Source organism: Bradyrhizobium sp. 1(2017) (assembly GCF_011602485.2).
GTDB lineage: Bacteria > Pseudomonadota > Alphaproteobacteria > Rhizobiales > Xanthobacteraceae > Bradyrhizobium.
In genome coordinates, this window is record NZ_CP050022.2 from 6520216 (window position 1) to 6577886 (window position 57671).

Annotated in this window: 48 protein-coding genes (2 of these 48 only partly in view); 31 read left to right on the forward strand and 17 right to left on the reverse strand. The window is 64.5% G+C overall.

The window, feature by feature from the left end; all coding sequences use genetic code 11:
- On the reverse strand, nucleotides 1-1406 hold the 5' portion of the coding sequence (locus tag HAP40_RS30975; protein ID WP_166814114.1) for a cation:proton antiporter. 862 nt of this gene lie to the left of the window's left edge; 1406 of the gene's 2268 nt are visible here — the first part of the coding sequence; the start codon lies at nucleotides 1404-1406; its stop codon lies beyond the left edge, outside the window.
- Between the two features lie 509 nt (nucleotides 1407-1915).
- Entirely contained in the window at nucleotides 1916-3088 is a 1173-nt protein-coding gene (locus HAP40_RS30980) for an MFS transporter (RefSeq protein ID WP_166814112.1), read from the reverse strand.
- Between the two features lie 60 nt (nucleotides 3089-3148).
- Between HAP40_RS30980 and HAP40_RS30985 the strand changes: the two genes are divergently transcribed.
- Both HAP40_RS30985 and HAP40_RS30990 read left to right on the forward strand, forming a co-directional pair.
- Complete coding sequence (locus HAP40_RS30985) at nucleotides 3149-3955, forward strand: AraC family transcriptional regulator (RefSeq protein WP_166814110.1); 807 nt, start codon at nucleotides 3149-3151, stop codon at nucleotides 3953-3955.
- A gap of 291 nt (nucleotides 3956-4246) precedes the next feature.
- Nucleotides 4247-5599, forward strand: coding sequence for a malonyl-CoA decarboxylase (locus HAP40_RS30990; protein WP_166814108.1), 1353 nt, complete (start codon nucleotides 4247-4249; stop codon nucleotides 5597-5599).
- Nucleotides 5600-5788: 189 nt separating this feature from the next.
- On the opposite strand, the gene tarD is transcribed toward HAP40_RS30990, so the two are convergent.
- The 5 genes from tarD to HAP40_RS31015 form a co-directional block, all read right to left on the reverse strand.
- On the reverse strand, nucleotides 5789-6958 hold the full coding sequence (tarD, locus tag HAP40_RS30995) for a D(-)-tartrate dehydratase (protein WP_166814106.1): 1170 nt from the start codon (nucleotides 6956-6958) through the stop codon (nucleotides 5789-5791).
- A 166-nt stretch (nucleotides 6959-7124) separates the two neighbouring features.
- Nucleotides 7125-7367 carry a DUF3297 family protein gene (locus HAP40_RS31000; protein ID WP_008559805.1) on the reverse strand — a complete coding sequence of 81 codons (243 nt, stop codon included), beginning with the start codon at nucleotides 7365-7367 and terminating at the stop codon, nucleotides 7125-7127.
- Nucleotides 7368-7378: 11 nt separating this feature from the next.
- Nucleotides 7379-7855: a glutathione peroxidase gene (locus HAP40_RS31005; RefSeq protein WP_166814104.1), complete on the reverse strand. Its 477-nt coding sequence runs from the start codon at nucleotides 7853-7855 to the stop codon at nucleotides 7379-7381.
- A 2-nt stretch (nucleotides 7856-7857) separates the two neighbouring features.
- Nucleotides 7858-9258, reverse strand: a complete 1401-nt coding sequence (locus HAP40_RS31010; protein ID WP_166814102.1) for an amidase family protein — start codon at nucleotides 9256-9258, stop codon at nucleotides 7858-7860.
- Between the two features lie 169 nt (nucleotides 9259-9427).
- Entirely contained in the window at nucleotides 9428-9685 is a 258-nt protein-coding gene (locus tag HAP40_RS31015) for a DUF6894 family protein (RefSeq protein ID WP_166814101.1), read from the reverse strand.
- Between the two features lie 247 nt (nucleotides 9686-9932).
- Between HAP40_RS31015 and pqqA the strand changes: the two genes are divergently transcribed.
- The 10 genes from pqqA (at nucleotide 9933) to HAP40_RS31065 (ending at nucleotide 20072) form a co-directional block, all read left to right on the forward strand.
- Complete coding sequence (pqqA, locus tag HAP40_RS31020; protein WP_007595659.1) at nucleotides 9933-10013, forward strand: pyrroloquinoline quinone precursor peptide PqqA; 81 nt, start codon at nucleotides 9933-9935, stop codon at nucleotides 10011-10013.
- Nucleotides 10014-10143: 130 nt separating this feature from the next.
- Nucleotides 10144-11073 (forward strand): pyrroloquinoline quinone biosynthesis protein PqqB, encoded by a 930-nt coding sequence (gene pqqB, locus HAP40_RS31025; protein WP_166814099.1) that lies wholly within the window; start codon nucleotides 10144-10146, stop codon nucleotides 11071-11073.
- Nucleotides 11070-11849, forward strand: a complete 780-nt coding sequence (gene pqqC / locus HAP40_RS31030) for a pyrroloquinoline-quinone synthase PqqC (protein WP_166814097.1) — start codon at nucleotides 11070-11072, stop codon at nucleotides 11847-11849. Before pqqB ends, pqqC begins: the two co-directional genes overlap by 4 nt.
- Nucleotides 11850-11858: 9 nt before the next feature.
- A complete protein-coding gene (gene pqqD, locus HAP40_RS31035) occupies nucleotides 11859-12170 on the forward strand; it encodes a pyrroloquinoline quinone biosynthesis peptide chaperone PqqD (protein WP_166814095.1) in 312 nt (103 codons plus the stop codon).
- On the forward strand, nucleotides 12167-13363 hold the full coding sequence (gene pqqE, locus HAP40_RS31040) for a pyrroloquinoline quinone biosynthesis protein PqqE (RefSeq protein WP_166814093.1): 1197 nt from the start codon (nucleotides 12167-12169) through the stop codon (nucleotides 13361-13363). Before pqqD ends, pqqE begins: the two co-directional genes overlap by 4 nt.
- On the forward strand, nucleotides 13353-14339 hold the full coding sequence (gene pip / locus HAP40_RS31045; protein WP_166814091.1) for a prolyl aminopeptidase: 987 nt from the start codon (nucleotides 13353-13355) through the stop codon (nucleotides 14337-14339). Before pqqE ends, pip begins: the two co-directional genes overlap by 11 nt.
- A gap of 143 nt (nucleotides 14340-14482) precedes the next feature.
- Nucleotides 14483-15160, forward strand: a complete 678-nt coding sequence (locus HAP40_RS31050; protein ID WP_166814089.1) for a DUF4286 family protein — start codon at nucleotides 14483-14485, stop codon at nucleotides 15158-15160.
- 243 nt (nucleotides 15161-15403) lie between these two features.
- Complete coding sequence (locus HAP40_RS31055; RefSeq protein WP_166814088.1) at nucleotides 15404-17203, forward strand: FAD-dependent oxidoreductase; 1800 nt, start codon at nucleotides 15404-15406, stop codon at nucleotides 17201-17203.
- A complete protein-coding gene (locus HAP40_RS31060; RefSeq protein WP_166814086.1) occupies nucleotides 17173-19020 on the forward strand; it encodes a 2-oxoacid:acceptor oxidoreductase subunit alpha in 1848 nt (615 codons plus the stop codon). The genes HAP40_RS31055 and HAP40_RS31060 overlap by 31 nt, the downstream gene beginning before the upstream one ends.
- Nucleotides 19017-20072 (forward strand): 2-oxoacid:ferredoxin oxidoreductase subunit beta, encoded by a 1056-nt coding sequence (locus HAP40_RS31065; protein ID WP_100178356.1) that lies wholly within the window; start codon nucleotides 19017-19019, stop codon nucleotides 20070-20072. Before HAP40_RS31060 ends, HAP40_RS31065 begins: the two co-directional genes overlap by 4 nt.
- Here HAP40_RS31065 and HAP40_RS31070 read toward each other — a convergent pair whose 3' ends face one another.
- Together HAP40_RS31070 and HAP40_RS31075 are read right to left on the reverse strand one after the other, a co-directional pair.
- Nucleotides 20073-20519 (reverse strand): DUF4399 domain-containing protein, encoded by a 447-nt coding sequence (locus HAP40_RS31070; protein ID WP_166814084.1) that lies wholly within the window; start codon nucleotides 20517-20519, stop codon nucleotides 20073-20075.
- 17 nt (nucleotides 20520-20536) lie between these two features.
- Nucleotides 20537-22087 carry an SUMF1/EgtB/PvdO family nonheme iron enzyme gene (locus HAP40_RS31075; protein WP_166814082.1) on the reverse strand — a complete coding sequence of 517 codons (1551 nt, stop codon included), beginning with the start codon at nucleotides 22085-22087 and terminating at the stop codon, nucleotides 20537-20539.
- A 323-nt stretch (nucleotides 22088-22410) separates the two neighbouring features.
- On the opposite strand from HAP40_RS31075, the gene HAP40_RS31080 reads away from it, so the two are divergent.
- The 6 genes from HAP40_RS31080 (at nucleotide 22411) to HAP40_RS31105 (ending at nucleotide 25293) form a co-directional block, all read left to right on the forward strand.
- Nucleotides 22411-23031 carry a hypothetical protein gene (locus tag HAP40_RS31080; protein WP_166814074.1) on the forward strand — a complete coding sequence of 207 codons (621 nt, stop codon included), beginning with the start codon at nucleotides 22411-22413 and terminating at the stop codon, nucleotides 23029-23031.
- 103 nt (nucleotides 23032-23134) lie between these two features.
- Nucleotides 23135-23584, forward strand: a complete 450-nt coding sequence (locus tag HAP40_RS31085; protein WP_166814072.1) for a DsrE family protein — start codon at nucleotides 23135-23137, stop codon at nucleotides 23582-23584.
- A 252-nt stretch (nucleotides 23585-23836) separates the two neighbouring features.
- Nucleotides 23837-24160: an ArsR/SmtB family transcription factor gene (locus HAP40_RS31090; RefSeq protein ID WP_166814070.1), complete on the forward strand. Its 324-nt coding sequence runs from the start codon at nucleotides 23837-23839 to the stop codon at nucleotides 24158-24160.
- A complete protein-coding gene (locus HAP40_RS31095) occupies nucleotides 24157-24588 on the forward strand; it encodes an SRPBCC family protein (protein ID WP_166814069.1) in 432 nt (143 codons plus the stop codon). Before HAP40_RS31090 ends, HAP40_RS31095 begins: the two co-directional genes overlap by 4 nt.
- 44 nt (nucleotides 24589-24632) lie before the next feature.
- Nucleotides 24633-24836, forward strand: a complete 204-nt coding sequence (locus tag HAP40_RS31100) for a hypothetical protein (RefSeq protein ID WP_166814067.1) — start codon at nucleotides 24633-24635, stop codon at nucleotides 24834-24836.
- Between the two features lie 13 nt (nucleotides 24837-24849).
- Nucleotides 24850-25293, forward strand: a complete 444-nt coding sequence (locus tag HAP40_RS31105) for a DUF1801 domain-containing protein (RefSeq protein ID WP_166814065.1) — start codon at nucleotides 24850-24852, stop codon at nucleotides 25291-25293.
- A gap of 101 nt (nucleotides 25294-25394) precedes the next feature.
- Here the strand turns inward: HAP40_RS31105 and HAP40_RS31110 are convergent, their stop codons facing one another.
- From HAP40_RS31110 to HAP40_RS31125, 4 genes are all read right to left on the reverse strand, one after another.
- A complete protein-coding gene (locus HAP40_RS31110; protein ID WP_061849485.1) occupies nucleotides 25395-26930 on the reverse strand; it encodes a SpoVR family protein in 1536 nt (511 codons plus the stop codon).
- Nucleotides 26927-28204, reverse strand: coding sequence for a YeaH/YhbH family protein (locus tag HAP40_RS31115; protein WP_208024920.1), 1278 nt, complete (start codon nucleotides 28202-28204; stop codon nucleotides 26927-26929). Before HAP40_RS31115 ends, HAP40_RS31110 begins: the two co-directional genes overlap by 4 nt.
- Nucleotides 28205-28234: 30 nt before the next feature.
- Nucleotides 28235-30178: a PrkA family serine protein kinase gene (locus HAP40_RS31120; protein WP_166814061.1), complete on the reverse strand. Its 1944-nt coding sequence runs from the start codon at nucleotides 30176-30178 to the stop codon at nucleotides 28235-28237.
- A 355-nt stretch (nucleotides 30179-30533) separates the two neighbouring features.
- A complete protein-coding gene (locus HAP40_RS31125; protein WP_414645351.1) occupies nucleotides 30534-31049 on the reverse strand; it encodes a hypothetical protein in 516 nt (171 codons plus the stop codon).
- A gap of 134 nt (nucleotides 31050-31183) precedes the next feature.
- Here HAP40_RS31125 and HAP40_RS31130 point away from each other — a divergent pair, with 134 nt between their 5' ends.
- The 6 genes from HAP40_RS31130 to HAP40_RS31155 are packed head-to-tail and all read left to right on the forward strand — an operon-like array spanning nucleotide 31184 to nucleotide 38712.
- Nucleotides 31184-34033: a bifunctional transaldolase/phosoglucose isomerase gene (locus tag HAP40_RS31130; protein ID WP_166814059.1), complete on the forward strand. Its 2850-nt coding sequence runs from the start codon at nucleotides 31184-31186 to the stop codon at nucleotides 34031-34033.
- A gap of 12 nt (nucleotides 34034-34045) precedes the next feature.
- A complete protein-coding gene (gene gnd / locus HAP40_RS31135) occupies nucleotides 34046-35044 on the forward strand; it encodes a phosphogluconate dehydrogenase (NAD(+)-dependent, decarboxylating) (protein ID WP_166814057.1) in 999 nt (332 codons plus the stop codon).
- 22 nt (nucleotides 35045-35066) lie between these two features.
- Entirely contained in the window at nucleotides 35067-36578 is a 1512-nt protein-coding gene (gene zwf, locus HAP40_RS31140; RefSeq protein ID WP_166814055.1) for a glucose-6-phosphate dehydrogenase, read from the forward strand.
- Complete coding sequence (gene pgl / locus HAP40_RS31145; protein WP_166814053.1) at nucleotides 36578-37327, forward strand: 6-phosphogluconolactonase; 750 nt, start codon at nucleotides 36578-36580, stop codon at nucleotides 37325-37327. Before zwf ends, pgl begins: the two co-directional genes overlap by 1 nt.
- Nucleotides 37314-37844: a gluconokinase gene (locus HAP40_RS31150; RefSeq protein ID WP_166814051.1), complete on the forward strand. Its 531-nt coding sequence runs from the start codon at nucleotides 37314-37316 to the stop codon at nucleotides 37842-37844. Before pgl ends, HAP40_RS31150 begins: the two co-directional genes overlap by 14 nt.
- Nucleotides 37845-37899: 55 nt before the next feature.
- The gene (locus HAP40_RS31155) at nucleotides 37900-38712 is read left to right on the forward strand and encodes an HAD family hydrolase (RefSeq protein ID WP_166814049.1); all 813 of its coding nucleotides are present in this window, start codon (nucleotides 37900-37902) and stop codon (nucleotides 38710-38712) included.
- A gap of 65 nt (nucleotides 38713-38777) precedes the next feature.
- Here the strand turns inward: HAP40_RS31155 and HAP40_RS31160 are convergent, their stop codons facing one another.
- Entirely contained in the window at nucleotides 38778-40580 is a 1803-nt protein-coding gene (locus HAP40_RS31160) for a glycoside hydrolase family 15 protein (RefSeq protein ID WP_166814047.1), read from the reverse strand.
- A gap of 30 nt (nucleotides 40581-40610) precedes the next feature.
- The gene (gene malQ / locus HAP40_RS31165; protein ID WP_166814045.1) at nucleotides 40611-42572 is read right to left on the reverse strand and encodes a 4-alpha-glucanotransferase; all 1962 of its coding nucleotides are present in this window, start codon (nucleotides 42570-42572) and stop codon (nucleotides 40611-40613) included.
- Nucleotides 42573-42776: 204 nt separating this feature from the next.
- On the opposite strand from malQ, the gene HAP40_RS31170 reads away from it, so the two are divergent.
- From HAP40_RS31170 to treY, 6 genes are read left to right on the forward strand one after another with little or no spacing between them, the layout of a single operon-like run.
- Complete coding sequence (locus HAP40_RS31170; protein ID WP_166814043.1) at nucleotides 42777-44723, forward strand: maltotransferase domain-containing protein; 1947 nt, start codon at nucleotides 42777-42779, stop codon at nucleotides 44721-44723.
- An 11-nt stretch (nucleotides 44724-44734) separates the two neighbouring features.
- Nucleotides 44735-48028, forward strand: a complete 3294-nt coding sequence (gene treS / locus HAP40_RS31175) for a maltose alpha-D-glucosyltransferase (RefSeq protein WP_166814041.1) — start codon at nucleotides 44735-44737, stop codon at nucleotides 48026-48028.
- A complete protein-coding gene (gene glgB / locus HAP40_RS31180) occupies nucleotides 48021-50159 on the forward strand; it encodes a 1,4-alpha-glucan branching protein GlgB (RefSeq protein ID WP_166814039.1) in 2139 nt (712 codons plus the stop codon). The genes treS and glgB overlap by 8 nt, the downstream gene beginning before the upstream one ends.
- A gap of 3 nt (nucleotides 50160-50162) precedes the next feature.
- Nucleotides 50163-52241: a glycogen debranching protein GlgX gene (gene glgX, locus HAP40_RS31185; protein ID WP_166814037.1), complete on the forward strand. Its 2079-nt coding sequence runs from the start codon at nucleotides 50163-50165 to the stop codon at nucleotides 52239-52241.
- A complete protein-coding gene (gene treZ / locus HAP40_RS31190) occupies nucleotides 52238-53992 on the forward strand; it encodes a malto-oligosyltrehalose trehalohydrolase (RefSeq protein ID WP_166814035.1) in 1755 nt (584 codons plus the stop codon). The genes glgX and treZ overlap by 4 nt, the downstream gene beginning before the upstream one ends.
- Nucleotide 53993: 1 nt before the next feature.
- Nucleotides 53994-56780 carry a malto-oligosyltrehalose synthase gene (treY, locus tag HAP40_RS31195; RefSeq protein WP_166814033.1) on the forward strand — a complete coding sequence of 929 codons (2787 nt, stop codon included), beginning with the start codon at nucleotides 53994-53996 and terminating at the stop codon, nucleotides 56778-56780.
- 2 nt (nucleotides 56781-56782) lie between these two features.
- On the opposite strand, the gene HAP40_RS31200 is transcribed toward treY, so the two are convergent.
- Nucleotides 56783-57100 carry a polyhydroxyalkanoic acid system family protein gene (locus HAP40_RS31200; RefSeq protein ID WP_166814031.1) on the reverse strand — a complete coding sequence of 106 codons (318 nt, stop codon included), beginning with the start codon at nucleotides 57098-57100 and terminating at the stop codon, nucleotides 56783-56785.
- 180 nt (nucleotides 57101-57280) lie between these two features.
- Between HAP40_RS31200 and HAP40_RS31205 the strand changes: the two genes are divergently transcribed.
- Complete coding sequence (locus HAP40_RS31205; protein ID WP_008560028.1) at nucleotides 57281-57445, forward strand: DUF3309 family protein; 165 nt, start codon at nucleotides 57281-57283, stop codon at nucleotides 57443-57445.
- Nucleotides 57446-57560: 115 nt separating this feature from the next.
- Here HAP40_RS31205 and ligD read toward each other — a convergent pair whose 3' ends face one another.
- On the reverse strand, nucleotides 57561-57671 hold the final stretch of the coding sequence (gene ligD, locus HAP40_RS31210; protein ID WP_166819271.1) for a DNA ligase D. It continues 2565 nt past the right edge of the window; only the last 111 of its 2676 coding nucleotides appear in the window; its start codon lies beyond the right edge, outside the window; it ends in the stop codon at nucleotides 57561-57563.

A 57671-nucleotide genomic window follows, 5' to 3' on the forward strand; every position in this document is an offset into this window, starting at 1 on the left:
AGCAAGGGACGTTCGAGATTGGCGACGAAGCCGCGCTTCTCGAATTCCTCGCGCTCCAGCCGCTCCTTCTCCTCCTCGCTCATCGGCAGCTTTGCCAGCGCCGCGCGCAGCATCGGCGGCATCGCCATCGTGGTCACGATCGCCATCGTCACGATCATCGTGAACAGGTTCTGGCTGAGCACGCCGATCGACAGGCCGATGGTCGCGATGATCACCTCGGTCGAGCCGCGCGCGTTCATGCCGCTGGCAAGCGCCAGCGATTCCCTGCCACTCAGCCCGCCCACGGAGCCGCCGACGAAGGCGCCGCCGAACTTGCCGACACTGGCGATCACGACGAGGAGGCCGGTGAGCATCAGGAGGTTGGGATCGCGAAGCACCGAGAGGTCGGCGCTGAGCCCGGCGAGGCCGAAGAACACCGGCATGAAGAAGCTTGAGATCAGCCCGCGCAGGCGCTCGTCGATCTGCCGCGTCAGGATCGGCGATTCCCCGACGAGGATGCCGGCGACGAAAGCCCCGAGCACGGTATGGACGCCGATCAGATGGGTGATCATCGCCATGACACTCATCAACAGCAGGATCACCGTGATGACCGCCGCCGCGCTGACAAGATTGTCGTTGGCCCAGCGGATCAGCTGGAACACCAGGCGGCGGCCGATGGTGAAGCTGACCGCGAGGAAGGCGAGCGTCCCCAGCACCGCCTTCGCGACCGAGGCGATATCCAGCGTGCCGTGCGACGCCAGGCTGAAAATGACCGCGATGATGATCCAGCCGATGGTATCGTCGATGACCGCGGTCGCGACGATGATCTGCCCGACATTGCGGCGCATGAAATTCATCTCGCGCACGACGACCGCGACAATCTTGACCGAGGAGATCGACAGCGCCGTGCCCATGAACAGGGAGGCTACCAGGCGCTCCTGCGGATTGGGCAGCAGCGCATCGGGCAGGAACTCGCCGAGTGCGAAGCCGCAGGCGAAGGGCACGAGGATGCCCGCGATCGAGATCGCGATCGCGGCCCTGCCGACCTTCCGGACCAGCTTGAGGTCGGTCTCCATGCCGGTCAGCAACAGCAGCAGCAGGATGCCGATCTGGGCGATGCCGTCGATCATCGCCTTCTGCTCGGGCGTCCTGGGAAAGATCGCGTGCTGAGCCTCGGGCCAGATCCAGCCGAACAATGACGGTCCCAGGATGATGCCGGCGAGCAATTCGCCGATCACCGACGGCTGGCCGATGCGCATCATGATCTCGCCGAGGCCGCGGCCGACCGCGATCAGCAAGACGATCTGCGCCACCAGAAGGAACTCGGACGGGCCCGCCGCCTTGCCCGCTTCGGCACTGGCCGCAATGGTGGTGAGGACAAGCGCCGCGGGGACAAGGCCGACCGGTCGGAGCAGGCTCCATTGCATGCAGGTGTCATTTCCCCTTCATACGCCCGGGCGAGGCACCGGGACGATCGGGGATAGAACCCGCGGGAGGCGGACGGAGTTCCTGCCGCGCGCGGCGGGATCGGGGGGCAACAACAAAAAGTGCGAAAACAACCCCATGCACAGTAGAGATGGCGTTGAAAACGCTCGATAAATTTCGGTCTTCCCGAAACGACTTGCTCCGTCGGGCAAAACACTGGCAGAATGGCATGATGCCGTTGTTCACCGTCATTGCGAGCGCAGCGAAGCAATCCAGAATCCCTCTACCGAGGCAGTCTGGATTGCTTCGTCGCAAGGGCTCCTCGCAATGACGAAGGAGAAAGTTGCGCGCCTCGCTCCGCTCTCGTGCCCCGGACGCAGCGCAGCGTCTCTTCGACGGTGCGCTGCTGAGCCGGGGCCCATGTCTCGACGGAATTGGTGACCTCTGGGTCCCGGCTCTGCGCCGCAGCGCTCGCGCGTTGCAGCTTGTCCGGGACACGAGAGCAGGCCCCTCACGCCGCAGCCGGCGTCCGGATCTCGCGCGGCAGGATGATCGCGGCGGCGATGGCGAGCAGGCAGAGCGCGGCGAAGGCGTGCAGCATGGTGACGAAGCCGCCCTGCTCGTAGAGCCAGGCGACCAGGCCGACCGAGGCGCCGGCGGCGGTGAAGCCGATGAAATAGCGCACCGCATAGGCGCGCGAGCGCCATTCCTCGCTGGTGTATTTGCCGACCATGGCGTCGTTCACCGTGACCTGCCCGAACGCGCCCATGACGATGCCGATCGAGACCAGGATCAACGGCAGATTATTCAGGCTCGCGGCGAGATAGAGGAAAGGCGCCAGCATGAAGGACAGCGGCAGCGCCACGGTCTTCAGCGAATAGCGGTCGAGCAGCCGTCCGATCGTGTACTGCGTCATCGCGCCGAACACGTAGACGCCGGCGGCGATGACCCCTAACAACGCGGGGCTCTTGGTCAGGTCCGCGAGCCGCTCCGCGAACAGCTTTGGCAGCGCGACGGTGACGGCGTTGAAGGTGGTCGAGATCGCGATCACGACGATCAGCAGCGACAGCACCACGCGCCACATGTCCTGCTTGGCGACGCGCGCCTGCGCCGCCGCCTGCTTCGAGCCCTTGCGGTCCTCATGCACGACCATCATCGCAAAGGCGACGCCGATCAGGATGGTGACGATGCCGGGGACGATGAAGGCGAAGCGCCAGCCGAGATATTGGCCGATCACGCCGGTGACGAGCGCGGACGAAGCGACGCCGAGATTGCCCCAGACGCCGTTGATGCCCATCTCGCGGCCGAGCCTGTCGGCATAGGACACGATCATCGCGGTGCCGACGGGATGGTAGATCGAGGCGAAAATGCCGATCGCGAGCAGCGCCGCGCCGAGCTGCGCCGGGGTCTGCACGAATCCGACCGAGATCATGGAGGCGCCGATGCCGACGAAGAAGATCAGCATCATGTGGCGGCGGCTCCAGCGATCCCCGAGCCAGCCGGTGAGCAGCGAGCCCGCGCCGAAGGCGACGAAGCCCGGCGTCGCATAGGGCAGGAGCTCCGAATAGGCCATGCCGAGCGCCGGCCCCATGATGATGACGGCGGCGGCAAAGATCAGCATCGAATAATGGTCGATGAAATGGCCGGCATTGACGAAACTGATGACCCGGCTGGGGCTGTTCATACGGAATCCTCTCCTGCTCTGAAATGAGTTATATGTCGAGGCCATGACGGGATGCTGCCAATGACTGTCGTCGAAACGCCAATCCTCCGGGAGGTCCTGGGAAACCACCGCTCGACCGCGGGCGTGCACCTGGTCGCGCGCGACTACCCCAAGGGCATGCGGATCGATCCGCATTTGCACCGCGAATCGCAGCTGATCTATGCGGCGAAGGGCACGATGCAGGTGACGACGCCCGGGGGGCGCTGGCTGGTGCCGCCGGACCGCGCGGTCTGGGTACCCGCCGGGCTCGAGCATGCGATTGACCTTCTTGCCGACATCGAGATGCGGACGCTGTATTTCGACCTGCCCTGGCTGAAGCGCGAACAGCGCTATGAGGGATTGACCAAGGAGTTCGTGGTACGGGTGTCGCCGCTGCTGCACCAGGCGATCCTGGCGCTGTTCGACGCGCGCAATACCGAGGAGCGGACCGAGCTTCTGGTTCGACTCGTGATGCTGGAATTGCACCAGGCCGAGGATTCCGCGACCTTCGTGCCGCTGCCGCGCGAGGTCCGCTGCCGCCGCGCCGCGATGATCGTCCTCGACGATCCCACCGGCCTGCACGACATCGACACGCTGGCGCGCGAGGTCGGAACCTCCGCGCGGACATTGTCGCGGCTGTTCTCGACCGAGACCCAGCTGAGCTTCAAGAGCTGGTGCCAGCGCGCGCGCATCGCAGCGGCGATCCAGCGGCTGTCCACGGATGCCGGCGTGTCGGTGAAGCAGCTCGCGACATCGCTCGGCTATGCCAGCGTGCCGGCGTTTTCGGCGGCGTTCCGGCAGGTGACGGGGCGCACGCCGACGGAGTTTGCCGGGAAGGTGCAACCCTAGCCTCCTCATTGCGAGGAGCCGTTGAGCCGAAGCAATCCAGATTGCTTCGGCGGAGGGACGCTGCTTCGCGGAGCCTGTCATCGGGCCGCGCTTCGCGCGGACCCGTTGGCCCGCAATGACGGCGGGTGAGGAATCCCCCATCGTTCTCCAAATGCCGCCGGCCCGCATGCCGGCATTCTCGAAACGCACGGCCCGACTAAAGATGCCGCATTCCCCTGCTTGATTGTGATCGGCTTCCGCCTAAATCCCATGTAAGCTTCCCGCACCGCACAACCGGAATCGAAAGCCCAGATGGCCAATGCCTTCTTCTCCGACCTGCTCGCCACCATCTCCGAGCGCGGCCGCACGCTGCTTCGCCGCAGTGATTCCGCCGACACAAGACGGGATGCCGACGGGCTGATCGCGCTCTGCGATGCGCTGCTGTCGGGCCGGGGCGAAGCCTCCGGCACCGCGATGGCGCGTGAGGTGCTCGACATCTACCGAGAGCTGGATGCGGCGGGACGCCGCGCTTTCTTCGAAGGACTGGTGCGCGATTTCGGCCCCGATCGGGAACGGCTGTCCAGGGCAATCGAGAAATGGCGCGCCAGGCCGACCGACGAGGACGCCAGCTCGCTGCATTTCGCTTCAGAGCCGCGGCGGCAGGAGCTGATTCGCCGTCTCAACCGCGCGCCCGGCGGCACCGGCGATCTCGTCAGCATGCGGGCCGACCTGCTCGGCATGCTGAACGGGCACACCGATCTCGCCGCGCTCGATCGCGACGTCTCGCATCTTCTCTCGTCGTGGTTCAACAGGGGGTTTCTCGTGCTGCGCAGGATCGACTGGTCGACCCCGGCCAACATCCTCGAAAAGATCATCCGTTACGAGGCCGTGCACGAGATTTCCGACTGGGACGATCTGCGTCGCCGCATCGATCCGGTCGACCGCCGCTGCTACGCCTTCTTCCACCCGGCGATGGTCGATGAGCCCCTGATCTTCGTCGAGGTGGCGCTGACAGAGACGATCCCCGGCGCGATCGCGCCGCTGCTCGCGGTCGATCGCCAGCATCTGCCGATCGAACGCGCACGCACCGCCGTGTTCTATTCGATCTCCAACACCCAGCGGGGCCTCGGGGGCATCTCTTTCGGCAGCTTCCTGATCAAGCAGGTGGTGGAAGAGCTGCGCCGCGAGACGCCGAAGCTCGACACCTTCGTGACGCTGTCGCCGGTGCCGGGTTTCATGGCATGGGTGAAGCAGGACAAGGATCTGCCGCTGTCGGACGAGGACCGCGAAACGCTGAAGCGCCTCGACGATCCCAAATGGTTCGAGAGCCCCGAGACGACCGCACTGCTGCGCGGCGTGATCGAGCCACTGGCGGCGCACTATTTCCTCAAGGCGCGCACGCCGAAGGGCAAGCTGATCGACTCCGTCGCCCGCTTCCATCTCGGCAACGGCGCGCGGCTGGAGCGCATCAATTGGCTCGGCGATCTCTCGCCGAAGGGCGTGCGCGAATCCGCCGGCGTGATGGTCAACTACCTCTACCGCCTCGACGACATCGAGAAGAACCACGAGGCCTACGCCAATGACGGCGAGGTGGTGGCATCGAGCGCGGTGAAGAAGCTGTTGAAGGGCGAAGGACGGCGGCTACTGGACATGCGGTTGTCGTAGCGACACACTCAGCCGTCGTCCCGGATAAGCGAAGCGAAGATCCGGGCCCCATCACCACAGTAAGTCGTGGTTACGGGGACTCGGAGCTTCCGGTTCGCGCCACGACTCCTCCCTGGGGTTATGGGTCCCCGCCTTCGCGGGGACGACACCGTTGTTGGCGCAACCGTCGCGCTCCAATCGCTCGTCGCCCTACTCCGCCAGCGCCTTCATTTCCTTGTAGAGGTCGGACTTGCCTTCGAAGCCGATGCCTGGAAGGTCCGGCATGGTGATGTGGCCGTTCTCGACGCGCACGCCGTCGGGGAAGCCGCCATAGGGCTGGAACAGGTCGGGATAGCTTTCATTGCCGCCCAAGCCGAGGCCGGCCGCGATGTTGAGCGACATCTGGTGGCCGCCATGGGGAATGCAGCGGCTGGGGGACCAGCCATAGGTCTTCAGCACCTGAAGCGTGCGCTGGTACTCGCAGAGGCCATAGGACAGCGCGCAGTCGAATTGCAGCCAGTCGCGGTCGGGGCGCATGCCGCCGTAGCGGATCAAATTGCGGGCGTCCTGGTGGCTGAACAGGTTCTCGCCTGTCGCCATCGGGCCCGGATAGAACTCGGCGAGCGCGGCCTGCAGCGCGTAATCGAGGGGATCGCCGACCTCCTCGTACCAGAACAGCGGATAGTCCCGCAGCATTTTTGCGTAGGCGATGCCGGTCTCGAGATTGAAGCGGCCGTTGGCGTCGACGGCAAGCTGCGCGTCCTTGCCGATCTCCTTCAGCACCGCCTCGATACGGGTGCGGTCTTCCTCGATCGACGCGCCGCCAATCTTCATCTTGACGACGTTGTAGCCGCGGTCGAGATAGCCGCGCATCTCGCCGCGCAGCATCGAGAGATCCTTGCCGGGATAGTAATAGCCGCCGGCGGCGTAGACGAAGACGCGCGGATTGGCGGTGACGCCGTGACGCTCGGCGAGCAAGCGAAACAGCGGCTTGCCGGCGATCTTCGCCACCGCGTCCCACACCGCCATGTCGATGGTGCCGACCGCGACCGAGCGCTCGCCATGACCGCCCGGCTTCTCGTTGGTCATCATCGCGGCCCAGACCTTGTCGGGGTCGAGATTGTCGCCGGCAGCATTCAGCAGGGACTTCGGATCGGCTTCCGTGATACGCGAGGCAAAGCGCTCGCGGATCAGGCCGCCCTGCCCGTAGCGGCCGTTGGAGTTGAAGCCGTAGCCGACGACGCGCTTGCCGTCGCGCACCACGTCGGTAACGACGGCGACGAGGCTCGTCGTCATCTTGGTGAAGTCGATATAGGCGTTACGGATCGGGGACGAGATGGGCTTGGTGATCTCGCGGACGTCGACGATGCGGACGGACATGGGCGTGGCCTTTGGTGGTTGTTGTCGTCATTGCGAGGAGCGAAGCGACGAAGCAATCCAGACTGGCGCTGCGGAGAGATTCTGGATTGCTTCGCTTCGCTCGCAATGACGAGGAAAGAGAGAGTGCACACCTGACGAGGAGAGAGCGGCGCGCGCTCAGGTCAAGCTATTTCTTATCCCGGAAATATGGCTCGACCGGGCCATGAACCTTGATGGTCAGCGGGTTGCCGTGGCGGTCCTTGGCGTTGCCGGCGGTGACGCGGACCCAGCCTTCGCTGATGCAGTACTCCTCGACATTGGTCTTCTCGATGCCCTTGAAGCGGATGCCGACGTCGCGCGAAAGGATGTCCGCGTTGTAATAGGGGCTGTTCGGATCGACCGACAGGCGGTCGGGAAATTCGTCGCTCATGATTGTCTCGCTCACAACAGTGTTTCGATTTGATTGCGCAATCCTTCGGGCCGCGCGGTCGGCGCGTAGCGCGCGACCACCTTGCCGGTACGGTCCACCAGGAATTTGGTGAAATTCCATTTGATGGAGGCACCGAGGAGCCCGGATTGCTGCCGTTTCAGGTACTCGTACAATGGATGCGCGTTGGCGCCGTTGACGTCGATCTTCTCGAACAACGGGAAGGTGACGTCGTAATGGGTCGAGCAGAAAGCCTGGATCTCGCCCGCCTGCCCCGGCTCCTGCGCGCCGAACTGATTGCAGGGAAAGCCGAGCACCGAGAAGCCGCGCGGCGAGAGATCGCGATAGAGATCCTCGAGACCGCGATATTGCGGCGTGAAGCCGCATTTGCTGGCGGTGTTGACGATCAGCAGCACCTGTCCTTCGAACCGGCGCATGGCGACCTCCTCGCCGGCAAGCGAGTTGGCCTTGAAGTCGTAGATGGCGGCCATCGCTAGCCCACGGGATCGATCGGCGACGGCGGCACGCCGCCGGCCTCGATCGCTTCGCCCGCGAGCAGGCACAGATCCTCGCGATAGCGGCCGGAGACCACGTGCACGCCGACTGGCGCCTTGCCGACGAGACCGGTGGAGACAACCAGGCCCGGCAGCCCCATGAAGGGAATGGCGATCTGCGGCAGCTGCGCTTCCCAGACGCGCTTGAAGGATTCGTCGTCCTTGCGGTCGAGATGATCAGGGAACGGCAGCTCGCCGGAGACCGGCGTCAGCAGCACCGCATATGTCTCGAAGAACAGCATCCACTCGCGGGTGAGCGTGGCTCTCCGGGTCAGCGCCTTCGCATAATTCGCCTGGTCCATCGGCGTGACCCTGCCGCGGTTGCCGCGGAGGCAAGCCAGCGCGCCGGGATCGCCCTCGCGCTCGGCCGCCTCGAGCTGCGCCTCATAGCCATCGCCGAGCCAGAGCTTGATCTGCCAGTCGACCGCCTCGCGCATCGGCGGCGTGTCCGCGATGACGTCGACGGTCCAGCCGGCGCGCTCCAGCCGCTTGCCGGCATCGCTCACCGCCGCCTTCACCTCCGGCGTGGTGGCAAGGCCGCCCGGGTTGAGGCAGAGCGCGGCGCGCTTGGGCCGCGCCGGGCCTTCCAGCGGCACCGGCACGAACCAGGGATCGCGGATGTCGCGGGCCGACATGGCCGCGAGCGAGATGCGCAGGTCGTTGACGGTGCGCGCCAGCGGGCCCGAGACGGCCATGATCTGCGGCCCGATCGGACGCTCCGGCAGCGCCGGATTAAAGGCAGGGATGCGTCCCAAGGTCGGGCGCAGGCCATGCACGCCGCAGGCATAGGCGGGATAGCGGACCGAGCCGGCGATATCGGTGCCGTGGGCGATGTGGCCGATGCCGGCCGCGACCGCCGAGCCGGCGCCGCCCGACGAGCCGCCCGGCGTCAGCGAGGCATCCCTGGGGTTCTTGGTGTCGCCGTGGATCAGATTGGTGGTGAACCAGCGATAGGAGAAGGCCGGGCAATTGGTGCGGCCGAGGAGAATGGCGCCGGCTTTGCGGAAATTGGCGACGACCGGATTGTCCTCACGCGCGATGACGTCGCGCTGGAGCTTCAGGCCATTGGTGGTGGCAAAGCCCTCCTGGTCGACATTGGCCTTGATGGTGACCGGTACGCCGGCCAGCACGCCGGGGTCCTCGCCCCGCGCGATGGCGGCATCGACGGCATCGGCCTGCTTGAGGACGTCGTCCGGGCGGTGGTCAATCACCGCGTTCAGCTGGGGATTGACGGCGTCCAGGCGGGCAAGACCGGCCTTGGCGGCTTCCCTGGCGGACACCTTTCTGGATTTGACGAGGGTGGCGAGGTCGGCGGCCGACAGGCGCCAGAGGTCTTGCATGGCTTGCTCCGTATGATCGGCGTCTTTTAACGCCGGGGACGCGGCAAAGCCATGCGGATTTCGCAGGGAAACGCCCGAAGCGAAGCAATCCAGAGCCTCTCTGCGGAAGCAGTCTGGATTGCTTCGTCGCATCTCCTCGCAATGACGGGTGGAGGGAGCGGTGGCCCCCCTAATGCCTTGTCGCGGACTGGTCCGGCATGTCCAGCAGCGCCTCCGTGAAGGGGAACTCCAGCACGATCTCGCCCTCGACGTCGGTGACCTCGATGACGGCCTCGAGCAGCGCCGGCTGGGTGCCCTCGGACTTCACCACCTCAAGGATCATCTGGCGGGCGACCTCCCAGGCGCGGTCGGGATTGCGCAGATCCTCGCCGTCGGGATCCACGATCAGTTCGTCGCCGATGCGGGTGTTGAAGAAATATCTGGGCATCAGGAGAGATCCAGTTTGGGTCGCTGTACCGGATAGAAAGCTGCACTGCACTCACAACTGCTTTATCAGGACAGGGTTCGCGACCGAATGCGCCATGCGCAAGGCAGCGTCCTGTGAAGCACAGTTCCAGCAACATTTTCGCGGCGCAACATGCCGTTCTCGGGAAAATTTCACTGGCGAAGTTCTCCGCCCGCATTAATTTAACGGACGGGCGGATACGTCCGAATTCGCGAAAATGGAGAGCCAAATGGCCTGGAAAGCCCCGAAGATCGTCGAAGTGCCCTGTGGCATGGAAATCAACATGTATGTGAGCGCCACCCGCAAGTAAGCGGCGGGCGATCTGCGTTCTAGCGCAGGTGGATCTTTCGGTCACAATGCATTGCCGGAAGACATGATCTTTGTCGGCGTCGCTGTCGGCCCGAGATCCACCTCGCAGCGTTCCCTCCAGGAGACGGATCATGCTTCGCGTCGTCGTCCTGGGCGCCGCAGCCGGCGGCGGAGTGCCGCAATGGAATTGCGGCTGCGAGGGCTGCCGAGCGGCCCGTGCCAGCGGCCATGACCTTCAACGAACCCAGGCGTCGGTTGCCTTCAGCGGCGACGGCGAGCATTGGTTCCTGATCAACGCCTCCCCCGATTTGCGCCAGCAATTGAACGCCACGCCGCAGCTGCATCCGAAGGCAGGCGCGCTGCGCCATACGCCCATTGCCGGCGTGATCCTGACCAACGGCGAAGTGGACGCGGTCGCGGGCCTCTTGTCGATGCGCGAAGGCTCGCCTTTCACGGTCTATGCGCATGAGAAGGTGCTGGCGATCCTCAAGAGCAACAGCATCTTCAACGTGCTGAACGAGACAAACGTGCGGCGTCAGCCGACCGAGATCGGCGAGCCGTTCGAGCCGCGACTGCCGGATGGCGCGCGCTCGGGGATCGAGGTGCTGCCGTTCGCGGTGCCGGGCAAGTCGGCCTGGTATCTGGAAGGCAAGGCGCATCCCGGCGGCGCGACCGGCGACGGCGATACGCTGGGCCTCAAGGTCACCGACAAATCGACCGGCAACTGCTTCTTCTTCATCGCCGCCTGCGCCGAGGTCACCGATGCGCTCAAGGCCGAGATCGACGGCGCGGCGCTGGTGTTCTTCGACGGCACGGTCTGGCAGGACGACGAGATGATCAAGGCCGGGCTCGCCCACAAGACCGGCAAGAGCATGGGCCATGTCGCGATGTCCGGTCAGGATGGCGCGATCGCGCGGCTGGCCGATCTCGATATCGACACGAAGATATTTCTGCATATCAATAACTCGAATCCGGCGCTGCTGCCCGGCTCGACCGAGCGCAAGGCCGCTGAGGCGGCGGGCTGGCAGATACCTGCGGATGGAACGGAGATCGTGCTGTGAATGCCGCGTCAATGACAGGAATGACCGCGCTCTCGATCGGCAAGGATTTGAGGCTCAACTCGGCCGAGGAGCTGGAGGCGACGCTGCGCCACATCGGCGCCACGCGCTATCACAGCCTGCATCCGTTCCATAAGCTGCTGCATGGCGGCAAGCTGAACAAGGGCCAGGTGCAGGCCTGGGCGCTCAATCGCTACTATTACCAGAGCACGATCCCGATCAAGGACGCCGTGGTGATCTCGCGCTTCCGCGACCGCGCCACGCGCCTCGAATGGCGCCACCGCATCGAGGATCACGACGGCGATATCGGCAGCGAGGGCGGCATCGAGCGCTGGCTGAAGCTGACCGAGGGCCTCGGCCTCGACACGGCCTATGTGGAATCGACCGAAGGCATTCTGCCGGCGACGCGCTTTGCGGTGGAGGCCTACGTCCATTACTGCCGCGAGAAGAGCCCGCTGGAGGCGATCGCCTCCTCGCTCACCGAGCTGTTCGCGCCGAACCTGCACGAAGAGCGCATCTCCGGCATGCTGGAGCATTACGACTTCGTCAATCCTGATATCATGAGCTACTTCAAGCGCCGCCTGGCACAGGCGCCGCGCGATGCCGGCTTCGCGCTCGACTATGTCAAGGCGCATGCCACAACGCCGGAGCAGCGCGCGCTTGTGTGCAACGCGCTGATCTTCAAGACCAACGTGCTGTGGGTGCAGCTGGATGCGCTCCAGCACGCCTATGTCGAGGGTCACATTCCGCCGGGCGCGTTCGTGCCCAAAGCGAGCTGAGGAACAACAATGGCCGGGCCGCGTAACATCAGCGTCAGCGAGGCGAGCCGCCCCGTGCTGCCGCGGCACGCCAAGCTCAAATATGACGAGACGCGGCAAGTCTGGGTGATCCTGGCGCCGGAACGGGTGCTGGCGCCTGACGAGATCGCGGTCGAGGTCTTGCAGCTCTGCAATGGCGAGCGCAATGTGGGCGACGTCGCCGACCAGCTCGCGGCGAAATATGCCGCACCGCGCGAGGCGATCCTCGCCGACGTCATCGTCATGCTGCAGGATCTCGCCGACAAGGGCTTTCTCACGGAGGCCCGGGAGAAGACGTCATGAGCGATGTGCTCGGCAATCCCATTCCGCCCGACACCAGCGATAGCCTCGCGGTGCTGGAGAAGCAGCGCTCGACGGCGGAGACGTTCGGCATCCCGCTCGCCGTGCTGCTCGAGATCACCCATCGCTGCCCGCTGCAATGCCCCTATTGCTCCAATCCGGTCGAGCTTGACCGCTCCGGGAAGGAGTTGACGACGGAGGAGTGGAAGAAGGTCCTGAGCGAGCTCGCCGAGATCGGCGTGCTTCAGGTCCATTTTTCCGGCGGCGAGCCGACGGCGCGCAAGGACCTGGTCGAGCTGGTCAAGCATGCCAGCGATGTCGGCCTCTACACCAACCTGATCACCTCGGCGGTGCTGCTGACGCGCGAGCGGCTGAGCGAGCTGGCCGATGCCGGGCTCTGCCATGTGCAGATCTCTTTCCAGGGCATCGAGGAAGGCCTCGCCGATCGCGTTGCCGGCTACAAGGGCGGGCACCGCAAGAAGCTCGAAGTCGCCAAATGGACGCGCGAGCTCGATCTGCCGCTCACCGTGAACGCGGTGATGCACCGGCAGAACCTGCATCAGCTCCCCGACATGATCCAGATGTCGCTCGATCTCGATGCCGACCGGCTCGAGGTCGCCAACGTGCAATATTACGGCTGGGCGCTGAAGAACCGCGCCGCGCTGATGCCGACCGTCGCGCAGCTCGACGAGTGCACCCGCCTCGTCGAGGAAGCGCGCGAGCGGCTCAAGGGCCGGCTGACGATAGACTACGTCGTTCCCGACTATTACGCGCTGCGGCCGAAGAAGTGCATGGGCGGCTGGGGCCGGCAGTTCTTCAACATTTCGCCCGCCGGCAAGGTGCTGCCGTGCCATGCCGCCGAGAGCATCACCGGGCTCGACTTCGAATCGGTGCGCTCCAACCATTCGATTGCATGGATCTGGCAGAACTCCGACGCCTTCAACCGCTATCGGGGCACCGGCTGGATGAAGGAGCCGTGCAGATCTTGCGAATTCCGCGAGATCGATTTCGGCGGCTGCCGCTGCCAGGCCTTCGCGCTGACCGGCGATGCCGCCAACACCGATCCCGCCTGCGCGCTGTCGCCGCTGCATGAGACCATCTTCAAGCAGGCGGAGCGCGAGGCAGAGGGCGAAACCAATCGCTTCCTCTACCGCAATTTCGCCGGCGGCACCCTGGAATCCGAGAATGGGACCTGACGCCGACGCGGCCAGCGTGGCCAAACGTGCCGATCCCTTTGCGCCGCTGACTTCCGACATGCTCGACGTCGGCGACGGCCATGAGCTCTATGTCGAGAGCGTCGGCCGCGCGGACGGAATCCCCGCGGTCTATCTGCATGGCGGGCCCGGCAGCGGCTGCCAGCCCGACCATCGCAAGCTGTTCGATCCCGAGCGCTTCTGCGCGGTGCTGTTCGACCAGCGCGGCTGCGGCCGCAGCCGGCCGAAGGGTTCGCGCGCGCACAACACGACACAGCACCTGATCGCGGACATGGAGAAGATCCGCGAAGAATTCGGCATCGAGCGCTGGATGGTGGTCGGCGGCTCCTGGGGCGCGACGTTGGCGCTGGCCTATGCCGAGGCGCATCCCGAGCGCGTCCTGGGCATTGCGCTGCGCGCGACCTTCCTCGGCACGCGGGCGGAGGTCGAGACCGCGTTCACCTCGCGCCTGTCGCAATTCTATCCCGCGCTGTACGAGGATTTTCTGAGCGTGCTGCCGCCGGACGAGCGAACGCAGCCGGTCGACGCCTATTGGCGCCGCATCCTCGATGCCGATCCGGCCGTCCATGGTCCGGCCGCGCGGGCCTGGCACGACACCGAGCGCGCCTTGTCCGAGCACAAGCCGGCCAAGACCCGGCTGGACCTTGGCTCGCTCAACGTCTGGCGCACGCTGCCGGCGACGCCGTTCATGGAGGCGCATTATTTCGTCAACGACAGCTTCATGGGCGAAAGTCAGCTGTTGCGGGGCGCGGATCGGCTCGAAGGCATTCCCGGCATCATCGTCCAGGGCCGCTACGACCTGCTGTGCCCGCCCGAGACGTCGCAGGCACTAACGAAAGTATGGCCGGGTTCCGAGCTTCGCATCGTGGAAGGCGCCGGACATTCGCTCTATGATGCCGGCGTGCGGGACGCGGTGATGAAGTCGATCGCGGACCTCGCATCGAAGACCGCGCGCTGAACTCATCTCCTCATCCCGAGGAGCGCCCGAAGAGCGCGTCTCGAAGGATGAAAGGCCGAGATGTTGCAGCGAACCTTCATGGTTCGAGACGGCGCCGACGCGCCTCCTCACCATGAGGGGATGGAATGGGAAGGACAAGACCAATGCCCCTCGCCGGAAAAGGCATGCTGCTGACGTCGATGAATATCGACGCGGCCGATGAGGCCGATTTCAACCGCTGGTACGATCGCGAGCATCTGGAAGAGCGCGTCGCGATCGAGGGCTTCCTGGAGGCGCGGCGCTATGTCGCGCATGCCGCCAATCCCAAATATCTCTCGCTGTACTCGACCGCGACGCTCGACGTGCTCGACAGCCCTGCCTATCGGGCGCGGCTCGCCAACCAGACCGACTGGTCGCGGCGGAGCATGGCGCGCTTCAAGGACATGCTGCGCGTCGTCGCGCGCATCACCATCAGCAACGGCACCGGACGCGGCGCGGCCCTCGGCGTGGTGCGGCTGCGGCCGACTCCCGACAATGCCGCGTCCTGGCGTGATGCCCTGCAGGACAAGCTGACGCCTGACAATGCGGACGGCATCATCTCGATGCATCTTCTGGAGAGCGAAGCGGAATTGTCGGGCGCAACGGCCGGCATTCCGGCGGTGCGCAATGAAGGCGCGCGCGACTGGTTCGTGCTGATCGACGGCACGCATGTCGGTGCGGTCTCCGCCGTGATCGCCGCGCGCTTCACCGGCCCGGCCGCATCGCCCCTGCCGCCTCCCGTGTCCGTCGGCACCTATTGCCTGCTGTGGGACATCGCGAAAAGCGACATCGCGCGCGGCTGACGCGTTCACACATGCATCGCAACATGCTGCACCGCACGCGCATCGCGCGCCTGCGTTAATGCTGTGCGCGCGTAGCTCCCATGAAAGCGGGGACGCGGGCAAATTTGCCGTTGTACTTGGGAACGGTTCTAATAAGCTAACCCAATGACGTCATTCAGAAACCAGATCGAAGCGCGTTAAGCGCTCGCCAAGCTCAAACAAAAAAGGCCGCGGGGTCTTTGGGCCTGCGCGGACAGGGTAGGAATGAAACCGACCGACATCGCGGCCCCCGACTACTTTCACAAAGTGGTCGATTGCCAATGGGCCTGTCCTGCGCACACTCCCGTTCCCGAATACATCCGACTGATCGCCCAGGGCCGCTACAGCGACGCCTACATGATCAATTGGAAATCGAACGTGTTTCCCGGAATTCTGGGACGCACCTGCGATCGTCCATGCGAGCCGGCGTGCCGGCGCGGACGCGTCGAGGAAACCCCCGTCGCGATCTGCCGTCTCAAGCGCGTCGCGGCCGATTTCAAGGACGACATCAAGCAGCGCCTGCCGAAGCCCGCGGCGAAAAACGGCAAGCGCATTGCGCTGGTCGGCGGCGGGCCCGCCTCGCTCACGGTGGCGCGCGATCTTGCGCCGCTCGGCTATCACTGCACCGTGTTCGATGCCGATCCGGAAGCCGGCGGCATGATGCGCACGCAGATCCCGAAATTCCGCCTGCCCAATTCCGTCATCGACGAGGAGACCGGCTACATCCTCAATCTCGGCGTCGAGTTCAAGGGCGGCCACCGCATCGACAGCATGAAGGCGCTGCTCGCGGAGAAATATGACGCGATTTTCGTCGGCTCCGGCGCGCCGCGCGGCCGCGAGCTCGACATTCCCGGCCGGAAAGAGGCCGCCGCGAACATCCATATCGGCATCGAGTGGCTGGCCAACGTGTCGTTCGGCCATGTCGACAAGATCGGCAAGCGCGTGATCGTGCTCGGCGGCGGCAACACCGCGATGGATTGCTGCCGCACCGCGCGCCGGCTCGGCGGCGAGAAAGTCACGGTGATCGTGCGCTCCGGCTTCGAGGAGATGAAAGCCTCGCCCTGGGAGAAGGAGGACGCGCTCCACGAGGATATCCCGATCCTCAACTACATGGTGCCGGTAGCCTTCAAGCATGTCGCCGGCAAGCTGATCGGCGTCACCTTCCAGCACGTCAAAGCCGAATATGACGCCAAAGGCCGCCGTAGCCTCGTGCCTTCGGGCGACCCCGATCAGACCATTCCCTGCGACGACGTGCTGGTCGCGGTCGGCCAGGAGAACGCGTTCCCCTGGATCGAGCAGGATTGCGGCATCGAGTTCGACAAATGGCACATGCCCAAGGTCGATCCGAAGACCTTCGTCTCGACCAATCCAAAAGTGTTCTTCGGCGGCGACGCCGCGTTCGGGCCCAAGAACATCATCTGGGCGGTCGCGCACGGCCACGACGCCGCGCTATCGATCCATCGCTTGCTTTCGGGCGAGGACATCACCGAGCGCCCGTTGCCGGAGGTGCAAATCTCCTCGCAGAAGATGGGCATCCACGAATGGAGCTATGACAACGACATCTCCAACGACAAGCGCTTCAAGGTGCCGCATCGCGACAAGGTGATCGCGCTGAAGGACATCCGCGCCGAGGTCGAACTCGGCTACGACGTCAAGCTGGCGCTGGGCGAAGCCGAGCGCTGCCTGAACTGCGACGTCCAGACCGTATTCTCGACCTCGCTTTGCATCGAGTGCGATGCCTGCGTCGACATCTGCCCGATGGATTGCATCACCTTCACCGCCAACGGCGAGGAAAGCGACCTGCGCCAGCGCCTGAAGGCGCCCTCGCCGCATCCGGACCAGGATCTCTACGTCTCCTCCGATCTCAAGACCGGGCGCGTGATGGTGAAGGACGAGGATGTCTGCCTGCATTGCGGGCTTTGCGCCGAACGTTGTCCCACTGGAGCCTGGGACATGCAGAAATATTTCATCGAGATGACCTACGCAGGTTCGACATGTCCGACAAAAAGCCGATCAGCAGCGTAAACGACTTCGTCGTCCGCTTCGCCAACGTCAATGGCTCGGGCTCGGCCAGCGCCAACGAGATGTTCGCGCGCGCGATCCTGCGCCACGGCGTTCCGGTGTCCCCGCGCAACATCTTCCCCTCCAACATTCAGGGCCTGCCGACCTGGTATGAGGTGCGGGTGACCGAAGACGGCCATCTCGGCGCCCGCGGCGGCGTCGACATGATGGTGGCGATGAACCCGCAGACCTGGGACAAGGACGTCGCCGGCATCGAGCCCGGCGGCTATCTGTTCTACGATTCCACCAAGCCGATGCCGTCGACCAAATTCCGCGACGACATCACAGTGATCGGCGTTCCCCTCACCGCGATCACCAATTCGACCTATACCGATCCGCGCCAGCGCCAGCTGTTCAAGAACATCATCTATTTGGGCAGCCTCTCGGCGCTGCTCGACATGGATCCGAAGGTGATCGAGCAGCTGATCGGCGAACAATACAAGGGCAAGGAGAAGCTGCTCTCCTCCAACGTCCACGCGCTGCATCTCGGCCGCGACTGGGCGCTGCAGAACCTGAAATGCCCGGTCGGGCTGCGGGTGAAGAAGTCCGACAAGGTCGGCGATCGCATTTTCATCGAGGGCAACAGCGCCGCTGCGCTCGGCGCCGTCTATGGCGGCGCCACGGTCTGCGCGTGGTATCCGATCACGCCGTCCTCGTCGGTGGCGGAGGCCTTCACCGCGCACTGCGCGAAGTACCGGCACGATCCTGAGACGGGCAAGGCGAAATACGCGATCGTGCAGGGTGAGGACGAGCTGGCCTCGATCGGCATCGTCATCGGCGCCTCCTGGAACGGCGCCCGCGCCTTCACCGCGACGTCAGGCCCCGGCATCTCGCTGATGACCGAGTTCATCGGCCTGTCCTACTTCGCCGAGATTCCGGCCGTGATCATGAACATCCAGCGGGCCGGCCCCTCGACGGGCATGCCGACCCGCACCCAGCAATGCGACATCATCGCCTGCGCCTATGCCTCGCATGGCGACACCAAGCACGTGCTGCTGTTCCCGGAGGATCCGGCGGAAGCGTTCGAGTTCGCAGCTGCGGCCTTCGACCTCGCCGAGCGGCTCCAGACCACGATCTTCCTGATGCTCGACCTCGACATCGGCATGAACCATCGCCTCTGCCGGCCGCTGAAATGGGACGACGCCAAGCAGTACGACCGCGGCAAGGTTATGACGACGGAGATGCTGGAGGAAGGCCGCGATTTCGGCCGCTATCTCGACGTCGACGGCGACGGCATCCCCTACCGGACTTATCCCGGCACCCATCCGACCAAGGGCTCCTATTTCACCCGCGGCACCTCGCGTGATCGCTATGCGCGCTATTCCGAGGAAGGCTCGGTCTACGCCGACAACATGCAGCGCCTCGTCCGCAAGTTCGAGACGGCACAGGACCTCGTGCCGCGGCCGCTGCAAGCCAACGCCGAACGCCCGACCAAATATGGCGTGATCTATTTCGGCTCGACCTCGCCGGCGATGGACGAGGCCATCGGCCTGCTGGAGGCACGCGGGCATCAGCTCGACCGCATGCGCATCCGCGCCTTCCCGTTCCATTCGAGCGTCGCGAGCTTCCTCGCCGAGCACGACTTCGTCTACGTCGTCGAGCAGAACCGCGACAGCCAGCTGCGCCAGCTCATCGTCAACGAGAACGGCATCGACCCGGTTCGCCTGGTGCCGATCGTGCACTACGACGGCACCCCGATCACCGCCCGTTTCATCGCGAAAGCCATTGGCGACCATCAGGATCACCTCAAGGTGACCCCGCTCCGCAAGGCCGTATCATGACCTATATTGCCAAGCCGAAATTCCATCATCCGGGGCTGAAGAAGAACGAGCTCGGCTACACCCACCGCGACTACGAGGGCAAGATCTCGACGCTGTGCGCCGGCTGCGGTCATGACTCGATCACGGCCTCGATCATCGAGGCCTGCTACGAGCTTTCGATCGAGCCGCACCGGGTGGCGAAGATCTCCGGCATCGGCTGCTCGTCGAAGACGCCGGACTATTTCCTCGGCAATTCGCACGGCTTCAACTCCGTGCACGGCCGCATGCCCAGCGTGCTGACCGGTGCCAACCTCGCCAATCGCGACCTGATCTATCTTGGCGTCTCCGGCGACGGCGATTCCGCCTCGATCGGTTTCGGCCAGTTCGCGCATTCGATCCGGCGCGGCGTCAACATGACCTATATCGTCGAGAACAACGGCGTCTACGGCCTGACCAAGGGCCAGTTCTCCGCAACCGCCGACCGCGGCTCGAAGAGCAAGAAGGGCGTGACCAACACCGACAACGCGATCGACCTCGTCGCGATCGCGCTTCAGCTCGGGGCAACCTTCGTCGCGCGCTCCTTCTCCGGCGACAAGACCCAGCTGGTGCCGCTGATCGCGGCCGCGATCCGGCACAAGGGCGCGTCCTTCATCGACGTCATCAGCCCCTGCATCGCCTTCAACAACCACGCCGGCTCGACCAAGAGCTTCGACTATGTCCGCGAGCACAATGACGCGGTGAACCGGCTCGACGTGCTGGTCGGCCGCGACCCGATCGCGGTGGATTACGCGCCGGGCACGGTGCAGGTGGTCGAGCAGCATGACGGCAGCAAGATCGCGCTGCGCAAGATCGACGCCGATTACGATCCGCATGACCGTCTGGGCGCCCAGACCTTCCTCGCGCGGCATGCCGCCAAGGGGCAGATCGTCACCGGTCTCCTTTACGTCGATCCCGATGCAGAGGATCTGCACGAGCACCTCAACACGGTCGAGACGCCGCTCAACACGCTGGAAGCGGACACGCTGTGCCCGGGCTCGGCGGTGCTGGACAAGATCAACGCCAGCCTGCGGTGATCATCTTCGCGCCGACGCCGCCGGCCTGACGCGTATCGTGATCTTCTCCGACACGACGGGTGGTTCGAACGGGTAGTGCTTGGCGTCGCCAAGCACCAGTTGCAGCGTGTGGGTCCCGGGTGGAAGTTCGAGCATAGTTTCGGTCTGCCCCGCACCAAAGTGCAGATGCGACTTGTCCTGCGGGATCGGCTCCTTGGGATCGATGGGATCCTTGACGTCGACCAGCAAATGATGATGGCCGGCGTTCTGGTAGTCGTCGCCGGCATGAGTCACGCCCATGCCTCGAAGGCCGAACCGGACCCAGAACCCGCCGCGAACCTTCTGCCCGTCTCGTGGGGTGATGAAGTAGAGCTTGGCGTCCTTGGGAGCGGTCTTGCCCTGCGGATAGGCGACGCCTGGGAGCAATACGAGCGCCGCCGCCAAGGCGGCGCAGGAAATCATCTTCATCAAATTGCCTCCAGCACTTACGGACTGAGCGCCACACGGAATCCATGGGTGGGATAACGAACATTGGTGTCGTAGCCGTCGCGGTTGGTTGTCCGCACATATCTCGAGTCGTTCTTCCACGAGCCCGAGCGCAGGACATGAGAGCTGCAGTCCCCGCTGTTCCACGCCGAGCCGTCGCTCGGCGCGCCCTGATAGGTCCTGTGCCAGCAATCCTCGACCCACTGATCGATGCCGCCGCCCATGTCATACAGCCCGAATGGATTGGGCTTGAAGCTGCCGACCTTGGCCGGCTGCTCGGCCGAGAGATCACCGCAATCCTTGCACCCAGCCATGCCCGGCTGGAGCTTGTCGCCCCACCAATATTTAGACTGCGTTCCGCCGCGCGCCGCATATTCCCATTCGGCTTCGCTCAGGAGCCGGTAAGGCTTCTTCGTCGCCTGCGCGAGCCAGGCGGCATATTGCTGCGCGTCGGTCCAGCTCACATTGCTGACCGGAGCATCGTCCTTGCCGGTGGCGGTGAATCCGCACCCCTTTGCAGCGGCGCATTCGTTCCATTCCTGCACGGTCACCGGATATTTTCCGATCGAGAACGGCTTGATCGTGACCTGGTGGACAGGCCGTTCGGTCGGATCGTCATTGCTTCCCATCGCGAAGCTGCCGCCGCGAATGGCGATCATCTCGGGTTCGCGGACGGGTGCCACCGATGGGCTTGGCGACGGTGCGGGCGGCGGCGGTGCCGAAGCCAATGAGGGAGACGGCTGCGGCGTATGTGTCGTCGCTTCGCGCGGCGGGGGTGGCGGGATCGGTGACGCGCTGGGAGAAGCGGCAGGCGTGGCGGCCTGCTCGCTCGTCCCGCCGGGTGTGTGCGGCAGCAGTGACCAGAGCACGCCGCCGGCCATGATCAGCAGCATGAGGCCCAGCAGGAAGATAAGGGCATTCTCGCGCCGGCTTCGCGTGCGGCCGACCGCGTCTGCGTCGGGCAGCACGCGGTAGACGCGCACGGGATCGGTTATGTTCTTGACCTTGCGATCGCCGAGGGACTCATAGCCGCACACCACCTTGTGCTTGATCTGCTCGTAGATCGCGCCCGAGATGTAAACCTGGCCAGGCGCCGCAATGCCCTCGATGCGTGTCGCGATGTTGACGCCGTCGCCGTAGACATCGTCCGGCTCGACGATGACATCACCGAGATTGACGCCGATCCGGTACTCGATCCGGGAATCCTTCGCGAGCGAGGCGTTGCGGCCGATGAGGTTCTGCTGGATGACGATGCTGCATCGAACGGCCTCGACGGGACTGTCGAAGATCGCGATGAAGCCGTCGCCCGTCGTCTTCACCAGACTCCCATGGTGCTCGACGATGCTGGGCTGGATGAGGTCCCGCTCGATTCGCTTGACGCGGACATGCGTTCCCTCCTCGTCGGCCTGCATCAAGCGACTATAGGAAGCGATGTCACCGACGATGATCGCCGCGAGACGACGAGGCATGGCGCCGTGTGGAGGCGGCGGAGGGCCGTCTGGAGGCGGCCCATCCTGGTTGCCGGATTTGAAGTTGCGAATTTCGCCCATTGCAGGGGACTCCACAAACTGACAAGGCAGTCCCAGCTTACGACTGCCAAAGGCAGTCGTCTGTGAAGGCTATCACATTGACGAACCGAGACAATGTCGCAGCAATCGCCGCCACCGAGTTCCGCGAAATCAAGCCTCGCGACCACTTGAACCTACTTGATCCCATCCGTGACTAAGGCCCGGCGTGAGGCCACTGGCCCAAGTCCGCACCGCGCTGGCCGCACAGGCGACTTGCTGCGGTTGAACGCGAGCCACCACGTCTGCGTCTAACGGACAGCAGCTCTGTCCTGCTGCGGTGCATTTTTCACGCGCGCGAGGCCGTCATGAAGCTCGTCATCCTTGCTGCCCTCACTTTGGCTGCGCTGACCAGCGCCGCCCGCGCCGACGAAGGTGACGACATCCGCGAGGCTGGCAAAACCGAAGCCGAAACCTTCAATGCGCGCATGTATGCAGGCCCGCCGGGCGACAAGGCCTACGCCTGCTTCGTCCGCCGCTACGATGCCGACCATCTGGCACGGCACCCGAAGCAGAAGGTCGCCGCGATGAAGCTGCTGATCTCCGCCGAGGTCGACAAGGAGGACAAGGAGTTGCACAACTCCTTCCGCCTCGGCTTCCGATATCGCCATCGCTCGGGCGATTTCGACTCCAGCGGCTCGTGCAACCACGCCGTGTTCGCAAAGAGCGGCAACGAGGTGCGCCTCGGCTGCGGCGTCGACTGCGAAGGCGGCGGCATCGGTGTTGCGCTCTCCAGGGACGACAAATCGGCGATCGTGCGGCTCGAACGTGTCCGGGTCTGGCAGAACAACAAGCCGGACGACGATGCCGAGCATTCGCTGGTGGCCGGCGCCGACGACAGGATCTTCCGCCTCGACCGCACCGACAACAGCGAGTGCGCCTCGCTGGTGACCGACCGCAAGGAACTCGCCGCGCTCCGCCACAAATGACACAAATGATATGTGTCCGGCGAAGTCAGGCCCGTCATTGTTTACGCATGAATCTTTCCGGAAAACCGCTTCTTTTCCGGATCATGCTTTGAGGGAGATCGCCATGAACCGCCGGAACATCTTGTGGAGCGCCGTCTCGGCTTTCGGCGCGGCGTTTGTCGCCTCGCGTGCACAAGCCGCCACCGAGGCCGGCGGCGGCAACAAGCTCAAGGTGGCCTACCACCTCAGCGACGCCGAGAAGGTCAGTTTCGTGCTCGGCAACATCCAGAACCACATCGACGGTGTCGGTGGACCCGAGCATGTGACGATCGCGCTGGTAATCCACGGGCCGGCGTTGAAGGCGTTTCACGCGGCGCAGGCCAATCCCGATGTCAGCAAGCGCGTCGGCGATTTCTCCAGGGGAGGCGTCGAGCTCGCGGCCTGCGGCAACACCATGAAGGCCCAGAACGTGACGTTGACGGATTTGCTACCCGGCTTCGTGAACGCGGAGAAAGGCGGCGTGGTGCGTTTGGCGGAGCTGCAGTCGCAGGGGTATTTGTATTTGCGGCCGTAGGAGCCGAAGAGAAGTCGCCTCATTCTCCCATCATTGCGCCCTTGCGACGAAGCAATCCAGACCGCTTCCGCGGAGGCAGTCTGGATTGCTTCGCGGAGCCTGTCGTCGGGCCGCGCTTCGCGCGGACCCGGTGGCTCGCAAGGACGGCGGAGCGCGTTGCGCCAGCGCGAGCCATGTCCTCCAACCGCGCTTGACTTATCCATAACTCTTCGGTTATGAGTTAACCCATAACTTGTTGGTTATGGATTACCCATGTCCGCCGCCCCCGACCTCCTGTTCAGAACGCTCGCCGACCCGACCCGGCGGGCGATCTTCGAGCGGCTGTGCCGCGAAGGCGAGCAGACGGTCGGCGCGCTGACGGTGCGATCGGGCGTGTCCCAGCCGGCGGTCTCGAAGCATCTCGGCGCCCTGAAGCAGGCCGGCCTCGTACGTGATCGCCATGAGGGACGCCAGACCCATTACAGCGCGCAGCCCGGCGCGCTCGATCCGCTGGTCGACTGGACCAGCCAGATGGCCGGGTTCTGGCAGCGACGGCTCGACGCGCTCGACGATCTCCTGAAGAGGATGGACCAATGACTGAAGCCTCAACCGAGACGCGCGCCGTCGTGATCGAGCGCGAATTTGCCTTTCCGGCCGAGAGGATCTGGCGCGCGCTGACGCAGCCGCATCTGATCGAGGAATGGCTGATGAAGAACGATTTCAAGCCAGCCGTAGGCCACCGCTTCAATCTTCGCGGCGAATGGGGCGGCGTGCTGGACTGCGAGGTCCTCACCATCGAGCCGCAGAAGACGCTCGCCTATACCTGGAATTTCTCGCATGAGGATGCGGCGTTCGATCTCAAGAGCATCGTCACCTTCACGCTGACGCCGACCGGCGCGGGGACGCATCTGCGCGTCGAGCAGGCGGGCTTCAGCCCGACGCAGAAGCAGGCCTTTGGCGGCGCGCATGCCGGCTGGAAGCAGTTCTTGGCCAGGCTGGACGAAGTGCTCGCGCGGGCAGACTAACTGCGCCAGCGTCCGTTCCAACAATCAATCTCAAGGAGGTCCCAATGCGCACCCACATGTGGATTCGGCAGATTCATCGCTGGCTGTCGATGGCTTTCACGCTCGCGGTCATCGCCAACATCGCGGCGATGATCATGCAGGTCCCGGCCGTGTGGATCGGCTTCCTGGCGCTCGTCCCGCTCATTCCGTTGCTCGCGACCGGGCTCTATCTGTTCGCGCTGCCCTATGTCGGCCGCAGCAACGCGTGAACGAGGTGAGACGATGAAGAAGGCGGTCACGGCGAAGATGGCTGGCGCGAAGGACGTGAAGGAGGCTTCCCCCTCCAAGCTGATCGACGGCAGGATCAAGGAGCTCGGCGACTGGCGCGGCGAGATGCTGGGACGGGTCCGCGGCCTGATCAAGCAAGCCGATCCTGATGTCGTCGAGGAGTGGAAATGGCGCGGCGTTCCCGTGTGGGAGCACGACGGCATCATCTGCACCGGCGAGACCTACAAGGAGGTGGTGAAGCTGACCTTCGCCAAGGGCGCAGCGCTGGAGGATCCGGCGGGCCTGTTCAACTCCAGCCTGGACGGCAACGTCCGGCGCGCGATCGATATTCGCGAGGGCGAGAAGATCAACGAAAAGGCGTTGAAGGCGCTGATCCGGGCCGCGGTGGAGCTGAACGCGTCCAAGGGCAAGAAGAAACCGGCCAAACGATCTGCTTAGACAGGAACAGCGAACGCTTTTCCTTCTCCCCTTGTGCGAGAAGGTGGCATAGGCGGCCTTCGGCCGCCGCAATGCGCATCTCGCCGCCTGGCCAGCGCGCCTCAGGCCGCCGCCGGGATCGGACGCGGGCTCACGACGTATTCGCGCAGGACCTTGTCATTGGCATCGACCTCGACCAGCGAGACATCGTAGGTCCAGAGGTCGGCGAGATGCTGGAGCACGCGCTTGGCATCGGTCTCGTTGAGCTGCGAGCCCTTGATGACGTGGTGATGCAGGATCAGCCGGCGGTCGCCGGAGAGATCGACATCGACCACCTCGATATTGGCGTCGATGAAGCCGACGTCATGCTGCCGTGCCAGCTCGCGCCGGACCCGGCGGAAGCCGCGCTCGTCGTGGATGGCATCGACCCGGATGCCGGCGCGCTCCTCCGGATCGTCGTGCAAATGGAACATGCGGAAGTGCCGCATCAGCTTCGGACTCAGGAACTGGCCGATGAAGCTTTCATCGCGGTAGTTGGCCCAGACGTCGCGCAGCACGCCCATCACGTCGTTCTTGCCGGCGATATCAGGGAACCATTCGCGGTCCTCGTCCTCCGGATTGGTGACGATGCGCTCGATGTCCTGCATCACGGCAAAACCCAGCGCATAGGGATTGAAGCCGGAGAAGCGCGGATCGTCGAACTCGGGCTGGAATACCACATTGGTGTGCGACCCCAGGAATTCGAGGAAGTTGCCGTCGGTGATGCGGCCCTGCTGGTGCAGCTGGGTCATGATGCGGTAGTGGACGTAGGTCGCCGTCCCCTCGTTCATGACCTTGGTCTGGCTCTGCGGGTAGAAATATTGCGCGATGTGGCGGACGATGCGCAACAGCTCGCGCTGCCAGGGCGCCAGCCGCGGCGCGCTCTTCTCCAGGAAATAGAGCAGGTTCTCCTGCGGCAGGCCGAGCAGCTTGCGGCGGCGTTCGATGCTGAGCGCGGACCTGCTCTTGGCGGCGCCCTTGGGCACGGTGCGCCAGAGATCGTTGAAGACCTCCTCCTCGTGCTGGCGGCGGCGCCCTGCCCGCTTCTCCTCGGCGCGCAGATCGAGCTTCTTCTTGCCGGGATAGCGGTCGATGCCATGCGACATCAGCGCGTGCGCGGCATCCAGCGTGCGTTCGACCTCGATGCGGCCGTAGCGCTCCTCGCAGGTCGCGACGTAGTTCTTGGCGAAGTCGAGATAATCCAGGATGCCGTCGGCATCGGTCCACTGCTTGAACAGATAGTTGTTCTTGAAGAAGTGGTTGTGGCCGAAGGCGGCGTGCGCGATCACCAGCGTCTGCATCGTCGCCGTGTTCTCCTCCATCAGGTAGGAGATGCAGGGCGAGGAGTTGATCACGATCTCATAGGCGAGGCCCATCAGGCCCTTGCGGTAGGACGCCTCGTGAAACGCGAAATGCTTGCCGAACGACCAGTGCTTGTAGAACAGGGGCATGCCGACCGACGAATAGGCATCCAGCATCTGCTCTGCGGTGATCACCTCGATCTGGTTCGGATAGACGTCGAGCCCGAGATCCTTCAGCGCCACCTCCTCGCAGGCGTCGGTGATGCGCTGCAAGGTGTGGAAATCCCAATCCGCGCCTTCGAACAAGCGTTCCGTCATGGAGCGGCCTTCTCCTGAGAGGTTTCGCGGCGCTGGAACAGGTCGTGGAACACCGGGAAGATCTCACTGCGCTCCGAGACCTTGCGCATCGAGAGCGCCGCGCCGTTATTGCGCAGGCGGTCGTAAAGGGTCCAGAGCGAGGAGTCGGAGAGATCGAAGGCGCTGCCGCCTGATTCCCCGACCTCGAGATAGGCAAAGAACTGGCAGACCGGCAGGATCTTGTCGGTCAGCAGCATGCCGGTGAGCTCGCCGTCGGAGTAGGAATTGTCGCCGTCGGAGGCTTGCGCGGCATAAATGTTCCAGTCCGAGGGATTGAAGCGCTCGCGCACGATCTCGTGCATCGCCTGGAGCGCGCTGGAGACCAGCGTGCCGCCCGAGGCCGGGCCGTAAAAGAAGGTCTGCTCGTCGACCTCCTCGGCGCGGTCGGTGTGGCGGATGAAGACGATCTCGACATGCTTGTAGCGCCGCTTCAGGAACACGTAGAGCAGCATGTAGAAGCGCTTTGCCAGATCCTTCATGTGCTCGGACATCGAGCCGGAAACGTCCATCAGGCAGAACATCACGGCCTGCGCCACCGGCCGCGGCACCGTCTCGAAACGGCGGTAACGGATGTCGAGCGGGTCGATGAAGGGAATGCGCTTGGTCTTCGCCTTCAGCTTTTCGAGCTGGGCGAGCAGCACCTCACGCTCGTCCTCGTCGGTGCAGGCGGCGATCGCAGCTTCCAGCTCTTCGATCTCCTCCTTGCGGGGACGCTTGAGCGCAATGCGGCGGGCGAGCGCGAGCCTCACCGTCCGGCTCACGGAGATATTGGCGGGCGATCCCGAGGTGGTGTAGCCGGCGCGCTGGATGCCCTCGCTCTCGGTCTGCGCGATCTTGCGCTTGGCAAGATCGGGCAGCTCGAGATCGTCGAGGAAGAGATCGACGAACTCGTCGCGGCTCAGCACGAAGCGGAAGGCGTCCTCGCTGTCGCCTTCGCCGGGACCTGAATCCTTGGCGCTGCCCTGGCCGGAGCGCTGCAGATAGTCGCCCTCGATGAACTTCTTGTTCCCGGGCAGCACCATGTCGCGCGTACCGCCTTCGCGGCGGAAGCGCGGCTCGTGCATGCCGTCGAGCGGAATCGTGACCTCACCACCCTCCAGGACGTCCTTGATGTCGCGTTCCTGCGAGGTCTTCTTGACGGCGCCCTGCACCAGGGACTTGGCCCGACGCAAGAACCGCTGGCGGTTCTCAAGACTCTTGCCGCCTGGATTCAGGCGCCTGTCAATAATGTGAATGGGCACTTGACCATTCGCCTCCCATCCGCCTCAACCGGCCTGCTTCACGCGCATGTACCATTCGACGAGCCGGCGAACCTGTCGCTCGGTGTAGCCGCGCTCCACCATGCGTGCGACGAACTCGCCGTGCTTCTTCTCCGTCTCGCCGTCCTTCTTCGACCCGAAGGAGATGACCGGAAGCAGGTCCTCGACCTGGGAGAATATCCTCTTTTCGATCACGTCGCGAATCTTCTCGTAGGAGGTCCAGGTCGGATTCTTGCCGCCGTTCTGGGCCCGCGAGCGTAACGAGAATTTGACGACCTCGTTGCGGAAGTCCTTGGGGTTGGCGATGCCCGCCGGCTTCTCGATTTTCGTCAATTCCTGGTTCAAAAGCTCGCGATCGAGCAGCTGGCCGGTGTCGGGGTCCTTGAAGTCCTGATCCTCGATCCATGCGTCGGCGTAGTCGACGTAGCGGTCGAACAGGTTCTGGCCGTAATCCGAATAGGATTCCAGGTAGGCCTTCTGGATCTCGTTGCCGATGAACTCGGCATAGCGCGGCGCGAGGTCCGCCTTGATGAATTCGAGATAGCGCTTCTCGACTTCCTCGGGCAGCTGTTCGCGGCGGATCGACTGCTCCAGCGCGTACATCAGGTGCACGGCGTCGGCGGCGACCTCCTGCGGATCGTGGTTGAAGGTCGCAGCCAGGATCTTGAAGGCGAAGCGGGTGGAGACGCCGTCCATGCCCTCGTCGACGCCGGCGGCATCGCGATATTCCTGGACACTGCGCGCCTTCGGATCGGACTCCTTCAGGCTCTCGCCGTCATAGACCCGCATCTTGCCGAACAGCGTGGAATTCTCGTGCTTGCGCAGGCGCGACATCACCGAGAACCGCGCCAGCGTCTCCAGCGTCGAGGGCGCGCAAGGCGCGGCCGCGAGCTCGGAGCCCTGGATCAGCTTCTCGTAGATCTTCTGCTCCTCGGTGACCCTGAGGCAGTACGGCACCTTGATGACGCAGATGCGGTCGATGAAGGCTTCGTTGTTCTTGTTGGCCTTGAAGCTCGCCCACTCGGCCTCGTTGGAATGCGCGAGGATGACGCCGGTGAACGGGATCGCGCCGATGTTCTCGGTGCCGATGTAGTTGCCTTCCTGCGTCGCCGTGAGCAGCGGATGCAGCATCTTGATCGGCGCCTTGAACATCTCGACGAATTCAAGGATGCCCTGGTTGGCGCGATTGAGGCCGCCCGAATAGCTGTATGCGTCGGGATCGTTCTGCGCGTAGGTCTCGAGCTTGCGGATATCCACCTTGCCGACCAGCGAGGAGATGTCCTGGTTGTTCTCGTCACCGGGCTCGGTCTTGGAGACCGCGATCTGGCGCAGTCGCGACGGCTGGATCTTGGCGACACGGAATTGCGAGATGTCGCCACCGAAGGCTTCGAGCCGCTTGTAGCACCACGGGCTCATCAGGCCGGTAAGGCGGCGGCGCGGAATACCGTACTTCTCTTCCAGCATCGGCCCGAGATGATCGGGATCGAACAGGCTGAGCGGGCTTTCGAACACCGGCGAGAGTTCGTCACCGGCCTTGAGCACATAGATCGGCTGCACTTCCATCAGCGACTTGAGTCGCTCGGCGAGCGAGGATTTGCCGCCGCCGACCGGGCCGAGCAGGTAGAGGATCTGCTTGCGCTCTTCGAGGCCCTGCGCGGCGTGACGGAAGAAACCAACGATGCGCTCGATGGTTTCTTCCATGCCGTAGAAGCCGGCGAAGGCCGGATAGGTACGGATCGTTCGGTTCAAAAAAATACGGCCAAGGCGGGTATCCTTGGCCGTGTCAATCGTCTGGGGGTCGCCGATGGCAGCTAGCAGTCGTTCGGCCGCGTTGGCGTATTTCATGGGATCGCTTCGACACGATTCCAGATATTCCGCCATCGACATGTCGTGCTGGCTTCTCGCCTCGAACGACCGAGCGAAAGCGTTGAATAGAGAATCGTTGTACATGATCCCTCTCCGCGTGAGTTCCGCTACAAGCTGAAACGAAAGCAGTTACCGGACCGTTCCTCAGGCCGTTTCGAATCAGCGTGAGCACATGACGATCATTGGACACCCGGGTGCCGACTCGACGCAACGCACAACGTAGGCACTCTTTGAGTTACGAACAGGCACATGCCTGTAATTTGAGCGAATCTACATCCATATTGGCTCATTTCCAGAAAATGTCACTCGCTCGCAACATCCGGGCATTACCGGGGATGCGTCCATCCGGCGCTGCAGCATAGCGATCCGCCGGCGGCGATCTTGTGACGCTTGTACGGCGAAGCCTTGAGCGTTTCGTTCATCTTCCCTGCTGCTTCGTTCATCTTCCTGCTGCGATGCAGTGCGCTGGACCACCGATCGCGCGACGGTCGCGGCACATGCGCAATGTCTCAAAATCGGTCGCCAGCCCTTCCAACCGGATGACGAAGCGATCGCAGCGCGCCAAGGCGCGGATCGCGCAGAGCTGTCGCAGAGCCGGCGTCGGCATCAGCACGATCACCTTGTGGTCGCGGCGCTCCTCGGCTGAAATTTCCGCGATCAGGTCCTGCCGCAGAAATTCGTTGCCGATGCCAAGATCGCGGATGCCATAGGGGAGTGTTGTCATTTCGAGATCGCGGGCGATGTCACCGCCTACGCTCGGCGCGACCGATGGCGGGCTGCGGCCGACAGCGAAGTCAATGCCTCTGCATCGATCGTACCCCGCGCGGCCACAAGCTGACGAAACGAAATGGCCAACGCGACGCAAGATGTTACGCGACAAAACCGCCGGCCGCTCGCTCACGGTCAACGACTTTTGACGCAACACCACTACTGCCGCCGGGATCGCCATGATCACGACGGAGTTACCCTGGAGGGTATGACGTCAATACCCTTGGATTGGTTCCCTCCCGGGAGCATGTACGCTAGAGGATAACGCGTCAGGACCGGCGCGGAAACCCCTCGCCCGCAGGCTTGGAGATAATAAACATCATGAATCCCGTCAAAGAACTGGAAAAGCACGGACAGGCCGTCTGGCTGGACTTCCTGGCCCGCGGCTTCATCGCCAAGGGCGACCTGAAGCGGCTGATCGACACCGACGGCGTCAAGGGCGTCACCTCCAATCCCTCGATCTTCGAGAAGGCGATCGGCAGCTCGGACGAGTATGACGCTCCGATCGGCAAGGCGCTGAAGCGCGGCGACCGGACCGTGGCCGACCTGTTCGAGGCAGTCGCGGTCGAGGACATCCAGAACGCCGCCGACGTGCTGCGCCCCGTCTACGACCGCCTCAAGGGCGGCGACGGCTATGTCAGCCTGGAAGTCTCGCCCTATCTCGCGATGGACACGGCCGGCACGGTCGCCGAAGCACGGCGGCTCTGGAAGGATGTTGGTCGCAAGAACCTGATGGTGAAGGTGCCGGCGACGCCGGAGGGCCTGCCGGCGATCGAGCAGCTGATCGGTGACGGCATCAGCATCAACATCACGCTGCTGTTCTCCAAGGACGTGTACCTGCAGGTGGCCGAGGCCTACATCGCCGGTCTCGAAAAATACGTCGCCGGGGGCGGCGACCCCTCGCATGTGGCGAGCGTCGCGAGCTTCTTCGTCAGCCGCATCGACTCGGCCGTCGACAAGCAGCTCGACGAGAAGATCGCCCGCGCCAACGACCCCTCCGAAAAGGAGCGGCTCGCCGCGCTCAAGGGCAAGGTCGCGATCGCCAATGCCAAGCTCGCCTATCAGGACTACAAGCGCCTGTTCTCAGGGCCACGCTGGGAGAAGCTCGCCGCCAAGGGCGCCAAGCCGCAGCGCATGTTGTGGGCGTCCACCGGCACCAAGAACAAGGACTACAGCGACGTCCTCTATGTCGAGGAGCTGATCGGCCCCGACACCATCAACACCGTGCCGCCGGCGACGCTGGATGCGTTCCGCGACCACGGCAAGCCGCGCGACAGCCTGGAAGAGAATATCGAGGATGCGAAGCGCGTGCTGGAGGAGCTCGAGCGCTCGGGCATCTCGCTCGACGCCATCACCGAGGAGCTGGTCAAGGACGGCGTCAAGCTGTTCGCCGACGCTGCCGACAAGCTCTATGGCGCTGTCGCCCACAAGCGCGCCACCGTGCTCGGGCCCGCGCTCGACCGCCAGTCTCTCTCGCTCGGTGACGGGCTCGGCAAGGCCGTGTCCAAAAGCACCGAGGAATGGCGCGCATCTGCGAAAATCCGCAGGCTGTGGCAGCGCGACAAGTCGGTCTGGACCGGCACCGACGAGGACAAATGGCTCGGCTGGCTCGACAGCGCTGCCAGGGCCGACATCGCCGACTACCAGGATTATGCGGGCCGCGTGAAGGGCCAGAAATTCTCCGATGCCGTCGTGCTCGGCATGGGCGGATCGAGCCTCGGGCCGGAGGTGCTGGCCGAGACCTTCGGCAAGAAGCCCGGCTTCCCGAAGCTGCATGTGCTGGACTCCACCGATCCGGCGCAGGTGCGGGCGATGGAGGCCCGGATCGACATCGCCAACACCGTCTTCATCGTCTCCAGCAAGTCCGGCGGCACCACCGAGCCGAATGCGATGAAGGACTATTTCCATGAGCAGGTGGCCAAGGCGGTCGGCACCAAGGTGAAGACCGGCCATCGCTTCATCGCCGTGACCGATCCCGGCTCGTCGCTGGAGAAGGCGGCGAAGAAGCTGAACTACGCCCGCATCTTCCACGGCGAGCCTTCGATCGGCGGACGCTACTCCGTGCTCTCGCCGTTCGGCCTCGTGCCGGCGGCAACGGCCGGCATCGACGTCAAGACCTTCGTCAGGCATGCGCTCGCGATGGCCCGCTCCTGCGGGCCGGACGTGCCGCCGAGCGAGAATCCGGGCGTGCAGCTCGGTCTTGCCATGGGCCTCGCCGGGCTCGAAGGCCGCGACAAGGTGACGATCCTCGCCTCGAAGACCATCGCCGATTTCGGTGCCTGGGCCGAGCAGCTCATCGCGGAATCGACCGGCAAGGAGGGCAAGGGCCTCATCCCGATCGAGGGCGAGCCGCTGGGCGATCCCTCGGTCTACGGCAACGATCGCTTCTTCATCGACATCCGCATCGAGGGCGAGGCAGACGCGGCGCACGACTCGATGCTTGCCGCGATCGAGGCCGCCGGCCATCCCGTGGTGCGCATCCTCATGAAGTCGATCGACCATCTCGGTCAGGAGTTCTTCCGCTTCGAGATGGCGACAGCCGTGGCAGGCTCGATTCTCGGCATCAACCCGTTCGATCAGCCGGACGTGGAAGCGGCCAAGATCAAGACCCGCGAGCTCACCTCCGCGTTCGAGAAAGCCGGTGCGCTGCCGGACCAGGAGCCGGTGGTCAGTACCGACGAGGCCGATCTCTTCACGGACGAGACCAACGCGGCGGCACTGCGGGCCGCCGGTGCCAATGGCGACCTCACCTCCTGGCTGAAGGCGCATCTGTCGCGATCGGGCGATGGCGACTATGTCGCCCTGCTCGGCTACATCGCACGTGACAAGACGACGATCGACGCCCTCCAGACAATGCGGCTCGAGGTGCGGGAGAAACGTCAGGTCGCGACCTGCGCCGAGTTCGGCCCGCGCTTCCTCCACTCCACCGGGCAGGCCTACAAGGGCGGGCCCGACAGCGGTATCTTCCTCCAGATCACGGCCGACGATGCCAAGGACCTCTCGGTGCCGGGCCAGAAGGCCAGCTTTGGTGTCATCAAGGCGGCGCAGGCGCGGGGCGATTTCGACGTGCTCACCGAACGCGGGCGGCGTGCGCTTCGCGTCCACCTCAAGGGCGGGCTCAAGAAGGGTCTCGCGGCGCTCAATGCGGCGCTCAACGACGCGCTGAATTAAAGGAATAGCTCAATGCAACTCGGCATGATCGGTCTCGGCCGGATGGGCGGCAACATCGTTCGCCGCCTGATGCGTCACGGCCATTCCACCGTGGTCTACGACAAGGACGCCAAGGCCGTCGCAGGCCTTGCCGCCGACGGCGCAACAGGCTCGGCGACGCTTGAGGAATTCATCTCGAAACTCGAGCGGCCGCGCGCGGCCTGGGTGATGCTGCCTGCGGGGCACATCACCGAGACCACCATCGACACCATCGCAAAGGTGATGCAGGAAGGCGATGTCATCATCGACGGCGGCAACACCTTCTGGCAGGACGACGTCCGCCGCGGCAAGGCGCTGAAGGCACGCGGCATCCACTATGTCGACGTCGGCACCTCCGGCGGCGTCTGGGGTCTCGACCGCGGCTATTGCATGATGATCGGCGGCGAGAAGCCGGTGGTCGACCGGCTCGATCCGATCTTCGCCGCGCTGGCGCCCGGCGCCGGCGACATCCCGCGCACCGATGGACGTGACGGTCGCGATCCCCGTATCGAGCAGGGCTACATCCATGCCGGCCCGGTCGGCGCCGGGCACTTCGTCAAGATGATCCACAACGGCATCGAATACGGCCTGATGCAGGCCTATGCCGAAGGTTTCGACATCCTCAAGAATGCGAACATCGATGCATTGCCGGCGGACCACCGCTACGATTTCGATCTCGCGGACATTGCCGAAGTGTGGCGGCGCGGCAGCGTGATCCCGTCCTGGCTGCTCGACCTCACCTCCACCGCGCTCGCCGACAGCCCGCAGCTCGCGGAATATTCCGGCTTCGTCGAGGATTCCGGCGAAGGCCGCTGGACCGTGAATGCGGCGATCGACGAAGCCGTCCCTGCTGAGGTCCTGACCGCGGCGCTCTACACACGTTTCCGTTCCCGCAAGGAACACACCTTCGCCGAAAAAATTCTCTCCGCGATGCGCGCAGGGTTCGGCGGTCACAAGGAGCCGAAGCAGCCGGGCGCCTCGAAACCCAAGTAACAAAAGCGAAGGTCAACCGTTCGTGACAAAAGACCCGCAAGCAAAGCGCAAGCCGGAAAACTGCGCCTTCGTCATCTTTGGCGTGACTGGCGACCTTACTCACCGACTGGTGATGCCGTCGCTCTACAATCTCGCCGCCGAGCATCTGCTGCCGGAAAAATTCTGCGTGGTCGGCGTGGCCCGCAAGGGCCAGTCCGATGACGAGCTGCGCAACAGCCTGATGAAGGGCCTGCGCCAGTTCGCAACGCGGCCAGTGGACGACGACGTCGCCCGGAAGCTGCTGGAATGCGTCACCTTCGTCGAGGCCGACGCAAAGGATCCGCCCTCCTTCGACCGTTTGCGCGAGCATCTGGATTCGCTGGAATGCGCGCAGGAGACCGGCGGCAATCGGCTGTTCTACCTCGCGACCCCGCCGGCCGCGTTCGCACCGACCGCGCGCGAGCTCGGTCGCACCGGCATGATGAAGGAAAACGGTGCCTGGCGGCGGCTCGTGATCGAGAAGCCGTTCGGCACCGATCTCGCCTCGGCGCGCGCGCTGAACGCCGAGCTGCTGAAGATCATGGACGAGCACCAGATCTACCGGATCGATCACTATCTCGGCAAGGAAACGGTGCAGAACATCCTGGTGCTGCGCTTTGCCAACGGCATGTTCGAGCCGATCTGGAATCGCAACCATATCGACCACATCCAGATCACCGTGGAGGAGAAGCTCGGCGTCGGCCATCGCGGCGGCTTCTATGACGCCACCGGAGCGCTGCGCGACATGGTGCCGAACCATCTGTTCCAACTGATGTCGCTGGTCGCGATGGAGCCGCCAAGTCGTTTCGACGCGCATTCCGTCCGTTCCGAGAAGGCCGAGGTGCTCACCGCGATCCAGCGGCCGAGCGAAGCGGAAGCGCTGAAGAGCTCGGTGCGCGCGCAATATCTCGCCGGCCGCATCGGCGACGAGGAGATTCCCGACTATCGCAAGACCGAGGACGTCAAGCCCGGCAGCACCACCGAAACCTTTGTCGCGCTGAAGCTGATGATCGACAATTGGCGCTGGGCCGGCGTGCCGTTTTACCTGCGCACCGGCAAGGCACTCGGCCACAAGCGAACGGAGGTCGCGATCAAGTTCAAGCAGGCGCCGCTGTCGATGTTCTCGGGCACGACGGTCGACCGCCTCTCGCAGAACTTCCTGACCATCGGCATCGCGCCGACCGAGACCATCGAGCTGCAGTTCAACGCCAAGATCCCGGGACCGAGCGTCACCATCGACGGCGTCGAGATGAAATTCCGCTACGGCGATTATTTCCGCGCCGATCCCTCGACCGGCTACGAGACGCTGATTTACGACTGCATGATCGGCGACAACATCCTGTTCCAGCGCGCCGACGGCGTCGAAGCCGGATGGCAGGCGGTGCAGCCGTTCCTCGACGCCTGGAGAGGCGCAGGCACCAACGGCATCGAAACCTATGAAGCCGGCAGCGACGGCCCGGCCTGCGCCGACGAGCTGCTCCGGCGCGACGGGCGAAGCTGGCGGAAATACTCGTGATGGCGGCCGCCGAGCAGCCGAAGCTGATCGTGGCGGCCGACGCCGAGGCGCTGGCACGGACCGGCTCCGAACGGGTGATGGCGCGGATCGCCGCCAACTCCGGGCGCATAGCGATTTGCCTGACCGGCGGCTCGAGCCCGAAGAAGCTCTATCAACTGCTCGGCAGCGACGCCTGGCGCGACAAGATCCCGTGGGATCGCGTGCACTGGTTCATCGGCGACGAGCGCTTCGTGCCCGAAAGCGATCCTCTCAACAACATGGCAGTCGCGCGCGCGGCCTTTCTCGATCGCAATGCCCCCGCCGGCCATGTTCATCCGATCCCGACCGATGTCGACAATCCCGATGGCGGCGCCGAGGCCTATGCGCGCGAGCTGCAAGACTTTTACGGCGCTGAAAGGCTCGATCCGGCGCGGCCGCTGTTCGACATGGTCCTGATGGGCGCGGGCCCGGACGGCCACACCGCTTCGCTCTTCCCGGGCTACCCCGAAATCGAGGAAACCGAGCGTTGGGTCGTCGGCGTTCCCAGGGCCCATGTCGCACCTTTCGTGCCGCGGGTCTCGCTCACCCTCCCCGTCCTGGCATCCTGCCGCGAAATGCTGTTCGAGATTGCCGGGCACGACAAGCAACCGATCTTGACGCGCCTCCTCAATGGCGAGACTCTGCCGGCATTACGCGCGCGCTCGAATGGCGAGACCGTCTGGCTGGTCGACCAGGCCGCGCTTGCGGAGGGAATTCGTGGCGGGCGTTGAAGCACCTTGTGCATTGATCGTGATGGGCGTGTCCGGTTCCGGCAAGAGCACGATCGCGGAGGCGCTCGGCCAGCGCCTCGGCTGGCGCTTCGAGGACGGCGACGGCTTTCATCCCGCCAGCAATGTCGAGAAGATGCGGGCTGGCCATCCGCTCACGGACGAAGACCGCTGGCCCTGGCTCAACGCCATCGCGGACGAGATCGCACGGGTCTGCGAACGCGGCGAGCATGTCATCATCGCCTGCTCGGCGCTGAAGCACACCTATCGCGACGTGTTGCTGCGTGGGCGCGACGACGTCCGCTTCGTCTTCCTGAAGGGCACGAAGGAGCTGATCGCCGAGCGGCTCGCGCAGCGCAAGGGCCATTTCATGCCGCCCGAGCTGTTGAAGAGCCAGTTCGACACGCTGGAGCCGCCGGAGGCGGGCGAGCATGTCATCACTGTCTCGATCGACGAATCCGTCGAGGCGATCGTGGATGGCGTGGTGCGGCAAATGAAACTGGGCGGGACGAAGCGCTGAGACCTTTCACCTTCAAGACCTGAACTTACAGGAAACCCGAATCTCGAGGCCTGCCATGACGAAGATCTCGCTGGTCGTCTCCGACGTCGACGGCACGCTGCTGACCAAGGACAAGACGCTGACCGAACGCGCGAAGTCCGCCGTGCAGCGGCTGCACCAGGCCGGCATCGGCTTCACCATCACCTCCAGCCGCCCCGCAATCGGCATGCGCTTTCTGATCGAGCCGCTGGCGCTGTGGCTGCCGGTCGGCCCGTTCAACGGCTCCTCGATCGTGGATCCCGAGATGAAGCCGGTCGAGCAGCACTTGATCCCCGCAAGCGCGGCCGAGCGCTCCTTGCAGATCCTCCGGGACTTCGGTGCCGACATCTGGCTGTTCACCACCGACAAATGGCTGATCGACAACCCGAGCGGCAAGTATGTCGCGCACGAGCGACATACGATCCGCTCCGATCCGACCATCGTGACCGACTTTTCGCCCTATCTCGCCAGCGCTTGCAAGATCGTCGGCGCCAGTGCCGACGCCGCCGGCCTCGAGGCTTGCGAGAAGGTCATGCAGAAAGCCCTCGGCAGCGAGGCGACTGCGGTGCGCTCGCAAACCTATTATCTCGACATCACGCCGCCCGGCTTCAACAAGGGCACGTTCGTCGAGGCCATGGCCAAGCGCCTGGGCATTGCGACCGATGCGATCGCCACCATCGGCGACATGCAGAACGACCTCGCGATGTTCCGCGTCAGCGGCGTCTCGATCGCCATGGGCAATGCCACCGACGACGTCAAGGACCAGGCTACCAACGTCACCGCGAGCAACGAGCAGGACGGTTTTGCCGAGGCCATGGAGATGATTTTGAAGCGGAATGGGGTTGGCTGAGCGGACCGCGGGCTCGTTCAACCTCTCCCGCTTGCGGAAGAGCGCAGCTTTCTCAGAGCGCCAGGTCACTTCGACCGCTGCACCGCCGGCTTCTCGCTCTCCTGCCGGGCCGCGGAGAGATTGTGCGCGGTGTTGATCAGCGCGATGTGGGTCAGCGCCTGCGGGAAATTGCCGGTCTGGCGCCGGGCGCCTGAATCATATTCCTCGGCCAGCAGCCCGACGTCGTTGGCGATGCCGACCATGCGATCGAGCAGCGCTTGCGCCTTGTCGAGATCGCCCGCCAAGACATGAGCATCGGCGAGCCACAGGGTGCAGGCCAGGAACGCGCCCTCGATCGGCTGCTTCTCGTCGGACACTTCGCGCGGATCGTGCCGCAGCACGAAACCGTCGCGCATCAGACATTTCTCGACGGCCGCGATGGTGCCGCGGATGCGCGGGTCCGATGGCGGCAGGAAGCCGACGGCCGGCAGCAGCAACACGCTGGCATCGAGCAGCTTCGAGCCGTAGGATTCGACGAACGCATTTTCCTCCGCGTCAAATCCCCTGTTGCAGACGTCGCGATGAATCGCCTCGCGCAGGGCGCGCCAGTGCAGGAGCGGCGCCTTGAAGCCGAAGGTCTCGGCGCTCTTGATGCCGCGGTCGAACGCAACCCAGGTCATGACCTTTGAGAAGACGTAGTGCCGGGGCTGGCCGCGGCGCTCCCAGATGCCGTGGTCGGGATGATCCCAGACCTCGGCGAGATGCTGGAGCACCGCGCATTCCAGCGCCCAGGTCGTTTCATCATCGAGCTTGAGCTTGGCCATCCGCGACTGATGGAAGGCGTCGATCAACTCGCCATAGACATCGAGCTGGAGCTGCGCATGCGCGGCATTGCCGACGCGGACGGGCTTCGCGCCCTCGTAGCCATCGAGCCAGCCCGCCTCCCACTCCAGCAGCCGGCGCTGCCCCCAAATGCCATACATGATCTGCATGTTCGCCGGCGAGCCGGCCGCCGCACGCAGCAGCCAATTGTGCCAGGCCAGGGCTTCCTCGGTATAGCCCGAGTTCATCAGCGCCAGCAGCGTGAAGGTGGCATCGCGCAGCCAGCAGAATCGGTAGTCCCAGTTTCTGGCGCCGCCGAGCTTTTCCGGCAGTGAGGTGGTCGGCGCGGCCACGATGCCACCGGTCGGGGCGAAGGTCAGCGCCTTCAGCGTAATCAGCGAACGCACGATGAGATCGTGATACTCGCCGTCGCGACTGCAATGGCTGCACCACTCCTGCCAGAACTTGTCGGTCTCCTGAAGCGCAAGCTCCGGGTCGATCGGCGCGGGCGGCTCGATATGCGAAGGGCCGTAGGTCAGGACGAACGGCACGGTCTCGCCGGCTCTCACTTCAAAGTCGGAGACCGTGGTCAGATCCTCGCCGCGGGTCTCGACAGGGGTGCGCAGCACGGTCATGTCCTGGCCGGCGATGGCCATCAGCGAATGGTCGATCCGCCGCACCCAGGGGATATCGGCACCGAAGCCGAAGCGGATGACGAGCTCCATCCGCATCTTCACCGTGCCGCTGACGCCGCGGACCAGCCGCACGATGTCGGACGCCTTGCCGCGGGGCGGCATGAAATCGATCAGCGCGACCGTGCCGCTCCTGGTCTCGAAGCGGGTTTCGAGGATGAGGGTGTTGCCGAGATAGCGGCGTGAGGTGCCGATGACGTCCTCGGCGGGCGCGACCAGCCAGCGGCCATTCTTGCGGGTACCGAGGATCGCGGCAAAGCAGGCATCGGAATCGAAGGCCGGCCAGCACAACCAGTCGATCGAGCCGTTGCGCCCCACAAGCGCAGCGGTCTCGCAGTCGCCGATCAGCGCATAGTCTTCGATCTTCTGTGACAATGCTTTGCCAGCCTGAAAAACCCCGGTCGATCAACTCCCGCCGTTCAACGAACGTTCCCGCGTCGCTGCTCTCAAGGCCGTGAGATCAACCTTCGAGGCGATCGCGTCGAGCGCAACAGGCAGTCGCTGGCGCCAGTTCGGATGCTCGTCGATCGTACCGGGAATATTGGGCTGGTCAATCACGCCGAGCAGATCCTCCATGGACACCGCGAGCAGCCGCGACGGCGTGCGCGAGAGGAAGGCGAGCACCGAATAGAGATCGTTGGCGTTGATGCCGTTCTGGCGCAAAATCTCGTCGAGCCTGCCGAGCGCGTCCCAGCGCGCCTGCTCGCTTTCGCCGGGATCGATTCCGAGCGACAGCTTCATCTTGAGGTCGCTGAAGGAGCGCCAGCCGGCATAGGTCGACAGATCGTGGGTGTTCAGCGTGACCAGAGCGTTGGGCCGGTAATGATCGACGTTGCGGAAATGGCCGCCATCGTCGCGCTCGAACATCATGACAAGGTAGGACCAGATGCCGAAATCCTGCATGGTCTCGCGAAAGCCTTCCGGCACGGTGCCGAGATCCTCGCCGATCACGATGCATTTATGGGTCGCGCTCTCGCGTGCGACCGCTGCCAGCAATGCCTCGAACGGCATCTGCACATAAGCGCCGTTGTCGGGCTTGAAGCCGCGCGGCACCAGATAAAGCCGCTTCAAGCCGAGCACGTGATCGAGCCGGATGGCGCCGGCATGACGCATCGAGGCCGCCAGCATGTCGGCAAACGGCACGAAGGACTGCGCCTCCAGACCACCGGCATTGAATCCGGCAAGACCCCAGTCCTGACCGACGGTATTGAGCACGTCAGGCGGCGCGCCGACGGCGAGATGGCGGGAGATCGCCATCTGCTCGTTCCAGGCATCGAAGCCGTTGGATTGCACGCCGACGGCGACGTCGAGATAGAGCCCGACCCGCATGCCGAGCTGGCTGGCCAGCTCCTTGGCGGCATGCAATTGGCTGTCGGCCGTCCATTGCACGAATTCGACGAACTCGACCTCGCGCTTGTCAGGGCCGTTGCGCAGCTCGGCGCATTTCGTATCGTCCGGCCGCTGCCATTCCACCGGCCATTCCCACCACGGCGCGTTGAAGCGATGACGCAACACCTCGAAGCAGGCAAAGCGCGACAACAGCGGCGCGCGGGCGGCACGAAAGGCGTCGAATTCCCGGCGGCGCGCGTCGCTCGCGCCCGTCACGAAACTGTTGAAGGCGGCGTGCAGCCCTCGCCATTTCAAGGCCGCCATGTCCGTGTAAGGCACGCGATCTCCCTCGCGCAGGCGCGCCGCGGTCGCGGCGGCATCCGGCACGAGGTCGGCCGAAAATTCCGGGATCGCCTCGACGTCGATATAGAGCGGATTGAGAAACAGCCGGCTGTTCGGCGAATAGGGGCTGCAGTCGGCCGGGTAATTGTCGAACAGCACATGCAGCGGATTGAGCCCGACGCCGTCGGCGCCCAGATGCCCGGCGAGCCGGACGAGATCGGCGAGGTCGGTGAAATCGCCGATGCCCCAATTGCGTTTGGAGCGCACGCTGTAGAGCTGCACGGCGAGCAGCCAGCCGCGGTCGAAATCACCGCCGAAGGCGCGCTCGGGCGCCACGATCATCGGCACGTCTTCCGTCACGCCTTCGGCATCGGTGAGCGTCAAACGGTGATAGCCGAGCGGCAGGCCGGCAGGCCAGGCGATCACGGGCTCGCGCGTCTCGCCCTGCGCGATCAATTTGCCGTTTGCGGACAATTTCCATTGCAGCGGCGGCGCCCCGATGGCCGCCAATTCCGTGCGCGGATGCCCCAGCGCCCGCACCACGACCGGCCCCCCGACAAAGCGGTAGACCCGCTTCTCCGGCAGGGCGTCGAGGATCGATTTGAGGGCCACGGGGTCGGTGACCCGCAGCTTTCCCAAGGCATCGACGAATTCGGATTGAACGCCCTTGATCCGGGCTTGAGCTAAAAGATCCATTCGGCACGCAGCTTGCAGGCCACCCACTTGCCGGGGGCATCGATTTTAACGAGGCGGCGGAAGACGTTAGTCGGGCCTAACTCGCCAACGGCGCGAGCCGTTCCCGACGGAACTAATGACACAGAACCGGCTTTCTATATAGGTACCAAGCGCGGGTTCCCGACAAGGGAAACGGGCTCCTGCTTTCTTGTCAATGGCATCACCGTGAACAAGACAATTCAAACTGTCGAAAGTGCCGCAGCCGGCAGCGCTTTCCTCATCGAAGACGTCTATCCCTTGATCGACGGCGGCCGTTTCGCCGTGAAGCGGATCACGGGCGACCGGGTCGAGGTCTGGGCCGACGTCTATCGCGACGGCGAGGCCGTGATCGGCGCTGCGCTGTTGTGGCGCCGCGAGCAGGATCGCGAATGGCACCGTGAGCCGATGACCCATCACGGCAATGACCGCTGGTCAGGCGCCTTCGTCCCGACCGAGGCCGGGCCCTACGTCTACGCCATTGAAGCCTGGACCGACGAATTCGCCACCTGGTCTCACGGCGTCGCGCGCAAGCAGCGCTCCGGCGCGGACGTCACACTGGATGCGATCGAAGGCGCCGGCCTCCTGACCAAGGTGCATGGCGCGCCCCAGGACGCCGCAGCGGTCATCATCCGGCAGTGCGAGGATTATCTGCAGAGCGGCGATGTCAGCCCCCTGCTCGCCACCGAGCTCGGCGCAGCCATGGCCGAGAGCCAGTCGCGGCCCGACCTCACCCGTTCGCCCTCCTTCCCGCTGATCATCGACCGCGACAAGGCGCGCTTCGGCGCCTGGTACCAGATGATGCCGCGCGGCCAGAGCCGAATGCCCGGCCAGCACGGCACGCTGCGAGACTGCATCGCCCGCGTGCCCGACATCGCCGCCATGGGCTTCGACGTGCTCTACTTCACGCCGATCCACCCGATCGGCAACACCCGCCGCAAGGGCCGCAACAATGCGCCGGTGGCCAGTGAAGGCGATCCCGGTTCGCCCTATGCGATCGGTGCCGCCGAAGGCGGACACGACGCGCTGCATCCCGAGCTCGGCACGATCGAGGATTTCCGCGCGCTGGTCGCAACCTGCCTGGAATACCGCCTCGAGCTGGCGCTCGACTTCGCCGTGCAGTGCTCGCCGGATCATCCCTGGCTGACGCAGCATCCGGAATGGTTCAAATGGCGGCCGGACCGCTCGGTGCGGACGGCGGACGGTCCCTATTCGGACATCGTCATCCCCGATTTCAACTCCGTCGACAGGGCCGGGCTGTGGAACGCGTTTCGCGATGCCATGCTGTTCTGGATCGACCACGGCGTGACCATCTTCGCCATCGACAATCACGACACCGCGCCGCTTCCGTTCTGGGAATGGCTGATCCGAGACATCCGCCGCCGGCATCCCGAGGTAATCCTGTTCTCCAAGACCTTCGCACGGCCGAAGCTGATGAAAGGCCTCGCCAAGCTCGGCTTTGCTCAGTCCTTCACCTATTTCCCCTGGCGCACCTCGCGGTGGGAGCTGGAGCAATATCTCGGCGAGCTGACGCGTTATCCCGAGCGCGACTTCTATCGCCCGAACCTGTTCGTCAACACGGCCGATGTGTTGCCCTATCACCTCCAGGGCGGCGAAGCCTGGGCGTTCAAGTCGCGCCTCGCGCTGGCCGCGACGCTGTCAGGGAATTACGGCATCTACAGCGGCTTCGAGCTCCTGGAGCACGAGGCGATCCCCGGCCGCGAGGAATATGTGGATTCAGAAAAGTACCGGATCAAGCAGCGTGACTGGGACAGGCCCGGCAACATCAAGCCCTACATCACCGCGCTCAACCGCATCCGCAACGACAATGCGGCGCTCCAGCAGACGGCCAATCTGCGCTTCCTCGGCGGCGAGGACGGTGAGACGATCGCCTTCGTCAAGGAGGCCGCCGAGCCCGCCAACACCGCCATCGTCGTGATCGCGCTGTCACGCCATGTGCGCGAATTCTGGCTGCCGCTCGGTGACGTCACCGTTGACGCCGGCAGGCGGCGTCACCATGTGACGGCACTCGAAAACCTCCTCACCGGCGAACAGTCCCGCGTCGAATGGGGCGGGGTCAGGTTGCGTATCGATCCCGACCACGATCCGGCGCTACTGTTCCGCGGCCTGGCGTAAGGGGTCACGCCATGAATGTTCTGTCTTCCGTCGACACCAAGAAAGCCGAGGCTGCCGAGATCGTGGACGAGCTCTGGTACAAGGACGCCATCATCTATCAACTCCACGTCAAGGCGTTTGCCGACAGCAACAATGACGGCATCGGTGACTTCGCCGGCCTGACCGAGAAGCTGCCCTATCTCCAGGAGCTCGGCGTCACTGCGCTGTGGCTGTTGCCGTTCTATCCCTCGCCGGGCCGCGACGACGGCTACGACATCGGCGATTACGGCGCGGTCAATCCCGACTTCGGGACGATGAAGGATTTCAAGCGCTTCATCCAGGAGGCGCAGAAGCGCGGCCTCCGTGTCATCACTGAGCTCGTGGTCAACCACACCTCGGACCAGCACAAATGGTTCAAGCGCGCGCGCCGCAGCCATCCGGGCTCGAGCGCCCGCAACTGGTATGTCTGGAGCGACACCGACCAGAAATACCAGGGCACGCGCATCATCTTCACCGACACGGAGAAGTCGAACTGGACCTGGGACCCCGAGGCCGGCGCCTTCTACTGGCACCGCTTCTTCTCGCACCAGCCGGACCTCAATTTCGACAATCCCCGCGTGGTCAGCGCCCTCATCCAGGTGATGAAGCGCTGGCTCGATGCCGGCGTCGACGGCTTTCGACTCGATGCCATTCCCTATCTCTGCGAGCGCGAGGGCACCTCGAACGAGAACCTGCCCGAGACGCATACGATCATCAAGCGGCTGCGCCAGGAGCTGGACGCCTACTCCAAGGGCAAGCTGCTGCTGGCCGAGGCCAATCAATGGCCGGAAGATGTGCAGGAATATTTCGGCCGTGGCGACGAGTGCCACATGGCCTACCACTTCCCGCTGATGCCGCGCATCTACATGGCGATCGCGCAGGAAGACCGTTTCCCTATCACCGACATCCTGCGCCAGACGCCGGATATCCCGGCGAGTTGCCAATGGGCGCTGTTCCTGCGCAACCATGACGAACTGACGCTGGAGATGGTCACCGACGTCGAGCGCGACTATCTCTGGACGACCTACGCCAACGACCCGCGCGCGCGCATCAATGTCGGCATCCGCCGACGCCTTGCACCGCTGATGGACAACGACCGGCGCAAGATCGAGCTGATGAACTCGCTGCTGCTGTCCTTTCCCGGCACGCCGATCATCTACTACGGCGACGAGATCGGGATGGGCGACAACATCTATCTCGGCGACCGCAACGGCGTGCGCACGCCGATGCAGTGGAGCCCGGACCGCAACGGCGGCTTCTCACGCTGCGACCCGGCCCGCCTCTACGCACCGCTGATCATGGACCCGGTCTACGGCTATGAGTCGGTGAACGTCGAGGCGCAGTCGCGCAGCCAGTCCTCGCTGCTCAGCGCCACCAAGCGGCTGATCTCGGTGCGCAAGTCGACGCTCGCCTTCGGCCGCGGCACCATGACCTTCATCCGTCCGGCCAACCGCGCCGTGCTCGCCTATGTCCGGCAATACCACGACGAGGTGATCCTCTGCGTCGCCAATCTGTCGCGCGCAGCGCAAGCGACCGAGCTCGATCTGTCGCCCTGGAAGGATCGCATCCCGCAGGAAATGCTCGGCCGCACGCGCTTCCCTCCGATCGGCGAACTGCCCTACATGATCACGCTGGGGCCTTACGGCTTCTACTGGTTCAAGCTCCAGGAGCGCGACAAGTCCGAGCCGGTGATCCCGCGCGCGGTGCCGGAGTTCGAGACCCTGGTGGTGCCGGTGAATTCGAACTGGGTGTCGCTCGCCCGCGAGCGCGGCGTGTTCGAGCGCGACGTTCTGCCGGGATTCCTGTCGCGGACGCGGTGGTATCCCGAGCACAATCCCAAGCAGATCGAGACCGCGCTGACCTCGGCGGTGCCGTTCAGCGACATCGGCGACAATCGGCCCTGGATCGCGTTCTTCGAAACCAAGCAAGAAGACGTGCAGACACGCTACGTGATGCCGCTGCAGATCGAGTGGGTGCGGTTCGACCGCGAGCGCTTCAACCCGAGGGCGCTCGCCGCCGTGCGCCAGGGCGCGCGCGAAGGCACGCTGCTCGACGTCGCAACCGAGCAAATCTTCATCGGGCTTTTCCTGCGGGGCCTATCGCAGAACCTGGTGGTGGAAGAGAACAATCTTCGGCTGGAATTCAAGGCGACCAGCCGTTTCGCCGATTATATCGTCAAGGAGCCCGAACGCATCCGCGCGATCGAGCAATCGAACAGCACCGCGCTGGTCGACAATCAATACGTCGCCAAGATCTATCGCCGGCTCGAAAGCGGCACCAGCCCCGAGATCGAGATCGGCCACTATCTCACGGAGGTCGCGCGCTTTGCCAATACCCCGGCGCTGCTCGGCAGCGTCGAGCTGGTCGAGGCGGGGCAGCGCAGCGCGCTCGGCGTGCTGCATGCCTATGTCGAGAACCAGGGCGACGGCTGGACGGTGACCACGGGTTATCTCGATCGCTATATCGACGAGCAGCGCGTCCTGCCGGTGGGCGAAATGCTCCGCGAGACCCAGGAGCAGGCGCCTTACCTGCATTTCATCGGTCAGATCGGTCGACGGCTCGGCGAGCTGCATGTCGCTCTGGCCGCGGCGGGGCCGGACGATCTCGCGCCGGAGCCGATCGGATCCGCATACGTCAAGCACCTCGTGTCCGACCTCAAGGCGCGCGCGGAGCGGGTTTTCGAGCGGCTGGCCGACATCCGCGACGGCCTGCGGGAGGCGGAGCGGCTGCTGATCGATCAGCTCACGGCGGCCCGTGCGACCCTGTTCGACCGCCTGAATGCGCTATTGCCTTCCGGGATTGGCGGGTTGAACATCCGCCATCATGGCGACTTCCGGCTCGGGCAAACTCTGATCGTGAAGGACGATATCTTCATCATCGACTTCGACGGCGATCCGCGTGTGCCACTGGCCGACAAGCGGCGCAAGGCGCCGGCCGCGCGCGACGTTGCCGGCCTGATCCACTCGATCGATATTTCGGTCAACGCGGCCCTGGCTCGCGCGCTCACGGGCGCCTCCGACGAGCACGGCCGGCTGGCGACCGCTCTCGACGAATGGCGCGAGCGCGCCACCGCGACCTTCCTGTCCGCCTATCGCGAAGCCATGACCGATCGGCGTCTGTGGCCGGACCATCGACAATCTGCGGAAAGCCTGTTGAGGTTCTTCCTGCTCGATCAAGCGTTCAACGAAGTAGAGTACGAGCTGTCCCACCGGCCTGAGGGGCTTCATGCGCCGCTGACCGGACTGCTTCGCATTCTGTCCAGTGCCGAGAGCGAAGCCCATGCCTAAACTGCCCGCCGAAGCCTACGCGATCATAGAGGGCCGCCACTCCGATCCTTTCCATTATCTCGGGCTGCATCCCGAGGGCGGGAGAAGCGTGGTGCGCGCTTTTCTCCCCGAAGCCTCCAATGTCGAGGCGGTCGGCGAGCATGGTGAGGTCGCATCGCTCGACCGCGTGCACGATTCCGGCCTCTTCATCGGGGCCCTCCCCAATGGCTCGAAGCACTACCAGCTGCGCGCGAAATTCGGTGGCAACGTCGTCGAGTTCGAGGACGCCTACCGCTTTCCGCCGATCCTGACCGATTTCGACCTCTATTTGCTCGGCGAGGGCACCGATCAGCGCCTCTACGACAAGCTCGGGGCGCATCCGATGCGGCTCGAAGGCGTCGACGGCATCGGCTTCGTGGTGCTGGCGCCGAACGCGCGGCGCGTATCCGTGGTCGGCGACTTCAACTTCTGGGACGGCCGACGCCATCCCATGCGGGTGCGCGGCAGCGGCTATTGGGAGCTGTTCATCCCGCATGCGAAGATTGGCGATCACTACAAGTTCGAGATCATCGGCCCGCACGGCCATCTGCTTCCGCTGAAATCAGATCCGATGGCCTTTGCGAGCGAGGTGCGGCCAAAGACGGCGTCCATCGTGTTCGACGAGGCGCGTATGCAACGGCCGCGGCCGGCCCCCGACGGCATCAACGCGCTGTCGGCGCCGATGTCGATCTACGAGGTCCATCTCGGTTCGTGGCGGCGCAAGAACGGCGACGAATGGCTGACCTATCGCGAACTGGCCGAGCAGCTGCCGGCCTATGCCCGCGACATGGGCTTCACCCATCTCGAATTCCTGCCCGTGAGCGAGCATCCCTTCGACGGCTCCTGGGGCTATCAGCCGACCGGCCTCTATGCGCCGACCAGCCGCTTCGGCACGCCGGAGGATTTCGCCGCGCTGGTCGATGCATGCCATCGCGAGGGCGTCGGCGTGCTGCTCGACTGGGTGCCCGGCCACTTCCCGGATGATCCGCACGGCCTCGGCAGTTTCGACGGCACCGCGCTCTACGAGCACGCCAACCCGCTCCAGGGCCGCCACCTCGACTGGGGCACGCTGATCTACAATTACGGCCGCACCGAAGTGACGAACTTCCTGGTGTCGAACGCGCTGTTCTGGCTGGAGCACTACGCGATCGACGGGCTGCGCGTCGATGCGGTCGCATCCATGCTCTACCTCGACTACAGCCGGCCGCCGGGCGCCTGGGTCCCGAACCAGTATGGCGGCCGCGAGAACATCGAGGCCATCAACTTCCTGCGGCGCTTCAACACCGAGCTGTTTGCCCGATTCCCGCAGGCGACCACGGCCGCCGAAGAGTCCACCGCCTGGCCGCAGGTCTCGCGCCCGGTCGAATTCGGCGGGCTCGGCTTCGGCTACAAGTGGAACATGGGCTGGATGCACGACACGCTGAGCTACATCAGCAAGGATCCGATCTACCGCAAGCACCATCACGGCGAGATCCTGTTCGGCCTGCACTACGCCTTCTCGGAAAACTTCATCCTGCCGCTGTCGCATGACGAGGTCGTGCACGGCAAACGTTCCATTCTCGGCCGGATGCCGGGCGACGAGTGGCAGCGTTTCGCGAATTTGCGCGCCTATTACAGCTTCATGTTCGGCCATCCCGGCAAGAAGCTGTTGTTCATGGGAGCGGAGATCGCGCAGAGCCGCGAATGGAACCACGACCAGTCGCTCGACTGGCACCTGCTCGAGTACAAGTACCATTCCGGCATCCAGGCGCTGATCCGCGACCTCAACCGGCTCTACCGCGCCGTGCCGGCGCTGCACCAGATGGATTGCGACCAGGCCGGCTTCGAATGGCTGATCACCGACGATGCCAACCGCAACGTATTCGCCTGGCTGCGCAAGGGCTTCGACGAGCACGCGCGGTGCCTGGTGATCGTCAACTTCTCGCCGAACGTCTATCAGAGCTACCGCGTTCCTGTACCCTTTGGCGGCAAGTGGAAAGAGGTGTTCAATTCGGATTCGGCCCATTATGGCGGCAGCAACGTTGGGAACGTCGGGGAAGTTCACGCCGTTGACGGAGAGCTTCGCCTCACCATTCCACCGCTTGCAGCGATCTTCCTCGTTCCAGAAAGCTGACCGATGCGCCTGACTGCCGGATCGCCCGCACGCCTCGGCGCAAGCTGGGACGGACGCGGCACCAATTTCGCTCTGTTCTCCGCCAACGCGCAGAAGGTCGAACTGTGCCTGTTCGACACGCAAGGCCGCCGCGAGCTCGAGCGGATCGAGCTGCCTGAAAAGACCGAGGACGTCTGGCACGGCTATCTCAACGACGTCTCACCCGGCCAGCTCTACGGCTATCGCGTGCACGGTCCCTACGAGCCCGAGCACGGCCACCGCTTCAACGCCAACAAGCTGCTGCTCGACCCCTATGCCAAGCGGCTTGCCGGACGGCTGGTCTGGAGCGATGCGCATTTCGCCTACCGCACCGGCTCACCGCGCGAGGACCTGTCGTTCGACCGGCGCGACAACGCGCGCGGCATGCCCAAGGCCGTCGTCGTCGACGAGACCTTCAATTGGGGCCGGCGCGAGATCCGTCCCAACATCCCCTGGGAAGACACCATCATCTACGAGGCCCACGTCAAGGGCCTGACGCAGAAGCGGGACGACGTGCCGCCGAACTTGCGCGGCACCTATGGCGGCCTGTCGTCGCCGGCGATGATCGATCACCTGAAGAGGCTCGGCGTGACCACGGTCGAGCTTCTGCCGATCCACAGCTTCGTCGACGACCGCATCCTGGTGGAAAAGAAGCTCGCCAATTACTGGGGCTACAACACGCTGTCCTTCTTCGCGCCCGAGCCGCGCTACGCCCAGGACAACGCGCTCGATTCCTTCCGCACCACGGTCGCGCGGCTGCACGACGCCGGCATCGAGGTCATGCTGGACGTCGTCTACAACCACACCGCCGAGGGCAACCATCTCGGCCCGACGCTGTGCTATCGCGGCATCGACAACGCCTCCTATTACTGGCTGAACCGCGAGAACCCGCGCTATTACGACGACTTCACCGGCTGCGGCTCGTCGGTGAACCTCACCCATCCGCGGGTGCTCCAGATGGTGATGGACTCGCTTCGCTACTGGGTCGAGGTCTGCCACGTCGACGGCTTCCGCTTCGATCTTGCCACCACGCTGGCGCGCGGTCCGAACGGCTTTGATCGCGGCATCTCGTTCCTGACCGCGATCCGGCAGGATCCGGTGCTGGCGACCGTCAAGCTCGTCGCCGAACCGTGGGACCTCGGACTCGGCGGCTACCAGGTTGGTGCATTCCCCTCGCAATGGTCGGAATGGAACGACCGCTATCGCAGCGCCATGCGGCGCTACTGGAGCGGCGAAGGCAGCCTGATCGGCGACATCTCCAGCCGCATGACGGCATCCTCCGACCTGTTCAATCACGACGGAAGGCGGCCCCGCGCCAGCATCAACCACATCACCGTGCATGACGGCTTCACGCTCGCCGACCTCTTCAGCTACAACGAGAAGCACAACGAGGCCAACGGCGAGGACAATCGCGACGGCTCCAACGACAACCACAGCAACAATTGCGGCGTCGAAGGCCCGACCGACGATCCCAATATCCTCGGCCTGCGCCGGCAGCTTCGCAAGAACGTGCTGGCCTGCCTGATGCTGGCGCAAGGCATTCCGCTGATCCTCGCCGGCGACGAGGTCGGCAATTCGCAATCCGGCAACAACAACGCCTATTGCCAGGACAACGAGGTCGGCTGGGTCGGCTGGGACAATCTCGGCAAGGAGGGTGACGACATGGTCGATTTCGTCGCCCATCTTGCCGACATCCGCCGCCGGTTCTCGCAGCTGCGCAGCCATCGCTGGCTCGATGGCCGCCCCAAGGACGGCATCTCCTACGGTGCGTTGTGGCTGACGCCTGCCGGGGACGAGATGACGGAGAACGACTGGAAATTTCCCGAAGGGCGGTTTCTCTCCTATGTGATGGGCCCGATGGAACCGGGTAGCGCCGCGATCTTTATCGTACTGAACGCCGCCCCCGAAGAGATCGCATTCAAATTGCCCAAAATGACCGAATACAAGAGCTGGCAGCAGATCCTCAACACGACCGAGGCCAGGCTGAACTCGATCGACTTCCCGCCCGGAAGCGACAGCAAGGCGCCGCCGCGCTCCGTGCTCGCCTTCGCGGGCGCGCTATGAGGCCATCCTTCGGGGCGAGGCCGACCAAGGACGGCGTGTCGTTCCGGCTGTGGGCGCCAGGCGCGCGTCGCGTCGATCTCCTGCTCGACCGGAGGCACGCGATGCAGCGCCGGCAGGATGGCTGGTACGTGGCCGAGATTGCCGACCTGCACGTCGGCAGTCCTTACAAGTTCAGGATCGACGACGAGATCGACGTGCCCGATCCGGCCTCGGCGTTCCAGCCCGAGGATGTGTTCGGCCCGAGCGAGGTGATCGATCACGACGCCTTCGCCTGGCGCGCGCGCGATTGGCGCGGCCGTCCCTGGGAAGAGACGGTGCTGATCGAGACCCATGTCGGCACCTTCACACAGGAAGGCACCTATCGCGCCATGATCGACCGGCTCGATCATCTCGTGGCGACGGGAATCACCGCGCTGGAGTTGATGCCGCTGGCCGATTTCGCCGGGCGACGCGGCTGGGGCTATGACGGCGTGCTGTGGTATGCGCCCGACAGCGCCTATGGCCGGCCCGAAGACCTGAAGACGCTGATCGACGAGGCGCATCTGCGCGGGCTGATGGTGTTCCTCGACGTCGTCTACAATCATTTCGGCCCGGAAGGAAACTACCTCGGCCGTTACGCGCCGACCTTCTTCACCGATGCGCATACGCCCTGGGGCAGCGCGATCGACTATCGCGTGCCGCAGGTGCGCGCATTCGCGGTCGAGAACGCGCTGTCCTGGCTCACCGATTATCGCTTCGACGGCCTCAGGCTGGATGCCGCCAACCACATCATGGCAATCCCCGGCGAGCAATCGATGCTGCAAGACCTCAGCGTTGCCGCCGGCGAGCTCGCCAAGGCCACGGGGCGGCACATCCATCTCGTGCTGGAGAACGGCGACAATCGCGCCAGCCTGCTCGATGCCGCGCAGGAGCCGCCAAACGGCAAATATCGCGCGCAGTGGAACGACGACTATCATCACGTCTGGCACGTGATGCTGACCGGCGAGCTTGCCGGCTACTATGCCGACTACCAGACGCCGCGCATGGATCTTGCGCGCGCGCTCGCCTCCGGCTTCGTCTACCAGGGCGAGATCTCGGAGTTCTGGGGCAAGAAGCCGCGCGGCGAGTCGAGCGGCGAGCTGCCGCCGGCGACCTTCGTCAACTTCCTGCAAAATCACGACCAGATCGGCAACCGCCCGCTCGGCGACCGGCTCGAAAGCCTGGCCTCCCCCAGGCAGATCGAGGCCGCGCTCGCGGTCAGCCTGCTCGCGCCGATGGTGCCGATGCTGTTTCAGGGTGAGGAATGGGGCTCCACGGCGCCCTTCCCGTTCTTCTGCGACTTCCAGGGCGGATTGGCCGATGCCGTGCGCAAGGGGCGCAAGCAGGAATATGCCTGGGCCTATGAAAAATACGGCGACGAGGTGCCTGATCCGCTCGATCCGGCAACGCTGCAATCGGCCATGCTCGATTGGAGCGGCCGCACGCCCGAACAGAACGCGCGATTGACGCTGGTGCGAGAGCTGCTCGCACTCCGCCGCAAGGAGATCATGCCGCGGCTGAAAGGGGCAAGGTTCGGCGATGCCGAGGCAGCGGATACCGGCCTGCTCACCGCACATTGGCGCATGGGGGACGGCGCGACGCTACGCCTGACCGCCAACCTCTCGGACAAGGATGTCGCCTATTCCAACAGCGATGCGGGCACGCCGATCTGGGGCGGCGAGGCCGGCGAGCGGCTTCCGCCCTGGTCGGTGATCTGGCGCCTCGGAGGTTAGCATGCCTCCTGCCATTCCGCTCGCGACCTACAGGCTCCAGCTCACTGCGGATTTCGACTTCGACAAGGCCGCAGCGGTCGTGCCTTATCTCAAGGCGCTCGGGATCACGCATCTCTACGCCTCGCCGGTGATGAAGGCGCGCAAGGGATCGACGCACGGCTACGACACCGTCGATCACGGCCAGTTCAATCCCGAGCTCGGTGGCGAGGCCGGCTTCGCGCGGCTGAGCGAGGCACTGATCAAGAACGATCTCGGTCTCATCATCGACTTCGTGCCCAACCATGTCGGCGTGCATTTCGCCGACAATCCCTGGTGGCTCGACGTGCTGGAATGGGGCCAGGCCTCGCCGCATGCGGTGTCCTTCGACATCGATTGGGATCAACTGGCCTTCCGCGCCCGCGGCGGAGTGCTGCTGCCGATCCTCGGGGCGCCCTATGGCGAGGCGCTCGAGCGCGGCGACATCGAGCTGCGCTACGATCCCGACGAGGGAAGTCTCTCCGCGTGGTATTTCGAGCATCGCCTGCCGATCGCACCGGAGCGGTACGGCGAGGTGCTCCGCATGGTCGTCAAGGAAGCGGACGCGGCGCAGACGGAGCCCGGTAAGCGCCTGCTCGCGCTCGCAGCACGCTACACCGGGTTACGCCGGCCCAACCGCAAGGAAGCTCCCGCCTTCAAATCGGAGCTCAAGGAGATTGAAGGCGCAGCCGACCTGATCGTGCGCGGTCTTGCCGCCTACCGTGCCGCCAAGGACCGACCCGCACAGACGCTGGCGCTGCATCATCTGCTCGAGCGCCAGCATTACAAGCTCGGCCATTGGCGGCTTGCTTCCAGCGACATCAACTATCGCCGCTTCTTCGACGTCAACGGGCTCGCCGGCCTGCGCGTCGAGGATCCCGGCACCTTTGCCGCCACGCACCGGCTGGTCAAGCAGCTCATCGCCGACGGCAGGCTGCAGGGCATCCGCCTGGATCACATCGACGGATTACGCGATCCCGCGCAATATTGCCAGCGGCTGCGCCGCCTGGTGCGCGATGCGCAAGGCAACACCAAGCCGTTCTACACGGCGATCGAGAAGATCCTGTGCGAGCACGAACGCCTGCCGCATTTCGCCGGCGTCCAGGGCACCACCGGCTATGAGTGGATGAACGTCATCACCCAGGTTCTGGTCGACGCCAAGGGGCTCTCGGCACTGGACGAGACGTGGCGGCAGATCAGCAACCGGCCGCCGCAGCTCGCGCCTTACGTCAAGGACGCCAAGCGGCGCGTACTGGAGACGCTGCTCACGAGCGAGTTCACGGTGCTGACGCGCCTCGTGGCACGTATCGCCAATGGGCATTACTCGACCCGCGATTTCTCCGCCGACAGCCTGCGGCAGGCGCTGGAGCTCTACGTGCTGCATTTCCCGGTGTACCGCACCTACCTCACGACGAGCGCACCGACCGCACACGATCGCAAACTGATCGACGACACCATCGAACGCGCTCGTTCCGAATGGTTCGCCGCGGATGAGGGCATCTTCGACTTCCTGCGCGACGCCCTGACCATGGACCTGCTCAAGCCCGGCCGGCCCCCGCACAGCGCGCCGCGCGTGCGCCGCTTCGCGCTGAAAGTGCAGCAATTCACCGGGCCGGTGATGGCGAAATCGCTGGAAGATACCGCATTCTATCAATTCCACCGGCTGCTGGCGCTGAACGAGGTCGGCGGCGATCCCGCGAGCAATGGCCTCACGATTGCCGCCTTCCACCAGGCCATGCAGGCCCGTGCCAAGGAATGGCCGCAGGGCATGACCGCGACGGCCACCCACGACACCAAGCGCGGCGAGGATGCCCGGGCGCGCATCGCGGCGCTCAGCGAGATTCCCGGCGAATGGACCAGCGCGGTGGCCCGCTGGAAGGTGCTGAATGCGCCGCATCTTACGCACCAGGGCAATTTCCGCGCGCCGTCCACGACATTCGAGTATATGCTCTATCAGACCCTGCTCGGGGCCTGGCCGCTCCAGGGGCCGGTCGATGCCGGTTTCGTCGAACGCATCCAGGCCTATGCGCTCAAGGCCGCGCGCGAAGGCAAGGAGGAGACGAGCTGGCTCAATCCGCATGAAGCGTATGAGAACGGCGTCAAGAGCTTCATCGACAAGCTTCTCGATCCCGCTCAGTCCGCAGAATTCCGAGAGGCGCTGCAAACCCTGGCCCGCCGCGTCGCGCTGCTCGGCATGCTGAACTCGCTGAGCCAGCTCACGCTCAAGGCGACGCTGCCGGGCGTGCCGGACTTCTACCAAGGCACCGAATTCTGGGACCTGTCGCTGGTCGATCCCGACAATCGGCGGCCGATCGACTTTGCCGCACGCCACGCGGCGCTGATCTCACTGGACAATCCGGATTGGCGCGGCCTGAGCAAGAGCTGGCCGGACGGCCGGCTCAAGCTCGCCTGGACGCGCCATCTCCTCGTGCTCCGCAACCGCCTCCCCGACATCTTCGTCAAGGGTGACTATCGGCCGCTCGAGGTGTGCGGCGAGCATGCCGACCACGTCATCGCCTTTGCCCGCAGCCATGGCCGCGCGGCCGCGATCGTCGTGGTCGGACGTCACTTCGCGCCGTTCTCGCAAGCAGGCCGGGAATGGCCCGCGCTGGAGGGCTTGGATGCAACCGTCGACATCAGCGACTACAGTGCGGCAGGTCTCGCGGGCAACGAACTGCCGGTCATGCAGGCCTTGCGCGATCTTCCCGCGACGATCATCGAAGCGCGCATCGCCAGTGCAACCAAGCCGATGCGGCAGCGCGTGCGCGCCTGAGGTTACTTCCCTCCATCCTTGGTGAGCAGCAACTGGCCGCGCTTCTTGATCGTGGCTTGCGCCATCTCGGCAAAGCGCTGCAACAGCCACGGCAGCACCACCTCGACCCGGACCTGATCCTCGGTGACGTCGACCTGCCCGGTCGCAACCTGCCCGAGGGCGCGGATGCGAAAATTCATGCTGTCGCCGCTCCAGCGCTCCTCCTCGACCTGCATCACCGGAATGCTCGCCGCCGCGCGGCCGAGTCCCGCTTTCAGCCGGCGCACCGCCTCCTCGCGGCCGAGACGATGCGGAATTGAAACGACAAGCGGTGCTGACATGGCCGTGGCCCCTGCTGATTGACCTTCATTCCATCATGCCCGATGGCAGGGCAAAAGTTCCATGCATGTTGGAGGCCGAGCCCACGTTGCAAGGCCGGAACTTTAAAACCTGCGGCAAGTTGCCCCCGCACAAGGGACAGGTGCAACGACCCTTTCAACAAAGGGCTGGAGGAGACTCGCATGTCTATCGGCACGATCATTCTGATCATCTTGATCATCGCCCTGCTCGGCGGCTTCAGCGGCATCGGCGGCGGGCCGTTCTACGGCACCGGCTATTACGGCGGCGGCGGCCTCGGGCTCGTCATCGTCATCCTGCTGATCCTGCTCCTGATGGGACGGATCTAGTCAAACGGCAAGTCGCGTAGGGTGGGCAAGGGCGCAACGCGCCGTGCCCACCTGTTCGCACCGTGGGCACGCTTCGCTTTGCCCACCCTGCGAGCGCCGCGCCCGTAGCAAAAACCTACTTCATCTTCGAAGCCAGCTTCTTGATCGCCGCCTTGATCGACGCGGCGGCATCATCGTAACCCTCCCACGCCTTCGATCGCGCCAGCAAGCCCGGCACGGTGCGTAT

Coding starts and splice junctions, on each gene's coding strand:
- HAP40_RS30980 (WP_166814112.1), bottom strand. CDS start 3,088: ATGAACAGCCCCAGCCGGGTCATCAGTTTCGTCAATGCCGGCCATTTC.
- HAP40_RS30985 (WP_166814110.1), top strand. CDS start 3,149: ATGACTGTCGTCGAAACGCCAATCCTCCGGGAGGTCCTGGGAAACCAC.
- HAP40_RS30990 (WP_166814108.1), top strand. CDS start 4,247: ATGGCCAATGCCTTCTTCTCCGACCTGCTCGCCACCATCTCCGAGCGC.
- tarD (WP_166814106.1), bottom strand. CDS start 6,958: ATGTCCGTCCGCATCGTCGACGTCCGCGAGATCACCAAGCCCATCTCG.
- HAP40_RS31000 (WP_008559805.1), bottom strand. CDS start 7,367: ATGAGCGACGAATTTCCCGACCGCCTGTCGGTCGATCCGAACAGCCCC.
- HAP40_RS31005 (WP_166814104.1), bottom strand. CDS start 7,855: ATGGCCGCCATCTACGACTTCAAGGCCAACTCGCTTGCCGGCGAGGAG.
- HAP40_RS31010 (WP_166814102.1), bottom strand. CDS start 9,258: ATGCAAGACCTCTGGCGCCTGTCGGCCGCCGACCTCGCCACCCTCGTC.
- HAP40_RS31015 (WP_166814101.1), bottom strand. CDS start 9,685: ATGCCCAGATATTTCTTCAACACCCGCATCGGCGACGAACTGATCGTG.
- pqqA (WP_007595659.1), top strand. CDS start 9,933: ATGGCCTGGAAAGCCCCGAAGATCGTCGAAGTGCCCTGTGGCATGGAA.
- pqqB (WP_166814099.1), top strand. CDS start 10,144: ATGCTTCGCGTCGTCGTCCTGGGCGCCGCAGCCGGCGGCGGAGTGCCG.
- pqqD (WP_166814095.1), top strand. CDS start 11,859: ATGGCCGGGCCGCGTAACATCAGCGTCAGCGAGGCGAGCCGCCCCGTG.
- pqqE (WP_166814093.1), top strand. CDS start 12,167: ATGAGCGATGTGCTCGGCAATCCCATTCCGCCCGACACCAGCGATAGC.
- pip (WP_166814091.1), top strand. CDS start 13,353: ATGGGACCTGACGCCGACGCGGCCAGCGTGGCCAAACGTGCCGATCCC.
- HAP40_RS31050 (WP_166814089.1), top strand. CDS start 14,483: ATGCCCCTCGCCGGAAAAGGCATGCTGCTGACGTCGATGAATATCGAC.
- HAP40_RS31055 (WP_166814088.1), top strand. CDS start 15,404: ATGAAACCGACCGACATCGCGGCCCCCGACTACTTTCACAAAGTGGTC.
- HAP40_RS31060 (WP_166814086.1), top strand. CDS start 17,173: ATGTCCGACAAAAAGCCGATCAGCAGCGTAAACGACTTCGTCGTCCGC.
- HAP40_RS31065 (WP_100178356.1), top strand. CDS start 19,017: ATGACCTATATTGCCAAGCCGAAATTCCATCATCCGGGGCTGAAGAAG.
- HAP40_RS31070 (WP_166814084.1), bottom strand. CDS start 20,519: ATGAAGATGATTTCCTGCGCCGCCTTGGCGGCGGCGCTCGTATTGCTC.
- HAP40_RS31075 (WP_166814082.1), bottom strand. CDS start 22,087: ATGGGCGAAATTCGCAACTTCAAATCCGGCAACCAGGATGGGCCGCCT.
- HAP40_RS31080 (WP_166814074.1), top strand. CDS start 22,411: ATGAAGCTCGTCATCCTTGCTGCCCTCACTTTGGCTGCGCTGACCAGC.
- HAP40_RS31085 (WP_166814072.1), top strand. CDS start 23,135: ATGAACCGCCGGAACATCTTGTGGAGCGCCGTCTCGGCTTTCGGCGCG.
- HAP40_RS31090 (WP_166814070.1), top strand. CDS start 23,837: ATGTCCGCCGCCCCCGACCTCCTGTTCAGAACGCTCGCCGACCCGACC.
- HAP40_RS31095 (WP_166814069.1), top strand. CDS start 24,157: ATGACTGAAGCCTCAACCGAGACGCGCGCCGTCGTGATCGAGCGCGAA.
- HAP40_RS31100 (WP_166814067.1), top strand. CDS start 24,633: ATGCGCACCCACATGTGGATTCGGCAGATTCATCGCTGGCTGTCGATG.
- HAP40_RS31105 (WP_166814065.1), top strand. CDS start 24,850: ATGAAGAAGGCGGTCACGGCGAAGATGGCTGGCGCGAAGGACGTGAAG.
- HAP40_RS31110 (WP_061849485.1), bottom strand. CDS start 26,930: ATGACGGAACGCTTGTTCGAAGGCGCGGATTGGGATTTCCACACCTTG.
- HAP40_RS31120 (WP_166814061.1), bottom strand. CDS start 30,178: ATGTACAACGATTCTCTATTCAACGCTTTCGCTCGGTCGTTCGAGGCG.
- HAP40_RS31130 (WP_166814059.1), top strand. CDS start 31,184: ATGAATCCCGTCAAAGAACTGGAAAAGCACGGACAGGCCGTCTGGCTG.
- gnd (WP_166814057.1), top strand. CDS start 34,046: ATGCAACTCGGCATGATCGGTCTCGGCCGGATGGGCGGCAACATCGTT.
- pgl (WP_166814053.1), top strand. CDS start 36,578: ATGGCGGCCGCCGAGCAGCCGAAGCTGATCGTGGCGGCCGACGCCGAG.
- HAP40_RS31155 (WP_166814049.1), top strand. CDS start 37,900: ATGACGAAGATCTCGCTGGTCGTCTCCGACGTCGACGGCACGCTGCTG.
- malQ (WP_166814045.1), bottom strand. CDS start 42,572: ATGGATCTTTTAGCTCAAGCCCGGATCAAGGGCGTTCAATCCGAATTC.
- treS (WP_166814041.1), top strand. CDS start 44,735: ATGAATGTTCTGTCTTCCGTCGACACCAAGAAAGCCGAGGCTGCCGAG.
- glgB (WP_166814039.1), top strand. CDS start 48,021: ATGCCTAAACTGCCCGCCGAAGCCTACGCGATCATAGAGGGCCGCCAC.
- glgX (WP_166814037.1), top strand. CDS start 50,163: ATGCGCCTGACTGCCGGATCGCCCGCACGCCTCGGCGCAAGCTGGGAC.
- treZ (WP_166814035.1), top strand. CDS start 52,238: ATGAGGCCATCCTTCGGGGCGAGGCCGACCAAGGACGGCGTGTCGTTC.
- treY (WP_166814033.1), top strand. CDS start 53,994: ATGCCTCCTGCCATTCCGCTCGCGACCTACAGGCTCCAGCTCACTGCG.
- HAP40_RS31200 (WP_166814031.1), bottom strand. CDS start 57,100: ATGTCAGCACCGCTTGTCGTTTCAATTCCGCATCGTCTCGGCCGCGAG.
- HAP40_RS31205 (WP_008560028.1), top strand. CDS start 57,281: ATGTCTATCGGCACGATCATTCTGATCATCTTGATCATCGCCCTGCTC.